Source organism: Pseudovibrio ascidiaceicola, from assembly GCF_900114245.1.
Classification (GTDB): Bacteria; Pseudomonadota; Alphaproteobacteria; order Rhizobiales; family Stappiaceae; genus Pseudovibrio; species Pseudovibrio ascidiaceicola.
The window spans coordinates 115,344-172,778 of the sequence record NZ_FOSK01000005.1 but is presented as its reverse complement, the minus strand read 5'-3'; the positions used below and the strand labels follow the sequence as shown (position 1 = coordinate 172,778).

Here is a 57,435-nt window from a genome sequence, read left to right as displayed (position 1 = left end):
ACAAAACGCGGGCACCGGTTTCTTCCAGTACGGCTTTATCGAGAATCTCACGCATTGGCGAACCGTTGGCAGCAGCTGCTCTCAGGTGGTCTTCATCACGGAAGAAGAACGGCAGGTTGACGATTTCAACGGCAGGAACGGAGCCAGCAAAACGGCCAAGAAACGCTGAGCCAGCTTCAATCGCGCCAGAACCAACCGCTTCCGGAACTTCCTTGTCCTTAAACAGCTGCGCAGACGGGAACAGCTGAAGACTCAGCTCACCGCCCGATTTTTCTTCAATAATTTCCTTGAAGGCATTCCAGTTCTGACCAAGACTATGGCTTTCAGGCAGCTGTAAAGTAACGCGAATTGTATCTGCAGCCATCGCGGTGGCGCATGACAAGGATAGTGCAGCTGCACCCAGCATTGAAATTAGTTTTACTCTCATTGGTGTCCCTCTCCCAAAACAAATCTCTTGAAATATGTGGTATATTAGAGAGTGTTTTTTGAGGAAGTACAGGCCGTTATTGCTGAGAAAATGTAATTATATTGTCTGGATCTCTCAATTCCTGCTGGCAAGAAAGAAGTCTCTTGTCTGCGAAACCTCTCGGCGAACTCCCAGTGACCGTTACGTTCCTGTGACCTTTCACAGGGATCACATCTGACCAATTCCTCTGAAAATCACGTTTCGACTGCCGCAAAACATTTCGACAAATTCAAATGAAAGGAGCCCGAGTTATAAACATGACGTGCACGGCACAGCTCGCACGACAGCGTTGCTCCCTGCATATTCAGCGGTCTTTGCCCTTGATTTTATGGAGATGAAGCCAGCCTGCGCACGTGCTTATCTAGCGTGTGTTTAGACTGCGCATTGTGACCACCTGAAAGAGTGTGGGCTAATCATGCAGGATTTTCGTCATGGGCATAAGGCGAGGTCATCAGTCTGTACCAATCGGATGCTACCTCATTCAAACATGGGTGAGTCGGCGGGAAGGGCGATTTCGTGGGTAAAGTTATGGTACTGGGCGGCGACGGCTTTTGCGGCTGGCCTACGAGTCTGTTGTTCTCCAGTCTTGGTCATGACACTGTCATTGTCGATAATCTATCTCACCGCAAGATCGACGTTGAGCTTGAGGTTTCCTCGCTCACTCCCATTGAGCCAATCAGCGAACGTCTGGCAACCTGGCAAGAGCTGACGGGCAAAACCATCCGCTTCGCCAATATCACGCTTGGCACAGACTACGACCGCCTCCTGCATCTGCTCAAACACGAGAAGCCGGATGCGATCATCCACTTTGCAGAACAGCGCGCAGCGCCTTATTCCATGAAGTCTTCGTGGCACCGGCGCTATACGGTGTCCAACAATCTCAACGCGACCAATGATGTGCTCTCTGCAATTGTTGAGGCAGAGCTGGATACTCATCTCGTTCATCTTGGTACCATGGGAGTTTATGGATACAGCACGGTGGGCTGTGAAATCCCAGAGGGTTATTTGCGGGTTCATTTGGATGTGAACGGAGATATGCGCGAGCAGGAAATCCTTTATCCCACAAGCCCCGGTTCCATCTACCACATGACCAAATCGCAGGATCAGTTGTTTTTCCAGTTCTACGCCAAGAATTATGGACTGCGGATAACTGACCTGCATCAGGGCATTGTCTGGGGTACTCAGACCGAACAGACTTCACTGGATGAGCGGCTCATCAACCGCTTTGACTACGACGGGGACTACGGCACCGTACTCAACCGCTTCCTCATGCAAGGCGCGATTGGCTATCCGCTCACCGTGCATGGAACAGGCGGCCAAAAACGGGCCTTCATCCATATTCAGGATACCGTGCGCTGCGTTCAGCTGGCCGTTGAAAATCCACCTGAACGCGGGGAACGTGTGAAAATCCTCAATCAGATGACGGAGGTCCACAGGGTTAGGGATCTGGCAGAAATGGTCGCCAAGATGGCAAATGTCGAAATTGCTTATCTGGAAAATCCGCGGAAGGAAGCTGCGGAAAACGACTTAATGGTGGCCAATCATAAATTTCTGGAAATGGGGCTGGAGCCAATCACACTCAGTGATCGGTTGCTTGAGGAAGTGACCGATATTGCGAAGAAGTATTCTGATCGCTGCGACACAACCAAAATCCCTTGCCTTTCCCTCTGGTAGCTTTGCGGGGATAGGCCAATGAAGATTGTCATCGTCTCTGATGCGTGGCATCCGCAGATCAACGGGGTGGTTCGTGTTTTAGAGATCACACGCCGCGAGTTATCCGCGCTGGGGCATGAGGTTATTCTCATCACGCCAGACCAGTTTCACCAAATGCCACTGCCAACTTATCCGGATATCAAACTGGCCCTGTTCCCATATCGCAAACTCTCCAGAATGCTACGCGAACTTAAACCAGATGCGCTGCATGTGGTGACCGAAGGGCCTTTGGGTTGGGCCGCTCGCAAATACTGCCGCCGTACTGCGCATCACTTCACCAGCTCATGGCTCTCTAAGTTTCCGGAGTATGCCTCCATGCGCACGGGACTACCTAAGGCTTGGTTTTACAAGTGGTTGATTACCTTTCACAATCAAGCCACCCACACCATGGTCACAACGCAAACCATGTTGGAAATGGCCAATCGTATCGGAATTAAGCGGGCGGTGCGTTGGCGGCGGGGAGTTGAGCTGAAGAAATTCCGGCCCGTTCCTTCTGATCTGTTTGAAAGCCTTCCCAAACCAGTAATGCTTTATGTAGGACGGATTGCGCCCGAGAAGAATCTGGAGGCATTTCTGGATCTAAACGTGCCGGGAACAAAGGCTCTGGTAGGGGATGGGCCGGATCTGGCATCCCTCACAAAGCGTTATCCAGATGCTGTCTTCACTGGGGCAAAAACCGGAGATGACCTGATCAAGGCTTATTGCGGGGCGGATGTAATGGTGTTTCCATCTAAAACCGATACATTCGGCCTCGTCAATCTGGAGGCGATGGCCTGTGGTATCCCCGTTGCAGCCTATCCGGTGACTGGCCCAAAAGACATCATCGGAGAGGCTCCCGTTGGGGCCATGGATGAGGACCTCGCTGTGGCGATCAAACACGCTTTTTCAATGAAATCAGCGGATTGCATCGCCCATGCCAAGACCTTTTCCTGGGAGCGGGCAACGCAGGACTTTTTGAATAACCTCGTCAGTTTCTCCGCAAAACAACCTCAGAAAGCCAAGGATATCCTCACATCATCCGTTCATACAGATCAAACATGATCCAGAGCGTGCCACCGACCATCAGGAAGATAAGAACGCCTGCAAAACATATGGCCAGTACGTTTTCAATCGGTGTTCTGCTATCTATGCCGAGGAAGTAGTGCAGGTGCACACCGACCTGAACAAGCGCGCATAAAGCGATGATGCCGAAGGTTAGTTCAACCGGAAACGCCATGGTCCAGACGATGGCAAACGGAATGAGTGTGAGCGCCAACGCGAGGATAAACCCGGTGATCAGCCTCTTTGCACTGTGAGATTGCGGGTGCATCATACTCTCCTAAATAAGCCAACCGGGCATGTAGACGATTGAGAAAATGCCGATCCAGACGATGTCGAGGAAATGCCAGAACATACCGAGGCGGTGGAGGCGGGATTTGACAGGAGAGGTCAGCCCTTTGATGAGAATCTGGAAGATCATCACCATGATCCCGATCATCCCAAGGCTCACATGGGCGCCATGAGTTCCCACCAGCGTGAAGAACGCAGTGAGGAACCCGCTGGTTTGCGGTCCAGCACCGGATTCAATCATGCCAATAAATTCAATCACTTCCAGCGATATAAAACCTAAGCCAAGCACGATGGTGACAATCAACCAGAACACTGCCTGACTTTTATGCTCTCTGACGGAGGCGAGGGAGGCAAAGCCAAACGTTACGCTTGAAAACAACAGGAACATGGTTTCGGCAAAGACGTGCTTGATATCGAACACGTCAATCGGCAGAGGCCCGGTGGCGGTGTTTTGGAACATCACCACGTAAGTTGCAAACAAAAGCGAGAAGATGATCGCGTCTGTCATCAGGTAGAGCCAGAAACCCAAGTCCCTGATATCTAACGTCTCTTCTGTCGGTCCGGGAGAACCGGTGGTTTTGGGGCTGTATGTGCTCATGACCAGAAATCCCCCGGTGTTGGTTTGTGGGCTTCCAAAGCTTTGATGCGGGCCTTCTCATGGGCCTCAATCTCGGCAGCGGGGATAATTTCATAGGTGTGATCTTGCGAACTTCGAGTTATCAAACACGCGAGCACACCAAGGAAGCCAAGTGCCACCAACCACCAGATGTACCATGTCACTGCAAAGCCGACGAGGAACCCGAGACCACCGAGGAAGACACCGATGCCTGTGTTCCGCGGCAAGTGGATGTCCTCGTATTCTCTGGCAGGGGCATAAGCCACGCCGCGTTGTTTCATATCCCAGAACGCGTCAATGTCCTGAACATCCGGAACCTTGGCAAAGTTATACTCGGCAGGTGGTGAAGAGGTTTGCCACTCCAACGTCCGGGCATTGTATGGATCACCCGTGATGTCCTTGTTCTTCTCACGGTCGCGAATGCTCACATAAAGCTGCATTCCCTGACAGAAAATACCAATCAACACACTCAGTGCGCCAACCGCTGCGAGGATCAGGAACGGTTGCCACTCAGCCATTTCGTAGCGTTCCATTCGGCGAGACATCCCCATGAAACCAAGGGCATAGAGCGGCATGAAGGCGAGATAGAAACCGATAATCCAGAACCAGAAAGAACGAACACCCCACGCTCTGTCGAGCGTGAAGCCCGTTGCTTTGGGGAACCAGTACTGGAAGCCAGCAAAGTACCCAAAGACCGCGCCGGGGATCAGCACGTTGTGGAAGTGCGCCACAAGGAAAGTGGAGTTATGCATCAAAAAGTCTGCAGGTGGGATTGCCAGCAACACGCCAGAAACACCGCCAAGAACGAAGGTAATCAGAAAACCGATGGTGAATAACATGGCAGGATGGAAGATGATCCGGCCCTTGTACATAGTGAACACCCAGTCAAAAATCTTCACACCCGTTGGCACAGCGATAATCATGGTCGCAATACCAAAAACAGCGTTCACATTGGGACTGGAGCCCATGGTGAAGAAGTGATGCAGCCAAACGGTGAAGGATAGAATGGTAATTACCGCTGTTGCATAAACCAGTGACCGATACCCAAAAAGCCTTTTTTGAGAGAAGGTTGCAGTCACTTCGGAGAAAACTCCGAACGCGGGTAGTATGAGGATATAAACTTCCGGGTGTCCCCAGATCCAAATCAGATTGGCGTAATTCATCATGTTGCCGCCAGCATCATTGGTAAAGAAGTGAAACCCGAGAATTCGGTCTAATCCGAGCATCGCCGCAACAACTGTCAGTGCCGGAAAAGCGAAAGCCATGAGTAAACTGGTGCATAAAGTGGTCCAGGTGAACAAAGGCATCTGCATCAGGCGCATTTTGGGCGCGCGGCACTTTATGATCGTGACGACAAAATTAATCCCCGTCATGGTGCTGCCTACGCCACTGACCAGCAGCGCCCAGATCCAGTAATCGACACCCACGCCCGGGCTGTACTCAGCACCGGAATACGGCGGATAGCCGGTCCACCCAGCCGTTGAGAATTTGCCGATAACGAGGGACACCATCACCAGTGCAGCACCTGCTGCGGTAAGCCACAAACTGATGGAGTTCATAAACGGGAAGGCCACATCACGGGCACCAAGCTGCTGGGGCACCACGATGTTGATCAGGCCGGTCAGGAACGGCATAGCCATGAAGAAGATCATGATTGTGCCATGCGAACTAAACACCTGGTCGAAGTGCTCGGGCGCAAGGTAACCATCGTTATTCAACGCAATGGCTTGCTGTGAGCGCATCATCAGCGCGTCCACAAAGCCGCGCACCAGCATCACCAAGGCAAGGGCGATGTACATGATGCCGATGCGTTTATGATCAAGGCTCGTCAGCCATTCATCCCAGAAATACCGCCACTTACCGAAATAAGTGACCAGCAGAAAGACAGCCAGTCCGCCCAACACGGTTATGGATGCACCACCAAATGCGATGGCGCTGTAAAAGGGGAGGGAATCAAATCCTAATCTTCCTAACATGGCGTATCCCCCTCACAAGCTGGCTGGGTTGTCGCTGGCGGATGTCTGCGCAAGGTGGTCTCTGGCCGTCGGGCATACTTCTTCAAAATCTCCTCATAAAGACCGGGTTTGACCCATGAGAAGTACTCCACATCGTGCCCAATGGTCGGCTGCGCCAATTGATCGTAGGTGACCGTGGAAAGTGGTTTGGCTTGAGATTTTGCGTTGGCAACCCACTCATCAAACTCTTCCGGCGTCATGGCAACCGCATCAAAAAACTGCATGGAAAATCCGTCACCGCTATACTGCGTGTTGCGACCGCGGAAGCGTCCAATCTCATTGGCCTGCAGGTTCAGCTGACTGGTCATCCCCGCCATGGCATAGATTTGTCCCCCTAATGCAGGGATGAGGAAGGAGTTCATGACGGTGTCGGAGGTTAGTTGCAGGCTGATGGCCTTATCAACGGGGAAGGCAAGTTCATTGACCGAAGCAATGCCAAGGTCCGGATAGATGAAGAGCCATTTCCAGTCCTGCGCCACCACCTGCACATTGATGGTATTTTCCGGTGTGGCGATCTTTTTGTACGGATCCAGCTTGTAGGAGTAAGTCCAGACCAGATAGCCAAGCGTGATGATAATGGCTGCGGGAATGGACCAGACAATCACCTCGATAATGCTGGATTTGTGCCATTCCGGTTTGTATTCACCCGTCCCGCCTTTGGCCCGGTAGCGCCAAATAAACCAGAACACCATAAAGTACACGGGAATAACCACGATCAGCATAATGAAGAAGGCGGTGTAAAGCAGATCCCGTTCGAGTATGGCAATGGGGCCTTTGGGGTCGGCAACCGGGGAGGTCTGCAGGCCGCATCCAGCTAACACAAGCAGGAGGCCCAGCAGAGTTATTCCCGTTATGAAAGGTTTTGAAATGAAATGTTTCATCGTAATCCCGCGCAGGAGTGGGTGACCTAACGGGGATATTTCAAGGGGGTGGGGATTACAGAATATTTAAGGGAACGGCCCGACGGCCTGAGACCCATGAGATTTCAGGAACCAATTCTTTGAGGGGAGCACAGAGATGGTTATCAATTACTCCCCTGCCTCTTTCAATTTATCCGCCCGCCTTTGCAGGAGCTTTAAGGCCTTCCAGCATCTCTGCCATTTTTGCCTGCACCATTGTCACCGCTTTCAACGGGCGCAGCATGACTTTGAAATCGTCAATCAATCCCTCTTCATTCCAATGGATCATATCGACACCATTGATGTAGATGCCATCGACTTCTGTCTCAAATTCCAGCACAGCATTGTCACCGCAATCCAGAATACGCACGTATTTGAAGCTGTTGTTGACGCCCAACACCTGCGCTGCGCCATAAAGATACATGACGGTGATCTGCTGGCCGCGTTGTGGCGTGTGCACCACGGGGCTGTAAAACACGCAGTCCTTGGCGATCAAAGCAGACAACTTTGCCAGATCCTTGCCCCCTTCCAGTATATCCAACCAGTTTTGCAAATTCTCGGAATATGGTGCCGACATCATCTTATCCTCCCCAATACCTCTCTCTGTTCCCCTCAATCACATGCAGGAGAGCCAGAGTCTCCTCAGTCAAACTCATATTGACGTATTGGTCAACCTAGCCAGAAGGGACGGGAATAAGTGCAAGCTTGCTTGAGGATTTATGAAGAGAAACTCAGATTTTTGCGTGGTTTCCTTAGGGCAGCATTAGCGAGCTAAGTGATAGAAATATAACAGAAATTTTAGTTGCGTGGATTTTGAAAGGTTTATGCGTTTTTTGCGTTATCTGGCGTTTTTTTGTTTTTCACGTCTCAGAGCAGAAAATGAGCAAACACAGTTGTCACGCGATAGATATGTACCGCGGAGAAGCAGCAGCACATGCCTGACTCCATCCTCTATCGGCCACCGGCGCCTACGCCTTGCAAACCACTTCGTGGTCTGCGTCTGTTTCGTGTGTTCTGGGCGCGCAACGTTTTAACGTTGATCCCCGGAGAATTCTTCGACAGCCCGATGGAGAGGATTTATTTTACCAGGCGCCCCTGTTTCCTTGTGAATGCGCCTGATTTGGTCAACGAGGTTCTGGTTGAGAAACGACTGTCCTTTCCCAAATCCGATGTGATGGTGGATACGCTGAAGCCGGTGATTGGTGAGAGCACCATTCTTGTCAGTGGTCCCAAGTGGGAGGAGCAGCGGGAAATGATTGCCCCCGTGTTTTCCCATGTCAGCATTCGTGGTGCCTACAAGCATGTTCAGAGTGCTTGCACGCAGTTCCTGTCTTTTCTGGACCAGATGGCGCAGCTCGGGAAGACCATCAGCTTGCGCGATGAAATGAACCGATTGACCGCCGATATCATCTTCCGCACCATCTTTTCGCATCCGGTTGACAATGATCGGGCACGCTTGGTGTTTTCGTTGTCTTCACGTTACCAATCCATCACGACCACATGGGCGCGCAAGATGATTTTGCGCGGAACGCCAGACGCGCCCAAAACTCCTATGCCAAAAGAAGCAGAGCTTCTCCGCAATGAGTTGCGCCTCTTGCTGTGTGATCTGGTGGAGGAACATACCGCCAATCGATTTGGCCAGCACGATGATATGTGCCAGAGACTGCTAGATGCACGGCATCCACAAACGGGCGAGCCTTTGAGCAAGAAACAGCTGGTAGATCACATCGCAACTTTCTTCCTTGCTGGACATGAGACCACATCGGCAATCCTCAACTGGGCGTTTTTTATCCTCTCTCAGCGACCTGATTACTCTGAGCGCATTAGAAGAGAGACCGACAACGTTACCAATGGCGAGAACATCGAATACCGGCATATCTCCAAACTGAAATTCACACGGGATATCTTCCGCGAGACCATGCGATTGTATCCACCGATCGCTTTCATGACCCGCATGGCAGAAGAGGACAGCACCATAGGCGGTCATAAGATTCCGCGTGGGGCTCTTATGATTATATCGCCATGGATCGTGCATCGGCACAGATCTTACTGGAACAATCCTGACCACTTTGACCCGGACCGGTTTGAACGTGCTGACGACCCCATGACCAGCGCTTTCATACCATTTGGTGTTGGCCCCCGCGTGTGTGCAGGCGCCAGTTTTGCAACGGTGCAAGCAATCGTCTTGCTGGCCCGTCTGACACGCTTTTACAGCTTCAAAGTTATGAAGCCCGACGAGGTCTTCCCCGAGTCCGGCGTCGCCTTGCGGGCAGGTTCAGAAATCAGATGCAAACTCATCAAACGCCATCATATGGCACAATAGCAGGTCAAAACCTGCGAATAGCCCTAAACTATCGGGTGGCATCACCGCCAATTATATGCATCATTCCGTTAGGGTAAGAACTGGGAGGTTGGTATGCGCTGGATTGCTGGGTTGGTAATTATTATCGTCGGAGCTGTTGCAGGCTATTACTGGTACTCTCTGCCACCGACCTATCCCGGCAAATACATCGTCACCGCAGATCGTGTTTTGACCATGGACCCAAAGTACCCTCAGGTGCAGGCCGTGCTGGTTGAAGATAACGAGATCATGGCCGTTGGCGATGTGCGGACGCTGGAAGACCTTGCGGACGTGGAGATCATACGTCTCCAAGGTACGTTGATCCCCGGTTTGATTGAACCGCATACCCACCCGATTGCAGCCGCCCTGCTTGGCTCAGCCACAGACATCAGCGCTTTTAAATATGATAACCGCGTGCAAATCATGCAGGCCTTACAGGAATCTGCAGACAGTTTCAGCGTAACCCCGTGGGTGCTGGCCTACGGTTGGGATCCGATTGCCATCAAAGACCTTACGCCGCCAACACTGGCGGAGCTGGATGCTATTTCTCCTGACAAGCCCATGCTTGTTCTGACCCAGATGATGCACGAGGCCTATGCCAATACCGCCGCGCTGAAAGAAGCCGGTGTTGACCCGCGCCGCGGCCCAATGCTGAGAGAGCTGGAAGAAATCAACCGTGTTGTCTCTGCCATTCCCGCCCCTTCGGATGAGGCGGTCGAGTTGCTGGTGCGCAAGACCTACACTGACTATGCCAAGGCCGGTTACACCACCATTGGCGTAACGGGGGCTGTAGGCCGCCATCCCAACCCTGTCGGTTTGTTGCAGCGTGTTGGTCTGGAAGACAATCCACCAGTGCGAACCTACGTTTATCTGACAGAGGATCAGCTTCCCAAATGGCGTTTTGGTGGGGATGACCGGTTCACCATCTTAGGTGCAAAGTTTTGGCTGGATGGGTCTCCGTTTACAGGCGGGGCCGCAACCCACGAACCCTATGAAGATTCTGAGTTGGTGCTGGAACGTCTAGGCCTGTCTACGGGTCACCGGGGTGACCTCAGCATGAGTGATGCTGACCTGTTGGAGAAACTCCGTGAGGTACACAAACGTAGCGGTCAAGTGGCATTGCATGCGCAGGGAGAGCACGCCATTGATCAGGCATTGATGGCGATTGCGGCCATTCAGGCCGAAGACCCGCGCGATGACATAGAGCACCGGCTGGAGCATAATGCGCTTATAACCAACGAGCAGATCCAAAGAGCAGCAGATCTGGGCGTGTCTCTTGGTTTCTTTGTCGATCACATCAGCCATTACGGCGATCAGCTGGAAAGCCTGTTCGGCAAAGAGCGGTTGGATCGCTATATGCCTGTGCGCGATGCAAAGGATGCAGGTGCAGTCATAACCTTCCACGGGGATCACCCTGCAACACCCATGAACCCGATGGGAACTGTTGAGACTGCCATGTCCCGCACATCCACCAGTGGCAATACGGTGGTTGGCGTGGATCAGGCTGTTACGCTTGAAGAAGCGCTGCAGGCCATGACAGTCAACGCCGCACGCCAGCTGGGGCAGGAAGATACGCTCGGAATGATTGCTGTTGGCATGAAGGCCGACTTTACTCTGCTCAATGGCAACCCTCAGGTTATGATGCCGCAGGGCTTGCGCCTGATCCGCCCAGCCATGACGATCCGCAACGGCCAACCCGTGGATACCCGCTTTGTCAGCTGGTTTGACCCGGAACTGGCCATCAAGGCCATCTGGAAAATGATGATGGGGGATGAAACCAAGCCAACCAGCACATAGGAAGCTCGCCGTTTAGTTATCCTCTGCTATCTGGCTAGCCGAAACGAGCTGTCCATTCAGAGTTTTTGTCTCAACCAGTCGAGCGCCTTGGCAGCTGTCTCTGGCCACTGGTCCTCAAACTGAATGTAGTGGCAGGCCCCTTTGACTGCGAGGAAATCCGAGTTTTCGTAGCGTTCAGCCATCAATCGCGCGGTGCTTGGCGTCACAGCCTTGTCCTCGGTTCCTGAAACGAAGAGCAAGGGGCAAGAGACCTTGTTCGGGTCAATAAACGTGGTTTGGCGAACGTCATACATCCAGAAGACAAACTCGAAAAGCACCCGCCCGGATTCGGTACCGAGACGCGCATGGATGTCATGTTGTAAATTGAGTGCCAGTGTGTTGAACCCATACTTCGTCAGAAGCTCGAAATCCTGTTCCAGGGCATGCTCCCAAAATGCGCCGGCCGAAATGAGCAGCTTGCCAAGTTCGCGCTCCCCGTCCGTCGTCGGCAAAATGCCGTTCACAATGCTGCTGTTGAGAAGAACTCCTGCTTTTGTGGCGCCCTCGGCTGCCAGAAGCTGCGCGATAACCCCGCCGATCGAGTGCCCGACAACAACCGGCGCCTCGCCAATCTCTGCTAGGGCTTGTCGGGCATCTTCCACATAATCCGCGATGCTCACCCCGACAAGCTTGGCATCGCGTTCCGGTCCGGGTGGCAGGTCATGATGCCGATAGGTGAGGCTGTGGCAGACATACCCGGAAGCCTCGAAGGTCATGCGGACATTATCCATCGCCCAGGCCGCAGCATTGGTACCGGTCAAAAGCAGGACTGGAGGTAAAGAGCTGTTTGGCATCTGAAGCTCCTAAGAAAGGAAGGGGCCAAACAATGCCCCCACCATAGTTGCTTTATCAGGTCAGGCTCAACGAATTGTAAGCGTTGCGTAAGATGTTACCGGTCCACCTCATCAGCAGGTTAGAGCCAGAGCGGGCTAACAAACAGCAACATGCCGCTGCAAAGAGCGACGGCTGCTATTTGAAGTCACTAGGGCTTCTTTGTTGATCGCAAAATCTTAGCCATGACCTGTTCGGCAAATACTTCGGGATTTGCCACCGCAGTGCCTACCCACTCGTCTTTAATAATGATCTTACCTGTCCTTGCGTCGATAACCGTTACTGTGCCTGCCATGGAGGATGCACCAGTACCGAAGAGAACATCATATCCCATGTTGGAAACGAAGAAACTCCGGACCGTGACTTCAACGTTGACTCGTGTCGGGCCATGCAAGTCCTTCAACTTTGCCTTTAAGGCCTTCTTTGTGGCTTTAACGATTATGTCTTTATCGTAATCTTTGCCCAAAACATTGTGGAGCCCTTGGTATTTCCAATCGCCCGTCACGGTCACATTTGAGACCTTTACCTGTGCTTCTTCAATGTCTTTCGTCGTAATGGTCGTTTGGCACGCTGCCAGTGAAAGCCCAACCAGAGCGAGCACCGCTACGTTTCGCAGGTTCTTCAGCTTCTGGGCGAAGCTATGTAATAGTTTGTTTTTCATCGAGTTATGACTTCATTGCATCGAGGCAGAAATTGTAATGAGTCATATTGTCAGCAGAGGCTTGCGCCTGAGTGATTTCAGTCGCCTTTCAAAAGCACGATTTTCTGACAGGCTTTATGTTTTCTTTGGAGGTTCGCGCCTAAGCTTCATCCGTGAGGTGGGCTTTTTCGGGCCGCTCATCATCACGTCTGTTCTTTGGTTTGGGTGAGAAAGAGCTCTTTCTCCGACAACCGGAGTGCACCGGGGGGGAATGCAGGAAACCCTGTCGGAAGGACGGTAGATGACACAAGGAATTGGCCTTGTCATGCAAGGCGGTGGAGCTCTTGGAGCCTATGAGGTTGGTGCGCTCACCCGCATTTATCAGGCGGGCTTTGAGCCGGAAATCATCACCGGCACCTCCATTGGTGCGCTAAATGCGGCTGTCATTGCGGCCCCAAAACTCGGCGACCCTATCGAGACGCTCCACGCCCTGTGGGAACACCTGAGCCACGCGCCCGGCTTCATATGGCATTCCAGCCAAAAGCTGCTGCGTGCCAGCATGGGCCACCCTCGCTTTTTCAAACTGCATCCGCCGTCTTTCATGAGTGAAAATCGGCCCAGCATCTACGACATCACGCCAGCGCTTGAGACTATGGAAAAATTCATCGACTTTGAGCGCCTCAACAGCGAGGACGCTCCGCGGTTGGTGATCACAGCGACCAACGTTGCAACGGGGCAGATTGAGCGGTTCTCCAACCGGGATCACTACCTCACCTCCAGGCACATAATGGCCAGTGGGTCTTTGCCTCCGGGCTTTCCGCCCATTGAGCTGGACGGGCACTATTATTGGGATGGTGGGCTTTACGACAACACGCCAATCCGTTCACTCCTGCGTATTCTGGATGACTACCAGATCTCTCATATGCCGATCTTTCTGATTGAGCTGTTCTGCCCGGAAGGCATCATTCCGACCACTGTTGAAGAAGCGATCTACCGCATGACGGAGCTGGTGTTTGAGGACAAGTTCTGGCTCATGCTGGATGGCGACAAGTGTGCCCAGCATTACTCGCATATGCTCTACGATCTGGACAAATTGGTGCCTGAGGATTCGCCCATCAGGGACTGTGAGCACTATCGCTCACTCATGAAAATGCGCGCGATCTCTCACATCATCACCGTAAAGGCAGAGCACAATGCGCTCACTGGCGTGGTGGATTTTGAGCCCAAGAGCATCAATGAGCGCATCAAGACTGGATATCTGGCCGCGGATCAGGCGCTGATCAATTACGCTGACCGCATTGAAGCCATCATCTCGGCGACGCACGAAGGTCATATGACCGACAACACCCATTCAGAGCACAAGCCGCACCCGGAAGGAAAGAGGTGCCAATGAGTGAGATTGACGAAAGCAAATATGACAGCGGCGCCTATGAGAACAAATGGTTCGAGACGTCTGACGGCATCAAGCTCAACTACAGGGTTTACGGCAATGGCACCTCCCCAAAACCCGCAATCATCGCATTGCCGGGTCTGACCCGGTGCGCTCGCGATCTGGACCCCATGGCTGTCCAACTCAGCAAGACCCACACCATCTACGCGTTGAACCTGCGTGGGCGGGATCTGTCGGACTACGACCCGGATTACAGCAATTACAACACCTCTGTTTACATCCGTGATACCTACGAGTTTTGGAAGTCCATTGATGAGCCCCCCGTGGTGTTGCTAGGTTCTTCGCTCGGCGCCCTGCTTGCCATGCTAATGGTGGAGGATCACCCGGACATGCTGGCTGGCACCGTGCTTAACGACCTTGGGGCCACCATCGAGTTTGCTGGCATGTCGCGCATCTTCGGCTATGCGGGCCAGTTGCCGGACGAGAGCGAACTGACCGCCGTGGTCAGCACCATCAAGGAACACATAGGCAACCAGTTTGTGAACCTGCCGGAAGACCAGTGGGAGCGCATGGCGCTGTCCATGTATGGCCGTAAAAATGGCAAATGGCACCACCGTTACGATGACAATCTTGGCGTTGCCCTATCTGAGAACAAAGAGGACTTCCGTGACCTTTGGGAGGCGCACCAACGTGCTGCGGACCTTGAACTTCCCGTCCTGTCCATTCGCGGAGAGCTGTCAGATGTCACATCTGCCGATACCATCCGCACCATGAAGAATATGGCCCCTCACATGCAATCGGTGGACGTCCCCAATCGCGGACATTGCCCTTTGTTGGATGAACCCCAATGCCTGGAGGCATTGGTGAGCTTTATGGCTCAATTCGAAAACCGTGCCTGAACCGTAAACGAGTGGAGACAAGCATGGCCCGCAAACATCTGGTTTTGTTGAATATGATCGGAGCGCTCGCTCTGGTCATGATCGATCAGACTGTACTGGGCATTATTCTGCCGTCTCTTCAGCGCACCTATGCCTTTGGTCCGGTACACCTGCAATGGGCGGTCAATGCCTATCTGATCGCGCTTGCCTCCATGTTGATGTGTGGTGGCTGGTTGGGCGATAAGTTCGGCTACTTCACCTCTCTTCGCATCGGTGTAGCCCTGTTTACAGCCGCCTCGCTCGCCTGTGCCTATGCCCCAACGGGGGACATCTTCATCACATCCCGTGTGTTTCAGGGGCTTGGTGCAGCACTGATGCAGCCCGCGGCAACGGCGCTCGTGTTTTCCGCTTATCCGACAGATGAGAGAGGCAAGGCTCTGGCCCACTATGTTGGTGCAGGCCTCGTCTTTATGGCAGCAGGCCCACTGGTGGGCGGCACGTTGGTACAGCTGTTCTCCTGGCGGCTGGTGTTCTTGCTCAATGTGCCCATTGGCGCGGCCGTGTTGATCATGGCCTTTGCCATCGGAAAGGGCAGAACCTCCAGAGACACCGGCAGTTTTGATTTTCTCGGCGCTGTGATGTTCGTCATGGTGCTTCTGGTTTTCACCGTTGCAGTTCAACGGTTTGGTGATTACCGCCTCACATTGGGAGAAGGGGTTGTCTCACTTGGGTTCGTGATCCTGATTTGTTACCTGTTGTTTGCTCGCAGAGACCGCGTTGCGCATCCGTTCATCCAGTTCTCATTGTTCGAAAACAAGGTCTATCTGGGGTGCTGCCTGCTGCTCTTCTGCATTCCGTTTGGCTTGTTGGCGCAGGTGGTATTCGGCGCTGTTTTTCTGCAAAACGTCTTGAGCCTGACGCCCTTTCAGGCCGGTCTCTCCATGTTACCGGTGGTGCTGACAATCATCATATGCGCTCAGTTCGGGGGGCGTCTGGTCGGCAAAATCAATTTCCGCAATCTTGCAGTCTGCGGCAGTCTGGCCATGGGGGCTGGCTTCTTGATGCAGGCTCTGGTGATCCACTACAACAATCTCTGGCTGCTTTTTCCCGGCATGATGTTGATGGGGGCCGGACTGGGCTTTCTCATCAGCTCCGTTTCCACTGAAGCGCTTTCTCACGTCTCTCTGCTTGCCCGCGCCCGCGCCACTGCCTTGCTGCAAACCTGCCGGCAAGTGGGAGGTGTGTTTGGCATTGCCTGCGTGGGAGCTCTCATCAACTGGCGAGAAAAGACGATGATTTCTGCCGCCGCTGAGCTGATGGAGCCCAACGATAAAGACCGTGAACTGTTGCAGTTGCTGCTCTACAAGTTCATGGGTGATCAACCGGCAGCTGCTGCTTTGCTGCACGAGCGCTGGCCGCAATCGCTTTACATCCTCAAAGCAATCAGCAGCCGTGCACTTGCTGATGGTTTTTTCTTCAGCGCTTTGGTGTTGGCTGGCGCCGCTGTCATGTCCCTTTGGGCCTTCAAGGGCCATACACCACGGCGAAGGCCACCAGCCCCGGACAATCCCGCGCCAAAGACACCTGCAAGTGAATAAAAAAGGCTCCCGTCATACAATCGGGCGGGAGCATATGCAGGTTAGCTCTGTGGGATTGCCAGTGTTGCATCTATCTCAAACAACATGCCGTCCAATGCCAAACGGTCGACAGGGATGAGTGTGCTGGCAGGAAGGTGCTGCCCGAAAAGTTTATCCGCCTGTTCCTTAATCGCATGCAGTTTATCTTCACCATGACCGGCAACAAGCACTTGTATCTTGACCACATGCTCTGGTTTTCCTCCAGAGGCCGCAATCGCCTTACGCAGATTAGAGAAGGCAATCTCCGCTTGTTTGCCAACCGTTTTGCCCAAAACGTTCCCGTCTATGTCGCCGCTGAATTGACCTGAAATATAAACCGTTTTTGCGTTTGAGGGAGCCACAACAACCTGCGTAAAGCCCCAAGGGCTGGTATCGACAATGGTGGATGGGTTGATGCGCTCCAAACCTTCTGCATGTGCCATGCCGGCAGCGGCAATCATCAAGGTTCCAAGGGATAAACTAGCAATTGTTTTCATGATCAGCTCATTCTGTTCTTTGACCGAAACATGTAAGGTTCCGGTTTCACAACAGGGCTTTTAAGTCCTCAAGCTAAGTTGAGGTCAACAGCTATTTCGATTTTTCTGATGGGTCCGAGGTTGTATCTTTCGTAGCAAATTACAACCTGACGCATTGGTGCCATTTTGTTTGCTTACAGGTTTGGCCAAAATTAACCGCCCAGACCAATCTCTCATTCATCTTCTTAGGCGTATGCTCTCATGGAAACCGGAGCGATGCCCCGGCGATTTGCATAAACACCTTGGCACCACCTGATTTTAAAACGGCTTCTTGATGCATCTACGGATACTAACAGTTTTGGCGGGACTTCTGGCACTCAGTGGCTGCAATGACTCCACGCCTCTACAAAAATCAGCACCACAAGCGGATATGATTGCAAAGCTGGATGAGCACGCAAAAGGCATTCAGCGTGGCAACCCGGATGCGAGCCTGAGCGTGGCGGTGGTCCGCGAGGGCAAAGTGGAGTTCATCCGCCTCTATGACAAATCCAGCAGGGGCAAAACAGTCATTGGCGCGCAAGAGCCTATTTTTGAAGCCGCGTCTCTCGGCAAACCGGTGTTCGCCTACCTGACGCTGAAGCTGGTGGATTTGAATATTCTGTCGTTAGAGCGACCGCTTTATCAATACGCCCCGGATTTGTTTGATGGCTCAGACCCCCGACTGAAACGCATCACCGCCCGTATGTTGCTTTCGCATACTTCCGGCCTTGCCAACTTTGATGAGAAAGACCCGCTCAAGCTGCGCTTTGATCCGGGCACAGAGTTTACCTATTCCGGCTCCGGCTATGCTTTGTTGCAGCAGGTGCTGGAACGGCGGACGGGGCTAAACCTTGAAACGCTGGCGCGTATCCATGTGTTTGAGCCGCTAGGCATGTCGTCCACCAGCTATCTCTGGCAGCGGGCCTACGATTACCGCATCCGTTTTGGGTATGATGCAGAGGGAGACCGGATTACGGACAAGAGAAAGCCATCCATTGGTCATGCCGCATGGAGCCTGCACACCACGGCTGGAGACTACGCCCGCTTTCTGGTTGCTATGATGGATGAGGCCGCAGAACCTGAGCTGAAGGAGCGCATGCTGCAAACCCACAAGACCGTGACTGGCAAAATCGGCTGGTCTATGGGGTGGGGGCTTCAGGCCACCAAGCCGAACGGGTCCATCTGGCACTGGGGCAGCAATCCGGGTTATCGCGCATATACGGTTGGCTATCCGCAAGAGGATATGGGGATCGTGGTGCTTTCCAATAATGAAAAGCTCTTTGAGAAGATTGAACCACTTATTCTCAATACAATAGGAGGGACACTGCCCTCCTATCACTGGTTCTAGTTTGCAGGGTCACACCGTTTCCCGTGCATTGGCCAGGAACGGCGCAAGACGGTCCAACGCTTCATTGAGCTGCTCATCCGTCTGCGCAAAGCAGAGGCGGAACCAGCCGGGTTCACCAACAAGAAACGCATCCCCGGGAGCAAGACCAACCTTGGCCTCTTCAATCAACATGCGGGCATAAGCAACGGAATCCGTCACGCCCTCCACCTTGAAGTAAGCATAGAACGCACTTTCCGGCACAGGGCAGGTCACCCCCTCATGGGCGAGTAGGCCTGAGCACACCAGATCCCGCGCATGCTTATAGTTTTGCGCCATTTGAGCAACGAACTCTTCACCTTGCTGAAGCGCAACCACAGCGGCCCGCTGAGAGAACGGTGGGGCGCTGGCAATAGAGAACTCGGCAATCTTCTCAACAACCGGTGTCAGGCTTGGCGGCAAAGTGAGCCAGCCCAAACGCCAGCCAGTCATGGCCCATGATTTGGAGAAGGAGTTCACCACGATCAGGCGATCTTCCGGCTCGGACACCTCAAGAAACGATGGTGCTGCCTTGCCGGAGTAAACGGTGCGGGCGTAAACCTCGTCAGAGATCAACCATGTGCCGCGCTCGCGCAGAACTTCCATGATCCGCGCAATCTCAGGTCTGGTCAGCATAAAGCCCGTGGGGTTGGAAGGTGAGTTGAGCAACACCACCTTTGCGCCCTTGGCCGTTTCCAAAAATGCTTCCACATCCAGCGACCACTTGCCGTCCTTCACCTCAAGTGAATGGGTGACCGTGCGGGCGCCTTGCAGTTTTGGGATGGAAAGCAGGTTTGGAAAGGCGGGTGTCAACGTGACAACCGTATCACCTTCTTCCAACACACACTGAAAGGCCAGATTGAGCGCGTTGCCGCCGGAGACCGTAACCGCAACGCGGTTGACCCCAATCGGCTTGCTGTAAAGCTCACTCATATAACCCGAGATCGCCTCGCGTAGATAAGGCCTCCCAAGCCCTTCAGCGTAAAAGGTTTCTCCCGCAGACAAGGACCGTGCGGCCTCATCACAAATGAATTTTGGGGTAGGGATATTTGGCTCTCCGAACCACAAAGGAATAAGGCCCTCAACGCTCATGGCCGCATTGGCCAGCTCCCGCGTGATAGATGGAGGAACCTGAATTGCGCGGCTTTCCAGCCCGTGTCTTGCTTCACTCGTCAATATGTTGCCCGTCCGCCCGAAAGATCAAACACTGCGCCGCTGTTGAATGTACAGGCGGAGGAACTGAGCCACATCACCAGCTCGGCAGCTTCTTCCACCAGCCCCAATCTTTTCATCGGCGACTTATCAATCATAATCTGCACAAACTCAGGGGTCATCTGGTCCAGAATATCTGTTTTGATGGCCGCCGGAGCGATGCAATTTACTCGTATATCAGTTTCTGCCAGCTCTTTTGCTAGAGATTTTGTCAACCCAATCACACCAGCTTTAGATGCGCTGTAGGCAGAGGCGTTTGGCGTGCCCTCTTTGCCCGCCAGCGACGCCATGTTGATGATGCGCCCAAACCCCCTGTCCTTCATATGGGGTACGACCTGTTGGCAAAGTTGGAAGGTCCCAAACAGGTTCACCTCCACCACCCGCGCCCATTCTTGCGGATCATAGTCTGCCAGCGGAACAGTTGAGCCCGCAAATCCTGCATTGTGGGAGAGGAAGTCAATCTGCCCGCACTGCTCCAGCGTTCTGACAAAAGCAGCTGCTATCTGGTCCTGCTGGCTGATGTCCACCTGACAGAACACATGCGAAAAAGGCAGGTCCTCCGGAATATTGAGGTCCCAGATGACAACTTGTGCGCCGGCCTTGTGATAGTGCAGGGCAATCTCTGCCCCAATGCCTTTGGCACCACCGGTCACCACGGCAACCTTGCCGGAAAAATCATAGGAAATATTGGTCATATCAGCACTCAGCGGATGAAGTTCTTTACATAGTCGGCACCAAGGCCCACCTCTTCGAAGTGTTTGCGACACATATCGATTTTGGTGAAAACATCCTCATAGCCAAGGTGATTGCCATAGGGGTCTACGTAGTACATGACACCGTTCACCTGAAAATAGGTGATCATCTCTTCAACATCATCAGGCACCACCAGTGTGTGCGTTTCACCGGGAGGCTCATAAACGTATCCGCCTTCACGTGCTTCCCAGTCATGCTCCAGATAGTGCCAGCGGCCTTTCAAAACGAACCCATGCACCGCATTGGCATGCCGATGGCGGGAGAGTACGCCGGACTTGGTCACTTTCAGCAGGTTCATCCAGTAGCCCTGCGAGACATTCAGGCAGAGAGGGCGGAAGTAAACATTCTCCGCCTGCTTGACCCACATGCGGTCATCTTCTTGAGAGAGTGCATCGGGCACCACGATTTCGGGCAGGGCATCAGGTGGCATAGGGTGTTGATAGGGGATGCGAGGGTTCTCGTCTTTCTCAACCAGCGGCATTGACAGATTCCTTATTTGTCCATATTATGGACATTCATTCACTATATGAACAAAACTATACGTATATCTATTTATGTCAACGCTACAGTCTTGTGGCGGTGGAAAGGACACCTATGAAAGCGCCGGTGCAGGGCACACAGAGTTTCTCGCGGACGATCCACCTGCTTGATCTGATCTCCCAATCAAAGGCACCGCCTTCTCTTGCCGAGTTGAAGGAATCCAGCGGCTTAACGCGGCCAACGCTCTATCGCCTACTGGCTTCTCTGGAGGCAGAGGGGTTGATTGAACAGCGCAGCGACCAGCGTTACCAACTGGGTGTGCGACTGGTCTCGCTGGCCCGTAAAGCGTTGGCGGAAAACGACATCCGTAGGCTTGCAAAGGAGCAGCTGCTGCGCTTGCGTGATGAGACCGGAGAGACTGTGCACCTGGCAGTTCCCAGTCGGGAGGAGTTGATTTACATCGACAAGATCGAGTGTGAGGAAGTGGTGCGCATGGCTTCCACCATCGGCACGCGCGTGCCCATGCACTCCAGCGGTGTGGGCAAAGCCTATCTTGGCGCAATGGCACCAGCAGAGGCCGAAGATCTCATTCGGCAGCTGGACATGGCCCAGATCACCAGCTTCACAAACACAGACCGCACTGTTCTTTCCGCGATCACTCAGAAGGTGCGCGAAGATGGATATGTCTTTGATAATCAGGAAAACGAGGAGGGGGTCGTCTGTTACGGCGCTGCCATTTTGGATGACATGGGCAAACCGGCGGCTGCGATCAGCGTTTCCATTCCACTTTATCGGCACACCAAGCCAACAGAGCAGTATGTGAAGCCACTGCTAACCTGCATTGCCAATATATCTCAGAGGCTTGGCTACCGGCCTTCCTAACACTTATGCTGCATGGAAAGAGCCCGTGTAGTACTCGCACAGGGCGGCGGCATAGCACTACACGGGTCTTCTGACACCCGGAATTAGGGCTCCGGGCTCTCGGGAGGAGGCTGGTGAAGCAACAGGAGCGGCCACTGCTTCAACCTCTCACCACACACTGGGATGATGGCGTTGACGGCATGTCCTCTGAAAACCCATATTCAGGGAACATGCCCGGATCCATCCCAAGCGTATCAGGTCTCTCTCATCGCATGCGCGATCTGGTCCATCATTGGCTTGATCAGATAAGACAGAACGGACCGATCTTCTGTCTTGATGAATGCCTCAACCGGCATGCCCGGGATGAGGGACTTGCCTTCCAGACGCTCCAGCTCCTCTTCAGGAATAGCCAGTTCAGCCAGATAGTAGGTGCTGCCCGTGCGTGGGTCCTGCACCAGATCAGGCGAAATGGTTTTTAGTCGCGCTTTGAGCTCCGGTGTGGTGCGCTTGTCAAAGGCAGGCAGGCGGATGGTGGCTTCCTGATTTGGACCAATCTGATCCACATCCACCGGCTGCACCTTGGCTTCTACGATGAGCTGATCTTCTTCCGGCACAATCTTCATCACCACTTCACCGCCCATGATGACGCCGCCGATGGTGTGAATGGCCAGATCAAACACCTTGCCGTTTTGAGGGGCTCTGATTTCCGTTCGGCGAAGCTCGTCTTGCGCTGCAATGCGACGCTCCTCCAGCTCAGAGATCTGGGCGCGGGTTTGCTGCAGTTGCTCCAGATTGTTGGAGCGCAGCTCTTCATCAGCTTGCAAGATCATAACCCGGCGTTCGCTGATCGCCTCGCCAGAGCGTGCGATCTGGGCAATGATGCCGCCAAGTTCACCTTCCAGAGAACTGCGCTCACGCTGAAACGCCATGACGCGGGACTCGGTCACCAGCTTCTTTTTGCGCAAAGATTCCAACCCACCCAACTCGGTGTTGATCAGGTCCACTTCGTTCTGCTTTGCATCGCGCTGCAACTCCAGGCCGTCGATCTGCTTTTCGAACTGGCCGATCTGGGTTTCCAGCTGCTCTTTTTTGCTCAGGTGATTTTTCTGCCGCGCTTCCATCATGTTGCGCTGGGTTTCTTCAATCATCATCAGATGCGCACGGTGCAGCGGTGATTTTGCCCGTTGCTTGAACGTAATCTCAGTGCGGCCCTGAATCTCTGAGGTCAACCGGGATTCCTGCGCATAGAGTTCATCCAACTGATTGGTCAGCACCGCCAGATTGGAGCGGGTGAGGGTATCATCCAGCTGTAGAACCAGATCTCCAGCCTTCACCGGATCGCCGTTCTTCACGAGGATCTGATTGACGATGCCGCCATCGCGGTGCTGCACGCTCTTGGTGCTGGTCTCCACCACGATGGTTGCCGGAGCAACAACCGCACCGGAGATTTCTGTCACAACCGTCCAGGTGCCCGCACCGAAGATGAGGAGTGCAGCCAATGCACCGCCCCATTTGAGATGGCGGGTGATGCTTGCGCCGATATCGTAGGACTTGTCGGTAACTCTAGCCATTTAACGCGACCTCCTGCGGCTTGCGAAGCGGAGCAATCACCTGCTTCATAATCTTGTCTTTTGCGCCAATAGCTTCCGCTTCACCCTCATTCATCACGAGGATCTGATCGACTGCCGACGTTGCAGCCGGACGGTGCGCAACCACGATGACGATAGAGCCACGCTCGCGCATGTCATGGATAGCATTGGTCAGAGCGGCTTCGCCTTCGGCATCCAGATTGGAGTTCGGCTCATCAAGTACGATCAGGAACGGATTGCCATAAAGCGCACGAGCCAGTGCGATCCGCTGACGCTGGCCACCGGACAAGCCGTTGCCAGTTGCGCCGATCACTGTGTTGTAACCTTCCGGCAGGCTCACGATCAGGTCGTGCACGTTGGCCATGCGGGCGGCTGCAATCAGCTTGTCGCTGTCTTCATCCGGCTTAAACCGCTGGATGTTCTCCGCAATGGTGCCATCAAAGAGCTGAATGTCCTGCGGCAAGTAGCCTATGAAGTCACCACGATCCATCGCGCTCCACTGGTCCAGCTCCGCGCCATCAAAACGGATCGAGCCTTTCAGCGGATTGGTGATGCCAACCATCGCTCTTGTCAGCGTCGACTTGCCTGACCCGGAATGCCCGATGATGCCCAGACCATCGCCAGCTTTCAGTTCCAGAGAAACGTTTTTGACGAAGGCCTCCTTTGCTGCAATCGGACCGCAGAACAAGCCTTCAACAACAACCGACTCCTGCGGGAACGGAATGGATACTCGCTCTTTCGGCTTTGCCTGCGTCGCAAAGATTTCCTGAAGGCGCGAAATGCCAACTCTGGCGGCCACAAAACCACGCCAGTTGACGATTGCCATTTCAACCGGAGCCAGTGCACGGGCCGTCATAATGGAGGACGCGATCATAACGCCTGCAGAGACTTCCTGCTGAATGACCAGCCAGGCTCCAAGGGCAAGAATACCGGACTGCAGCATGAACCGCAGGGTCTTGATCATAGTGGTGAAGATGTTGGAGCGATCAGAGGCTGCCCGCTGGCGACCAAGGAAGACATCATTGTTATCCTCCCACCGGTCACGCAAATGGTCGATCATGCCCATGGCCTCAATGCTCTCGGCATTGCGGCGGCATGCTTCAATCAATGTGGTGCGCTTGTTGGCCTCAACAGCCGTGTTTGCAGCCGGACGACGAGAAGACAACTCGTTCAGCGCAATCAAAGCGCAGATGAACAAGGCACCAATAAGAGCCATGGTGCCCAAAAGCGGGTGAAACAGAAACACGATGCCCAGATACAGCGGCATCCATGGCATGTCGAAGATAGCGGAAGGACCGGAGCCGGACAGGAACTGCCGGATGGAGTCCAGATCACTGACAGGTCTGGAGCGTTCGCCCTCAGCACCCATAACCAGCGGGACACGGGTTGAGGCTTCAAAGGCGAGGCCCGTCAGCTGCTCATCCACGTGTTGACCAACACGCAGCAACAAACGGTTCCGCAGACCATCAAGAATTCCGTAGAAGATATAAAGCACAGCCACAAACAGGCTGAGAACAACAAGCGTTGGCACAGAGCTGCTGGACAAGACACGATCATAAATCTGCAGCATGAACAAAGGGCCGGTCAGCATAAGCAGGTTGATTAACATGCTGATGCCACCAATGCCCCAAAACGCCCGGTACAATTTACGAAAGGCGTTGGAAATATAGGATGTGTGCTCTTGTAACGACTTACCCAAAATACCCTCCAGCTTGTTGTTTTTATGCTGGGTTGGTTCGGGCGCCACACCCAAGCTCATGGCGCCCAAACCGTTCTGATTACATCAACATGTCATCAGAACCGTAGTCTGCATTGCCTTCCAGCACTGGTGCATCTGCTGCAGCAACTTCTACAGTTTCAGATGCAGGGTTGAGGGCGTCATAAACGTCCTTCACACCTTCAGCGATGTTGGTGATGACGCTGACAACAGCCGTAACTGGGTTTGATGTGGCAACCCCCACGGCTATGTCCACGACAACATCAACAACGGTGTCGACCACTGCTTCAAATACGCCTGCAATCTTTTTGCCGAGCTCTGGCTCGCCGAGTGCAGTTGAAACGCCTTCGATGACTGCGCTAACAGCTTTGGTTACGACGTTTGCGATTGCTTTGAATGGATTCCACCAGCCCATGTCTTTATCCCTTTCAGACAAAAGTTAGATAAGTTTCACCGCTCCCGGAGCGCACTCCAAGGCACAGTGATGCTAAATTGTTGGTGTGATACCGCTGGCAGGAGGTCCTTCAGATGGCTACACGTTGCGTGTTGGCTTCAAAGGTTCCCAATCCAAGTCGGTTCTCTATTTCGGAGAAGTCCCTGGACGCACCCGAACACTGCTAATGCCGCATTCAGAATGCAAGTCTACACTACGAATATATGTCATAGCCTAGCCTCCCAGCTTCGCTAAATGCTCACAATGAGCATGCCTCATAGCGACAAACGTTTTGAGTAACGTTTCGTGCCACCCAACGAACTTCAATGACCTGAAGTTCTAATCAAATCCCCTATGCATAACTTGCATTAATCTCATCATACCACTTTGAATACACATTGCAGATACGATGCAATTCGCCAGTTACACATCCCCGTTTTGGGAGGTGACCTGATCTGAGTTCAATATTTGGCCGCAATTGGGGCGGAAATGTGGCGAGGAAATTTATACTTTTAGATCTAGAATAAATGTTATCCAAATGTTTAGTACAAATACAACTCTAGGTATTATTGAAATATCAGAATTTTTATACTTAGGGTATATTAAATTTATCTTACATAAAAATTTATCGATAAAAATCACCTTACGTTTGAGTAAGTTACCTCATACGACGTGATGCATGTCACACTCATATGCGTGTCAACATAAAAAATATGAGGGTGACACTCATTTTATAGTGAAAATATATCACCAAGGTGCCGTTAAGGTCATATATTTACCTTAAAAGTGACCACACAACGGCTAATCAGAGCAATCAAAGTGGATAATAGTGTCAGGTGCAGAGGACAAATCCGTAAATCTAGAAATGAAGAATCCAACATCTGTGCGCACTTAATGGTTTAATCAAACTAAGTTGATGAACCTCTGATTGCTTACTCTAAGTAAATACCCCGACCTACTTTCGCAGATCGGGGCATCAAGAGATCGGCACTTACGGCAGGTGGTTCAGAGGCGCTAACCTCCGGGCCTGCTGCGGATGTTCTCAGGAAGCCATGTGGCGACCTCAGGGAACGCGATCAGAACGAAGACCATCGCGACCATAATCAGGAACATCGGGAACGCTGCGCGTGCGATGAAGCCCATCTGATAGTTGGTCATGCCCTGCAGCACGAACAGGTTAAACCCGATTGGCGGCGTAATCTGCGCCATCTCAACCACCACCACGATGAAGATACCAAACCAGATCAGGTCAATACCGGCCTGACGGATCATTGGTTCCACCACAGCCATGGTCAGCACCACGGACGAAATACCATCCAGGAACATGCCGAGGATCACGTAGAACACCAGCAGCACCATCAGCAGCTCAAAGCGGCTCAGTTCCAGCGTTGCAATCATGTCAGCCAGACCACGCGGCAGACCCGTAAAGCCCATGGAAAGCGACAGGAACGCAGCACCGGCAAGGATCAACGCAATCATGGAGGAGGTGTAGGTCGCCCCCATAAGGCTGCTTGTGAAGCTCTTCCATGATAGCGAGCCCTGCGACGCGGCAAGGATCAGGCTTCCGATCACACCAAAGGCCGCAGCTTCTGTCGCTGTGGCATAGCCAAGATACATGGAGCCAATCACAACAAGGATCAGCAGGATCACTGGCAGCAGGAAGCGGGTGTTCTTCACCTTCTCAGCAAAGCTCATCTCCGGTTCCGGTTTCGGATCCCATTTGGAAGAGACTTTGGAGGTGATCGCCACATAAGCCATGAACATGCCAGCCAGCACGATACCCGGCATAATGCCTGCAAAGAACAGCTTGGAGATACTCTCATTGATGGTCACGCCATAAACGATCAGCGTCAGGGATGGCGGGATCATAAGACCCAGCGTTGCAGCGCCAGCCAACGTGCCAATGATCATCTTCTCCGGATAATCACGTTTACGCAGTTCGGGGATGGACATCTTACCAACGGTGGTCAGTGTCGCAGCAGACGAACCGGAGACCGCCGCGAAGACGGTACAGCCAACAATGTTGGTGTGAACCAGACCACCGGGCAGGCGGGCCATCCAGGGGGCAAGGCCGCGGAACATATCTTCCGACAATCGGGTTCGGTAGAGGATCTCACCCATCCAGATGAACAGCGGCAGCGCTGTCAGTGTCCAGGAGGAGGAAGCCGACCAGATGGTCGTCAACATCACGTCGCCAACAGGGCGGGTGGTAAACAGTTCCATGCCAACCCATGCCACACCCATGAGCGCCAGACCGACCCAGACGCCGGTGCCAAGCAAGGTGAACATGACAAACAGGAACAGAATGATAATGCTTATATTTTCCATTGCTCTTATTCTCCGGCAACCGCTTCTTCAAGTTCAGGCGCAATACGGTGCTTGCCAGTGAAAATGAGTTGAAGGAGGTGGTCTGTAAGAGCAATCGCAAGGATCACCGCACCAATGAACATAAAGCCCTGTGGGATCCAAAGCGGCGTGCGGTCCTGTCCCTGACTGATGTCATTGAACTTGTGAGACCAGTAAACAAAACGATAGGCGTAGTACACGAAGTACCAGATCGTGGCGGAGCCAATGGCAAAACACCAGATTTCCAGAATGCGCTGTGCTGTCTTACCCAGCATTTGGTGCAGGATGGATACGCGAATGTGGATGCCCTTGTTCAAGGCATTGGCAAATGCAAGGAAACTGGCGGCGGCCATGGCATAGCCTGCATATTCTGCGGCGCCCGGAAAGACCTCTCCCGTCCAACGTGCCAGCATCTGCACGACAATCAGTCCGAGAATGGCAATCAGACAAAGCGCGGAAAGAACTCCAGCTGTCTTGTAGATCCCATCCAGCCCTAAGCGCAGTGCGCGTGTCAGCTTCATTGTTCTCCCCCTCGAAAAAAGAAAAGCCGGAGTTCCAAGAGGATCTCCGGCTTTTGCGTGCTTATTTCATTGCTTTGAACGCGCTGACAACAGCTTTGCCGTCGTCACCAGCAGCTTCAAGCCATTCTGCGGTCATGGTTGCACCAATTTCCTGCAGGTCAGCTTTCATCTGGTCGCTACCCTTTTCAACCTTCATGCCGCCCTCACGCAGGCCATCAAGGGTGAAGTTTGTGTAGTCGATGGAACGCTTGAGGCCAGCTGCTTCTGCTGTTGCTGCACAGCCCTGAATGATGCCTTTGTTCTTATCAGAAACACCAGACCATACATCAGAGTTTACGAGCATGTAGTTGCGCGGCAGCCATGCATCCACTTCGTAGAAGTAGTTGAGGCTTTCCCAAACTTTACGGTCGTAACCTGTTGCACCGGAGGAGACCATGGAGTCAGCAACACCTGTTGCAAACGCCTGAGAGATCTCAGCAGCTTCAATGGAAACTGGCAGCATGCCTGTCAGCTCAGCAAGACGCGCAGTTGCGGTGTTGTAAGAGCGGAACTTGACGCCTTCCATGTCAGCAACAGAGTTGACTTCGTTTTTGAAGTACAGGCCCTGTGGCGGCCATGGCACGGAATACAACAGGGTCAGGTTCTGTTCGCCAAGAACTTTCTCAAGCGCTGGCTTTGCAGCAGTCCAAAGCTTTGCCGCATCATCAAAAGATGTTGCGAGGAATGGAACGGAATCCACACCGAACAGAGCATTTTCGTTCTGGTGACCAGAAAGCAGACGCTCACCGATTGGCACCTGACCGGTCTGAACTGCACGCTTGATGTCGCCACCTTTAAACAGGGAGCCGCCCGGGTGAGTGGTTACTTCGATTTCACCGCCAGTGCCAGACGTAATACAAGCTGCAAATTCTGCTCCCGTTACAGAATGGAAGTTGGACCCTGAGTACGCCATTGGCAGGTCCCACTTTTCAGCAGAAGCGGCAGTTGCCCCCAACGCCATAGCGGAAACACTCAAGGTGACCAGTAGACTAGACTTCTTCATATGTACTCTCCTCCAAGAATAAATTAGTGATGCCCTCAATTAAATCTTTTCGGATCGTAAGGGCTTATATCGTTATTGGGGCGTTTACCGCTGATCAGATCAGAGACCAGCCGCCCGGTTTTTGGACCGCCCGTCAGGCCGATGTGGTGGTGCCCAAACGCTGCATAAACACCGCTTTTGCCCACTTCACCGATGAGGGGGAGACTGTCCGATGGTGCAGGGCGGAAGCCCAACCATTCCTCTTCGCTTGACGCTTCTAGATTTGGGAAGCTCTCGCGAACTTTTTTCCGTAGTAGAGCCAGAGGTGCTTTGGAAGCTCCCGCTTCCAGCCCGCCAAACTCAACAACACCGGCACAGCGCAATCCTTGTGCCATTGGTGTTGCCACGAACTTGCCGGAAGCCACCATAATTGGCTGGTTCGGCTGTTCGCTCGGGTTCTTGAATAAAATGTGGTAACCGCGCTCAGCTTCCAGCGGCACGTTGATGCCAAGCTTATTCATCAAAGGCTTGGACCAGACGCCCGTTGCCAGAACCGCACGATCACAGTCAAAACGTCCTTTATCAGTCATAACAGCTGAAATTGAGCCGCCCGACAGATCGAAATCCTTTACCTCAGCCTGCACAAACGTACCGCCCATTTCCGTGAAGATCTGCACCAGATCCTGAACATACGCACCTGGGTCCTGAATGAACCCATGATCCCGCATCAACGCCAGCAACTTGATATTCTTGGCAAGGATCGGTTCCATCTCGTGAACAGCGTCGCCTTCAATCAGCTCCGGCACAAACCCGGCATTGCGGCGCAGTTCCCAGGTGTACGCGTCTGCGTTAAAGGCAGCTCTGTCGTTGTAGGCAAAGCTGTAGGTGCTTTCCTGAAGCCACTTTGCCGCGCTGGTACCGTCCACCAATGCATGGTGCTGGTCCACGCTGTCACCAACAATCGGCGTCAGACCCTGCGCGATACGGCGGGTTTCTTTATCCGTTGCGTGTGACAGATAGCGTGCCAGCCAGCCAGCCAGTTTCGGCAGGTAGCTCCAACGCAAGAACAGCGGGAAGTTCGGATCTAGCAGAAGCTTTGGGCCTTTCATGATCAGGCCCGGTGCTGTGACTGGAGCCACGGAGCAGCTGGCCAGAACACACGCATTGCCAAAGGACGCGCCCATGCCGGGCTCACCTTTGTCGATGAGGGTCACATCATGACCCTCACGCTTCAACCATAAAGCTGCTGATACACCAACGATCCCTGCACCGATGACAACGACATTATTTTTATTCATGCAGCCCCCATAACCGCACTTTTGGAAATCGCGTAGTGTTCAACTTTTTCCAGATCCGGACGGCCTCCCAAGCCTGCCGTTTGCGGAACGATCACATCGCCGCCACTCGTTTCAAATGGCGTTTCCATAAGGTCTTCTACTAGGAAGTATTTTGCCTGATAAAACTCACAAGCTAAAGTGATTTCTGGCGTTGCAGCAATCATATGCGTTCCGGCAAGGTGGGCGAGGCCGGATTCAAACATGTCGCCGCCATAAGCACTCATACCAGCGGTTGCGGCCATGCGAGCCACGGTTTGGGCTCGAGTCAAGCCTCCGGTCTTCATTATTTTGACTGAAACACCATCAGCTATCCCCATATTAATCGCAGTCAGCATATCCTCTGGCCCAAAGATGCTTTCATCTGCGAGAAGCGGCACATCGATGGAATTTCGGATAGTCGCCATAAGTTCCCGAAGATTATGCGCAACTGGCTGTTCGATAAAATCTGGTTGAAAACTTGCGATGTCGCGAACGCACGCAAGGGCACTATCGTGGTGCAGACCCTGATTATAATCCACGCGAATGGAAAACTCAGGATAGCTCATGCGTAGGCGCTCCATACGCATCATATCAAACTCATGGCCTTTGAAGCCTGTTTTGAGCTTGATGATGCGCACGCCATCTTCTTTCAAACGCTCCATCAACGCCAAATCACGATCGAAATCAGGATCAGCGATGGAGCAAGAAAGAGGGATCGTATCCCGGCATTTGCCGCCCAGAAGTGCCCAGACAGGCAAATCAGAGATTCGGCCCTGCAGATCGAGCAGAGCTGTTTCCAGAGCTGCTTTCGCCTCAGTGCAATGAGCGACCGCCTTTTGAGCGTCCTTCATGATGGTCGCCCGCTCACCAATGGTGCGGCCAACAACAAGTGGACGGATATAACGGTCAAGCGCAGCAAAGGTGGCCTCTGCTGATCCGGTAAACACGGACCAGGGCGAAGCTTCCCCCCAACCGGTTTCGCCTCCCTCCGCTGTTAGGCGGAGGATGACGATATCAACGGCATGCTCAACAGAGCCGATGCCATGATCGCGGCGGGCATTCACTGGCAACTGTACGTGCCAGACATCCATTCCAACGATCTTTTGGCCGGTAATTTTTTGTGCAGCGTTCATGGCTTTTATCCCATCCACCGGCGTACAGGTGCATTACTTTCTTCAAGAGGCTGCGTCACAACATCAATCAGTGTTGGGCCGTCATGTTCAATCGCCTCTTTGAGCACACGTTCCAGATCATCCGGGTTTTCAACGCGCCAGCTCTTCACACCATAAGCAGCGGCAACAGCGGCTTGGTCGGTGCGGTTGAAGTCTACATTGTAGTAACGCGCATCTGTGTCCGCATACTGGCTGGCTTTGATCCAGCCATAGTTGGAGTTTGAGAACACGATGTAAGTGATTGGCGCGCGAGAGCGGCACACGGTTTCCAGCTCACCACAAGTGAAGCCGAAGGACCCATCACCCATCATAGCGACCACTTTGCTGCTTGGACGGCCATACCATGCACCAAGCGCTGCGGAGAGCGAGTAACCTAGTGCACCATGCGCACGGTTGGTGATGAAGTGACGACCAGATTGCGGCAGCTGGTAATACGCAGAGAAGTAAGGGCAGGACGTGCCAGGATCAGAGATCACTGTGGCATCAACCGGCAACACCTTCATCATCGCATCAATCACACGCTCAGGACGGATTGGCGCTTCCCCGCTTTGAGCCAGCTTGTTGAAGATCTCGAACTTACGTTTCTTGATGTCTGCAACTGCAGCTGCTCCGCCAAAGGTGTCGGCACCCTGATCACGCTTGTCCAGAACTGCATTAACCTGCGCAAGAGACAGTTTGAGGTCACCAACAACGCCAACTTCAACTTCGTAATTCGCACCAATCACCATCGGATCGTTGTCGAAGTGAACGACCCGGGTCGTGGCAGATGGCGCTTCCCAGCGGGAGGTGGTGGTGGAGCCGGCACGTGCGCCCATAAAGACCACGAGGTCCGCATTTGCCATGGCTTCCCATGTCTCGTCCGTTCCGCCATTGGACCCAACAACGCCCACACAGTTTGGATGGGTCTCCGCCAATGAGCCCTGACCAGAGATGGAGGTTGCGACCGGAATATCGAGGCGAGTTGCCAGACGATCCAGCTCTTCCATCGCACCAGCAATCACAACACCGCCACCACACACAATCAGTGGTTTCTTGGCAGAAAGGATTGCATCAACTGCAGCTTCAGCGGCACCTGGAGCAGGGGCCTGAGGGTAAGCCGGATATGATGTCAGCTGCTGATCTGCCCAGATATCGGAGGCATCAACCGCATCATACTGAATGTCGTAGGGCAAGCCGAGGTGGGCAGCACCGGAGCGACCGGTTGTCATGGCACGGAAGGCTTTGCGAACCATCCGCGGGATGTGGTCAGCGCGTTTGATCACGGTATTCCACTTGGTCAGCGGACGCATCAGCGCTTCCTGATCCACTTCAGTCAGCGGGTACTTGCCGTAGGACCCAACGGAGATATCCGTCGTAATGCCAAGCACGGCATAAGAGCTCTCAGAGGCTTCAATCAAACCCGGCAAAATGTAAGTTGCGCCGCCACCGGACGGCCCCTCACACACACCCGGACGCCCGGTCACTCGTGAATACGCATCTGCCATATACGTGGCGCAGCGCTCATCACGGGTCAAAACGTGGGTCATCTTGTGATCAAGCTTATACATCGCGTCATAAAACGGCAGTGTTGTATCGCCGCAAAGACCGAAAATGTGCTGGACGCCCTGCGCCTCCAGCATTTTTACCATGGCTTCTGCACCATTCATCTTATTCGTCACAGTGTCACCTATCAGACCCGTCCCACCCGTTAAGCAGGCAATTTACTAAACCCGAAGAATGCAGAATCGATTGCACTCAAAATTGTATACAGCACAATATTCAATATTGAGCGCAGGTCAAATGGAATGTACAGTTCACCTATGACATGGTAAGTGCTGAGCCGATTTTTGGGGCCTGCAACGGCAGGATTGAGAGCGATTTTGGAATGACAAAAGCTGATAGCAACGTGGACCGCATCTACGAAAAACTACGGAAAATGGCGGCTGATTTTGAATTTAAGCCGGATGCCCGTATCAACGAGAGCGCATTATCCACAGAGTTGGGCGCAAGCCGCACACCCCTGCGCGAGGCATTGAATCGTCTCGTGGCAGAAGGCTTCCTTACATTCCAGAGTGGCCGCGGCTTCTTTTGCCGCCCTTTGAGCCCAAAGCTTATTCTCGACCTTTATGAAGCGCGTGTCGCCATTGAGACGGAGATTGTCCGCCTCGTTTGTCGCCGGGCCAGCGAGGAAGACCTTCAGGATCTTATGGGGTTCCTGAAATCCACGGAGCCGGACTACGACAGCAGCGACGACCCGATGGAACTGTTGAGCATGGATGAGGCGTATCACATGCGCATCGCCGCTCTATCTCAAAGCAACGAGCTGGTTCGCATTCTGGAAAACCTGAATGACCGTGTGCGCTACATTCGTCTTGTCGACTTGAAATACCTGCGCGGCAAAACCCCCGTTTCCACGCAGGAGGAAGCCCAGCTTTCAGCACACCGTGTGGTGCTGACCGCCCTGATCAACCGGGACGAAGACAAGGCTGTTTCCACCATGCGCCACCATATTGAACGTCGCCGTGACGAAGCAACAGAGGCAGTCCGCATCGCCTATTCGCAGCTCTACGTTCCAGCCGATTAACGCGTACTCCCGAAGGCGCTTTTTGCTTTCGGGGGGAGGGTACGCGGAAAACCAAGAGCAAAGCAGCCTGAGGATCCCCAATACTCCAGCTGCTTTGATCCCCCAAATTTAAGGAAGAGGTTTTGAATTATGTCCGTTGAGTATGGAGGCAAGACCGTATTTGGTGCCTCAGTCGGTATTCTCATGCTGGAAACCAAATTCCCGCGTATTTACGGCGACATTGGCAATGCACAGACGTGGCCGTTTCCGGTACATTACCGCGTGGTGCGCGGCGCCACTCCAAACAAAGTTGTTCGCAATGATCCACGTGAGCTGGTGGACCTGTTTATTGAAGCTGGCCGCGATCTGGTGCGCACTGGCTGCGATGGCATCACCACCAACTGCGGTTTTCTGGCACTCATTCAGGATGAAGTGAAGGAAGCACTTGGCGTGCCGGTCGCGACATCTTCCTTGATGCAAATCCCAAGCGTGCAGCAGCTTTTGCCGAAAAACAAGCGCGTGGGCGTCATCACCATTTCCAAAGAAACATTGACCAAAGAGCACCTGAAAGCGGCAGGTGCACCGGAAGATACGGTGATTGTGGGCACAGATGGTCTGCGCAGCTTCACCCGTGAAGTGCTGGATGATTACGACGCCATCAATTTTGCAGATGCGCGTCTGGACCTGTTGGACGCAGCTGCAGAGCTGGTGACCAAGAACGAAGGGATCGGCGCGATTGTACTGGAATGCACTAATATGGTGCCCTATGCCAATGACATCCGCAAATTGACCGGATTGCCCGTCTATTCCATCTACACGTTCGTGAACTGGTTCCAATCTGGGCTGGTTCCGCGTAAGTTCCCGCTGGAACTGGATGACCCGCGTTTGAATTTAGCGACCTACGGAAATTAATTGATGTCGAAGCCAAGTCAGATTGAAGAGATAAACACCAACGGCCTCGTTTTGCTTGGCTGCGGAAAAATGGGTTCTGCCATGCTGAAGGGCTGGCTGGATGCAGGCGTTCTGCCTTCCAGCACCACAGTGATTGATCCTTATCCATCTGACTGGTTGCGGTCGCTGGAAGATCACGGCCTAAGCCTGAACAAGCAACTGCCAGCAAACCCCGCTGTTTGCATTCTGGCCGTAAAGCCACAAATGATGGGCGATGCGACGCCGCAGGTTGTCGCATTGGGCGGTGGCAACACCGTGTTCATTTCCGTTGCAGCGGGTACAAACCTGACCACGCTCCTATCTCTAGTGGGTGAGGGTAGTCCGATCATCCGCGCAATGCCAAACACACCGGCAGCCATCGGTCGTGGCATCACCGCACTCATTCCAAACATCCATTGCGCTGAAGCTAATCTGGCCCTGGCGCAGGAACTGCTCGCCGCTGTTGGCCAGACCGTGGTATTGGAAAACGAGGGCCAGATGGATGCTGTGACTGCAGTTTCCGGCTCGGGTCCAGCCTATGTGTTCCACTTGATTGAGTGCCTCGCCAAAGCAGGTACTGAGCAAGGGCTACCGGAAGAACTGGCAATGCAACTGGCCAAAGCCACCGTTGGCGGAGCTGGGCAACTGGCAGAAGATGTCAGCGACAGTCCATCCCAGCTGCGCATCAACGTGACGTCCCCAAATGGAACCACCGCTGCAGCGCTGGATGTGCTTATGAACGAAGACAACGGCATGCCGCCGCTTCTTTCCCGCGCCGTGGCAGCCGCCAAAAAGCGGAGTGAGGAGCTGGCGTAAGCTCTTCAGACATAGTGAGATCTGAAGCCCCGCGCTCCCAATGGAACGCGGGGTTTTCTTTTGCTCAAACACCCCAGCATGACTTTAGGCTTGACCGATCTTGATTATTATATAACCATACGGTTATGCAGCAATTAAACCAGACACCCCAACCAGAAAACCTTGATGCCGTGTTTGCAGCACTGGCCGATCCTACGCGCCGTGCAATCCTGACACGGCTCGCCAATGGAGACGCATCGGTCAACGAGCTGGCTGAGCCTTTTTGCATGAGCCAGCCTGCCGTCTCAAAGCATCTGAAGGTTCTGGAACGGGCAGGGCTGGTTGAACGCGCCATAGACAAGCAACGCCGCCCGGCACGGCTCAAAGCCGAGCCCATGCGCGAGGCGGTTAAATGGCTGGAAGAGTTTAGCAAGTTCTGGTCATCCAGCTTCGATCAGCTGGATGATCTTTTGGAAGAATTGAAGAAATCCGAGAGTTGAGGAGGGAATTGGAATGAGCGAACTACCGACCTACGTACTGGAACGCACCTTTAACGCCCCACGCGAGCTGGTTTGGCGCACATGGACCGAGTCGGATCTTATCTCACGCTGGTACGGCCCTAACGTGGAAAGCATCGTCCACAAGCTGGACGTCAAACAAGGTGGCCTTTGGCTTCATGAAATGAAGTGGGGCGACAATTCCAACTTCCAACGCGTTGAATATACAGAGGTCTCAAAACCCTCACGACTGGTTTGGCTGCATGCAACGTCTGACGCTGATTGGAATGTGATTGCCAGTCCAATGATGCAGGACTGGCCTCGCGTTTTGCTAACCACAGTTACGTTCGAACAAGACGGCGACCAAACCAAAATGCGTCTCACTTGGGTGCCACATGAGGCAACAGACGCAGAAGTCGCCTGTTTTGAGGCTGCCATCGGCGGCATGAACCAAGGCTGGAACGCTGGCATGGCCCTACTGGAAGACCTTCTCGCCGAGCTTCAGGCAAGTTTGGCGACGTAGGGTGTGGTGGAGACCTCTCCTCAGCCCCGACCTCTCCCTTGGAGGCGGGGTTTTTTCTTGCGCGGATTGTCGCATTTTACGCCAAAGGCAGCAGCTTATGCGCAGAAATGTGCCCTATCGGAAATAATATAAGTATTTGCTCTCATTATATTTTTGCATATTACCGAGCGGAATAGTTCAAAATTTAATTTGTTATTAGTAAGTGCACCATACCCCTAAAACTAACAGTGGTATTCTTAGGAAATACCCGCAGCGGAAAATAAGAATAGTAACGGGGCACTTATGCACTTTTCCGGAATAAACCTGACCACCAAAATAGCTTCAGCCGTTTCATTTGCCATTGTTGTAACAATCGGTGTTCTTGTGCTGGCCGCAGACCTGTTACTCTGGGGGACGCTGAGCGATGAGGTGAACAAGCGTCACAATATCAATCTTCGCATCGCGGCTGCACAATTCCAGCAGGAACTCCCATCAGCAACCGTGAAGCTGGATCACAACTCTAATGTTGCCAAGATCATCACAAATGAGCCTTTGAGTTTTTCGGATAACGACCTTGTTGACCAGATTGGGCATCTGACTGGCGAGACCGCAACTGTTTTTGTGTGGGATGACGCGACCCAGGATTACTGGCGCAAGACCACCAACATCAAAAACTACAGTGGCAAACGCGCTGTCGATACACCGCTCGGCAAGGCTGGCAGTGTTTATCCAATTATCAAGTCTGGCAAGACTTTCCGCGGCGAAGCCGACATCCTTGGTATGGCCTATTACACGCTGTACCAGCCAATCTTTGACAGCAACAATCGTGTGATTGGTATTCTATATGTGGGCGTTGAGAAGTCCCACATCGAAGCGCAGGTTGATAACGTCACCTGGAATCTGCTTTACGCAGCCCTTGGACTGGGGCTTGTTCTTGTGCTGATGGCCTATTTCGGCTTCAAGCTCATGCTAAAGCCGATCCCTGTAATGACGAAGGCCCTGCGTGATTTGTCCGAGAACAAGATGGACATCACAATTGCGTACTCCACCCGTACCGATGAGATCGGGGAGATGGCGCAAGCTATTGAAGTTCTGCGCCAGAACAACGTAGAGCGTATTCGCCTGCAAGAGCAAAGCGATGAGGAATCCGGTGCTCGTGAAGAGCGCCAGAGCCGCATCGAGAGCCTGCTGAGCCAGTTTGGCGCGGAGGTCACCCAAGCACTGCAAAATGTAGATCAGCGTTCTGAGGAGATGGAACACACTGCCACCCGCCTGACTGGTATTGCTGAGGATTCCGCTCTTCGTTCCAACACCGCTCGTGATGCCTCCGAAGAAGCTTCTGCCAACGTGCAGACTGTTGCAACAGCTGCCGAAGAGCTGAGCGCTTCCATTGAAGAGATCAGCCGCCAGCTGGGTGAGACCAACCGAGTGGTCGGTGCCGCAACCAGTGGTGCAGAAGAAAGCAGCCAGAAGGTTCAGGCGCTTGACAGTGCAGCACAAAAGATCGGCGAAGTCGTCAACCTCATCCGCGATATCGCAGAGCAGACCAACCTACTGGCGCTCAACGCAACCATTGAGGCAGCCCGTGCTGGTGAAATGGGCAAAGGCTTTGCGGTTGTCGCATCCGAGGTGAAGGAACTGGCAACCCAGACCTCCAAAGCCACTGAGGAAATCTCTGCGCAAATCTCTGGCATCCAGAACTCCTCCAAGGAGACCGTGGAAGCCATTGTCGGTATTAGCGACACCATGAGCGAAGTGAACAAACACGCCACCTCCATCGCCAATGCTGTTGAACAGCAGGGATCCGCGACCATGGAGATCAGCGAGAACGTTCAGATGGCAGCACAGGGCACCCGCAGTGCCGCACACAATGTGAGTGAAGTGTCTATAAAAGTGACTGAGACGCAGGAAGCAGCCTCTCAAGTGCTTGACGCATCTCAGGCGGTTGCATCCAACGCAGCGCTCCTGCGCAAAACCATCAATTGCTTCATGGATGATATTCGCGCCGCTTAAACGCTATATCTCTTAGGAGAGCAAAGACCTCAGAAGGCCCTGTATTTCATTGGTGATACAGGGCCTTTTTTACATTCAAGCGAATTGATCATCGCCCGTTCACTCACCTGTTTCTACAAGTGAGGCACCTATAGACCGGCTGGAGCACACATGAAAAACCTTAAATCAAAAATCCAGTTACTGGCCTGTACGTTGCTTGCGAGCGTGAGTGTGTTGCTGACAACTGGTCCTTTCACAGCGGCATTAGCGTCTGATCGGGATTTGATCCTCATCGCAGCACCATCCATTGCTGATACCTACGATGATCCCGAGTATGCAGCGCTGTTTCAGGACATCGTAGATTTCGACATTGCCTACGCCAATGCTGTTTATGGAAATGATGAAGTGCGGATCGTTGTAGATGCACAGACACGGTCTTACTTCAAAGGCAAAGTGCCAGACGAGATCCTTCTCACCGACTATCTCCCTCACATTTGGGCGCGGGATTACACCGTCATCAATCCAAGCAAACCGGTTCAGTTCCGCTATACCCCTGTCACCTTTGAAGGAGATCAGGCGGTCGCAGATGAAATGCAGGATGGCTTCAACGCCTTTGCAAAAGCGAAGGGGCTGATATTTACTCACACCGGCTACATGTTGGATGGCGGTAATATTGTCGATAACCACGCAGGCCGGGTGATCACCACAACACGCTTTTTAGAAGATAATGACTTGTCCTATGAAGACGGTAAGGCAGTTTTGAAGGAACTGCTGAACGCAATGGAAGTTGCAATCTTACCTCCTGATGAAGAGGTGATGGCCCACAGCGATGGCATGGTGATGTTTGCGGAAGAAAACACCATCATCCTCAACCGCTATGACGCCCCCATGAGGACCGAGATCACCGAGGAACTGGAGGCATCTTTTCCAGGCATCAAGATTGTTGAAGTGGACGCCATGTGGGATGAAGGCGATCTGTCGAGCGCATGCGGGGTCAACGTAAACGCGGCCATGACCAGCAATTTCATCTACATGCCGCACTTTGGCGACAACAACAGCGACAAGGTGATGAAGACCATTCAGGCCAATACCAGCAAGAAGGTCATTCCGGTGCCTGCCAACTCAGTTTGCAAACTGGGCGGCTCCGTGCGCTGTCTGACCTTGCAGCTGAAAGGCAAAGCTGCTCAGGCAATTCTGCGTCGTTAAGCACCCAAAACCCTATCTTACTGCAAGGCGGAGTTTTGTTGAAACTACGCGGCATCTAGTTTTCGTGCGATCACCAGTTGGCCGGTAATTGGGTGCCCATGCTCAAGACGCAATATCATCTTTGTCAGATCAAGCAGTTCAAGATTGTTTTGCACCAACAGGCTTTGAACATAGTCCAGTGAGTGGGCGTAACGACAATACTTTCCCATGAGATAAGGCTTGCCGTTAAAATGCTCTTCCGGCTGGGTTTCAGTCGTAAATAGGAGTATGCCCCCGGGCACCATGTTCTGAGCAACACTCATAAACATCTCATCCAAAACCCCATTATAAGGGATGACATCAGTCGAGATCACTAGGTCCCAGGGCTCATGATCATCTTGCTTCAAAAAGCGAGTGATCTCACCTTCATGCAAAACGTCATAGATCTCTTTTTCCCTTGCCTTCTCAAGAATCTCCGCAGAAAGATCCAGACCGGTCTTATGAGCAACTTGCTCCTTGAGAACTTCACAGCAAAGGCCTGTTCCGCAACCAAGGTCCAGCATGCGGTTGAAGGGACCAGCGGCGAGCAGGTCCATTCTCTCTTTAACTTTTGCCGGGACAGCGTACTTCAGATTTTCAAGAAGTCTTTTGTCAAATGACTCAGACATTTGGTCAAATAGCATCTTTACGTGAGCTTCAGGCATGCTGCTGGGGACATCGCCTTTGCCAATGGCTGCCAGATGAAGTGCAGCGCCGATACTATCTTCTGGATCATTGCGCAGAATGAGCTCGAAAGCCTCTGCGGCTTCATCATATTTGCCTTCAGCTTCCAAGTCTAAAGCGTTGTTAAGCTCAAAAAAACTGGAAAGAATATCTGCAACCGGGTCAAACTGATTTTCGTCATCAATATCATTTTTCATGACTAAAGCTCTCTGGTTTTACTAGAGCGCAGTGAGCCACAAAACACTTAAATACCTATCCGAACAGTCCAGTTGATCTTCCGAAAACTGTAATCAGTGAGTGATCAGTTGCCAAAGTTTCATGCATTTGATCTGACCAATAAACACGTAGGCGAGATCAATTAGAAACAGAGAAGAGGGGGAGGATTGCTTCGGCCTTGAGGAGCCATGCTCTCGGCCAGAATGCATTCACGTGGGCAGGGGAATCAATAAAGTGTCAGTCCACGGCAGCGCGGACTGACGCTATATTTGCTTAGCCGAGGATTTTGCCAAGGCTCATGGCAACCATCTTATCGCCGCCGATCTTGATCTTACCCATCATCACAGCTGTCATAGGGTTGACGGAACCATCCACCAAGCCTTTGAAGGTCTTCGCAGAGCAAGAGATTGTGCAATCAGCCTCTGCTTCTTCTGCGCGCGCGCCGTTCTCGTCGACAATGATGAAGCCCTCATCCTTGATGTTAAGTGCGATCGACTTTGACATATCGACGCCATCAAGCTTGCCGTTGATTCCGGATACGATCTTCTGGATGAATTCGGACATCTGTTCCTCTGGCTATTTTCTGTTTAGGGAGGGCAGGACCCTCCAAATTATTGCAGCTACCTAACCCTATTGCCCGCAAACTACAAGCGCCTCAATGGTCTAGTATAGGTTAACGCCTAAACCAATTCGTCATAGTGCCAGGCAATATGGTCCTGCATAAAGGACGCAATGCAATAGTAGCTGTGATCGTACCCACCATGCATGCGCAAGGTCAGATCAACCCCTTCATCGCGGCAAACCTTCTCAAAGACCCAAGGTTTCAGCTGCTCTTCCAGGAACCCATCAGCAGAACCCTGATCGATCAGGATACGGCCTTTCCAGCCGCGGGACTTAACCAGTTCACAAGCATCATAATTTGCCCAGGTGGAACGGTCTTCACCGAGGTAACCAGAGAAGGCCTTCTCACCCCATGGGCAATTAATTGGGTTCACAATCGGTGCAAACGCGGACACGCTTTTGAACAGGCCCGGATTTTTCAGCGCGAGGGTCAAGGCCCCATGACCACCCATGGAATGACCGGTCAGGCCCAGAGCACTCAGGTCGATAGGGAAGTGTTCTTCCAAAATCTCCGGCAGCTCCTGCGTGATGTACTCTTCCATGCGATAGTGCTTGGCCCACGGCTCCTGCGTGGCGTTCAGGTAGAAGCCGGCGCTTTTGCCCATGTCCCAGCCATCATCATCCGCCACATCGTCGCCACGCGGAGATGTATCCGGTGCAACGATGATCATGCCCATCTCTGCAGCTGCACGCTGGCTGCCTGCTTTAGATACCATGTTTTCCCAGGTGCAGGTGAGACCGGAGAGGAACATCAGGGTTGGACACTCCTCGCCATTCAGGGCACGGCGCGGCAGAAACACCGCAAATTCCATCGGGGTGCCAGTGGACTTGCTGTCATGGCGATAAACACGCTGCTCGCCATCAAAACAGCGCCAGCTTTGGATCAGCTCAATCATAATAGCTCTCTTACAGCGCATTCCCGAAAAACGGTTCCGGTTTCCAAATAAGAATACGCATTAAAATGAAGGCCTAAGCAGAACAGAAGTCCGCTTAGACCTTATCAATACGAAAACCCAGAGTATGGCTTAAAACGTCACAACCGAACGGATGGACTTGCCTTCATGCATCAGATCAAACGCAGTGTTGATCTCATCCAGCGGCATGGTGTGGGTGATCATGTGGTCAATGTCGATCTTGCCATCCATGTACCAGTCCACGATCTTCGGCACATCCGTACGACCACGCGCGCCGCCGAAGGCTGTGCCTCTCCAGGAACGACCTGTCACCAGCTGGAATGGACGGGTGGAGATTTCCTGACCAGCCCCGGCAACGCCGATGATGATGCTTTCGCCCCAGCCTTTGTGAGAGCACTCAAGCGCCTGACGCATGGTGGTTGGGTGGCCAATACACTCAAAGGTGTAATCTGCACCGCCGCCTGTCAGATCAACAAGGTAAGGAACCAGATCGCCTTCAACTTCCTTCGGGTTGACGAAGTCAGTCATGCCATACTGTTCTGCAAGCGCCTTTTTGCCTGGGTTGAGGTCAACACCAACAATCTGGTCAGCACCAATCAGACGAAGGCCCTGCACAACGTTAAGACCAATACCCCCAAGACCAAACACAATCGCCTTACAGCCCGGCTCAGCCTTTGCTGTGTTGATCACGGCGCCAACGCCAGTGGTCACACCACAACCGATGTAGCAAACCTTATCAAACGGCGCGTCCTTGCGGATCTTCGCCAGAGAAATCTCTGGCAGAACAGTAAAGTTGGAGAAAGTGCTGGTGCCCATGTAGTGGTGAATCTTTTCACCATTGATGGAGAAGCGGCTGGACCCGTCTGGCATTACGCCTGCACCCTGTGTGGAACGGATGGACTGACACAGGTTGGTCTTCGGGTTAAGGCAGTACTCACACTCGCGGCATTCCGGTGTGTAAAGCGGGATCACATGATCGCCCGGCTTCAGCGAGGTAACGCCTTTGCCCACTTCGCGCACAATGCCTGCGCCTTCGTGGCCTAAAATGGCTGGGAACAGACCTTCCGGGTCATCACCGGACAAGGTGAAGGCGTCTGTGTGGCAGATACCTGTTGCCATGATTTCAACCAGAACCTCAAAAGGCTTCGGGCCGTCCAGCTGAACTGTCTCGATGGAAAGAGGGGCTCCGGCTTTATAAGCAACAGCGGCGCGTGTATCCATATTGTGAACCTATACGTCTTGTTATAGACCCGCCGGATGTGGCGGGACCTCCCCAAAATTGATTAGAGCGGCGCACACCTCCCGCGTGTCACCCCTAAACTTGCACCAGTAACTTATAACGCGCAGAACCACGAATTGCATCAGCGAATTCAGGAGTTTTGCGTAGAGACTAAAGTTAGTAACAAACAACATATTTGAGTGCACAGAGTGGACGTCATTGCGCAATTCAATCATTGCTTTGTTGTCTTCAGGAGAAAAATATGAGTGGCATGACAAAGAGCAAGATTCTCGAGTTTTTGCAGGCCTATCCGGTTTATCTCTTCGCGCTGACACTCGCAGGCATCACGGCCTGTCTCGCCTTCTACCTGCTTGCGATCTTCCCGCCAATCGGCTTTGTGATCTTGTATATCCTGCAAGACAGGATCCCGCTCACAACGATCATCCCATTCATCGTTGGCCCCGCCATACCAGCGGCCATTGTCTTTCATCTCATTCTTAGAAGAACGCGGCTTAGGCTCTCCCTTATCGCGACCTTCATCAGCTATTTTGCAGGTTGTAGTACAGCCATCTTGCTCATGCCCCTCATCGCGAGGTCATCAGTTACGATGTTGGAGGGCTTCCTCATCTTCCTCGCTATCGCCTGCACCGTAGGTTTCGCATTCGTCTACTGGCAACGGGTTCCCAACGCACCTCAGCCTGCTAAAGCAGATATTTGATCGCGAGGATAATCCCGCCGAGCAGCAGAAGTGTCTCCGTGACGATGACGAACAAGTGCTGATGGCCGAGGCTGACGAGAGTTTTCAGTGTGGTCATGACGCCCAAAGCGGAGATCGCGATGACGAGGCACCAGGTGGAAGCGTCGACGAGGATCAGGCGCGGGGTCTCTGGTATCCAGCCCAGTGAGTTCACCACAACCAATGCCGCAAACCCGAAGGCGAAGTAAGGAACGGGGGCTTTGGCCTCCAGAGCCGTCGTTGTGGCGTTGCTTTTGGTATGCAGCCACTTGGCGGACCACACCGAGATGATGAAGATCACCGGCAGCAACATCATCACCCGCATCAGCTTCACCACTGTGCCGATTTCTCCCGCACTGTCAGATACGGCAAACCCAGCCCCCACCACCTGCGCAACATCATGAATGGTGGCACCAAAGAAGATACCAAGCTGCACGTCGGTGAGGCCGAACATCTGACCAATGCTGGGGTAAAGGATCATCGCCAATGTGGAAAGGGCGGTGACGGCAATGACCGTGAACAGGGTGTTCTGTTCGTTTTCCTTGGAGGTTGGCAATACGGAGGAAATCGCCAGCGCTGCAGATGCTCCGCAAATGCCCACAGCGCCCCCGGTCAACAATCCAAAACTGGCGGAGCGGCCCAGCAGGCGCGCCACCACAAGCCCAACAAACAGCATGGCCAGCACCGAGAGGATTACCAGAGCCAGTGTTTGCCAACCAAGCTCAAGGATTTGTGCAAAGGAGACGCGCAGTCCGAGAAGGATCACGCCCAGACGCAACACCTTCTTAGCGGCAAAGCTCAGACCAACCTGACAGTTTCCGTCCTCATAAATGGAATGCACCGCCATGCCGATCAGCAGGGCATAGAGCATGACCGGCCCGCCCTGATGTTCGGAGATGTAACGCGCGGCAATGGCGATCACTGTTGCAATGATGAGGCCGGGAATGATCTCCCGACCCTCTTTCATCCACTTGGAGAAGAACGGACCAGGGCTTTCCGGTTGGTCAGGCAAACTGGAGTCAGCTGGCATAAAATCTCACCCTTGCATGTGCCTTTGATCCCCTGCGCTCTCGATGAGAAACACTTCAGACATCATAGGGACACTGCATGGTGAAGTGGTTACACCAGCCAAAGAAACCGCCACACCCCATGGCAATTCAGGGGGCGTGGCCTGACTGTTTAGCAAGAGCCTATTATGTTTCGCTAACTTCTGCTTGTTGCACAGAGCCGCCAACAAGGCTGAGTGCCAGTCCCGCACACGCAATGAACGCAGTGAGGGCAAGCACCAGCCATCCGGTGTATTCAACCGATGTGACGAAACCAACGAACAAGCCGGAAAGGGGCAGAGTGAAGTTGTTGAACAGGATGATCACGCCAACAGTCTTGCCGTAGTCATCTGGAGGAATGATCTTCTGGCGTGCACTGCGGATGTAGACGTTGAACATGCTGTCAAAGCCAAGGATCAGGCAATAACCCAACAGATAGATCCAGTAGTTGCTCGTGAACCCAGTGATCACAGCGCCAACAACAAGCCCGCTGTAGGAGATGATACCGATGTGGGTCAGTTTAAGACGGCTCGCGCCTGTGATCAGCAAAACAGCAAAAGTGGCAATCGCTCCAACAGATTGCAGTAGAGCGTAGAACTCCTCTGACTGCTCATATAGGCCAGTGACCATACTGGCTGAAGTCGCCAGCGTGACGCCAAAGACCAGATTGACCAGCGCGGTGAGCGCCACAATGCGCTTCAAGCCCGGCAGATAAAACAGGTGGTTAAGCGCAGTGCGGAATGGCTTGGTCCAATGCCCATCCAGCGGTTTGGCCTCTTTCAGCTCCACATCACTGAGGCGGCGCCAGATAGAAATAAGCGCATCAGCGCTGACAAACAGCGCACCTGACATGACCACAACAATTTCCCAGCCGAACACATTGAACAGGGCTGCAGCAATAACAGGCCCCAATACGATGCAAATCTGGTCAACGCTCTGCGCGTAGGATTGCACTTTGGTAAAGGACACATCTTTGAAGATCTGCGGCAACATCACTTCGCGGGCCATGAAGCCTTGCGTGGTGAGTACGCCTGAAAGGGCTGCAATAGCAACAATCCAGCCCACATGGGGCATAAAGTATTGGCCAAGAAGGCCAATTGCACAGACCAGCGAACGGCCTGCCTGAGAAATGCGGATCAATGTGACGGGAGAGAAACGATCCGCCAGTATTCCGCAGACGGGAAAGCACAAAATCCGTGGCAGTGTTTCAGCCGCAAAGGCAAGACCGGAAAGCGACACACTGCCAGTGGTTTGGAAGACAACAAGAGGAACGACGAAAAGCAGCAGCTGGTCTCCTAAACGAGAACCAAACATGGAGCCAAAGAACAAAAAAACGGAGCTTTTCACTCTGTATTCCAGACATAATTGGATGAGGAAACGATTAGTCGGGCTCGCGGCACAAGAGCAATCCGCTGAAGATCAGGGGGAGGTGGGAGAAGGCCATCAGCCTAAGAGGATCAGCTTGCAGGTTGCGTCGGCGAGTTATTTTTGTGGGGCGACCTTGGTTTGAAGATCGTCAAGAAAGAGCGAAATAGCCTCCTTGTTCACGCGGAAATACACCCAGTTGCTGTTGCGCGTGAGCGTCACCAAGCCAGCATTCACCAGCACCTTCATATGGTTGGTTGCTGTGGGCTGAGAAATGCCGAGTTTCCGAGCAATTGCTCCCAAACAAACCCCATGTTCGATCAGATCACCATGCTTTTGCGGAGGAAAATGCGCTTCAGGGTCCTGAAGCCATTCCAAAATGGTCAACCTGTTCTCATTGGCGAGAGTTTTGAGGATTTCAATCAAGCTCATGCAACCAACATATAGTTGATAAGCTATATAGCAACACAGCAATATAGCTTATCAACTATATTTAAGGGTCCGCGTTTGAGAAGAGCAAGCGTTCTCCTCGTATCAAGCCTTCACAACACCATTGAAACCACCCGGAAAATGCGATGTTATTGGCGTATTGCTCTAAGAATTTCCAGTCATGAAAGTTGTGTTGTGCTGATACTCCGCCAATTTCTAACCTACGTCTTCTGCAGTTTCCTCGTAGCTCTTTTCTCAACCGAAGCTTTGTCAGCGCCGCTATGGCTGGAAGCAAAAGGGGACGGTAGCCCAAGCATTGTCTTCATCAGCGGGAATGGAAGTGATGCCTCGGTTTGGAAAAACATTGAACCAGTCCTGCGTGAACACGGCATCCAAACAGTGGTCTATGACCGTGCAGGCTTAGGCCGTAGCCCACTATGGGAAGGTTCTTATACAATCGAAGGTGAGGCCCATGACCTGAAAGCAACCCTTGCAGAGCATGCAATCGGAGGTCCTATCATCCTCGTCGCCCACTCTTATGGCGGCTACATCGCAAGCCTACTGGCCGAAGATATGGCCCAGGTAGCCGGTCTTGTTTTTGTAGATGCGGGCATCCCAGCGGATATGAGCCAGCAGCTGGTCGATTACGTCCTTGCAGAATACGCACCGCGCTTCGAGGCGCTCGAAAAAGCAGCTCCGGAACTGGCAAAAGCAATCATTCCGGTTGTAAAAGCCTATCCGGCCACAGCGAAACGCATGCGCTCGGTGACCATTCCTAAGCATCTACCTGTGATCGATATCCTCGCTGAAACGTCATGGGTGCAGGATGAGAAGATCGTCAGCCAAATGCGCAAGGCTCACGCTGATTTCGTCGCCGCCTCCCTAAACCGCAGCAGCCAGTTTGCCAAAGGCAGCGGACATAACGTGATGAAAGATAGGCCGCACTATGTGATCGACGCCGTCACCCGCATGGTGGAGCAACTACGGTAACTGCGATATGAAACTGACGCACGTCAACCTTGTCGCAAAAGACGCAAAGGCGCTTGCCGCGTTTTACCAAGAGGTCTTCTACTGCGAAGTACTACGGCCTGCCAAAGTGTTATCGGGTGAGAAGGTCTCCAGAGGCAATGGGCTGCCGAATTCTGAGATCCTCTCGATCTGGCTTAAATTTCCAGAGTGCGACGCGCCTTTTCTAGAGCTTCACCAACATAAGGCCACACAGGATCGGGGCCTACCTCAAGTGAATGAGCCCGGCTTTGGTCATCTTTCGTTTCAGGTACCAGACATTCACTCAACACGCTCTGAAATCATCGCAGCTGGTGGGAGCCAGTTGGGCGAGATTACAGATTTCGGCACGCCCGACAAACCACACCTGATCATCTACCTGCGAGATCCCGAAGGCAATATTCTTGAGCTGGAACAACCCTCTCCTCAAAAAATAAACTGATCAGTAGCCGTCTTCAAACCACTGCTGATCAGCGCATTTCAAAGTATTTCGCTAGCTCGCAGAAACCAGTGCGAGTGCGCGGATAGGACTGCCGGTTCCATCGGCGATCTTGAGAGGCGCAGCGATCAGAATAGCGCCTTTTGGGGGCAGTTTGTCCAGATTAGCGAGGCTGGCAAGGCCGTAGCGGTTGGCAGCGTGCAGCAGATTGTGCGCAGGATAGGGTGGTTCCATTCCTCCGGCGCAACCAGCATCCGTGCCGATGCACTCATTGCCCCAACCAAGAATCCCTTTGGACAGGATATACTCAATGCAATCAACGGTTGGCCCCGGTGAGTGCGGACCATTTTCATCTACATTAAGAAACTTCGCTTCATCCGTGTTGCGGTGATACCAGTCACTACGCATGACAACCCATTCGCCAGCATTGATCGATCCATGCTCAGCTTCCCATTCTTTCACGCGGTCAGCAGTCAGCAGGAAGTCCGGGTTTGCGGCAGTCTCGGCAGAGCAATCAATCACGTTGACAGGTGCCACAAAATTCTGCGGTGAGATGGTGTCGGTATATCCATCTGCATAGTCTTTTCCGGTGATCCAATGGTGTGGTGCATCAAAGTGCGTGCCGGAATGCTCGCCCAGTTTCATCCAGTTCCACGCAAAGAACGGGCCGTCCTCATCATACTCGGAGATCTTATGAATCTCCACTTTCGGCGTGTTTTTAGCAAAGTCTGGCGGCAGCTGCAAAATGGGAGTTTCCGGCCCCAATCGACCCGATAGATCAATCACTTCCACATCTCCAGTAATCAGTTTTGTGCCAAGGTCTTCCAATATGCTTTTGGTCAGCATCCCTCTTTCTCCCTCCCAGAAAGTGGACGTTTGTAAAACGCGAGATCAACCGTCCCGTAAGATCTCACAGAGACCACGCTAAACACATTCATATGTATACGCAAATATTTTCCGCAGAGTAAGATTTGCAGATGCAAGGCGGTACACTGGAGACCGCGGTGTGTTCAAACCACGTTCTACGCCTTGGGAGGCGACGATTACGTTTCGCGAGTTGGGATTGTCAGGAAGCAGCGTCAATCAAGGCTTTGGCAGCTTGTTTCGCTTCGCCTGCCGGGTCCTTGCTGTTGCCAAAATGCGCGGTGATGATCGCACCTTCCTGCAACATCAGCAGTTGCCGTGCCAACGCTTCCGGGTTCTTCAGACCTGCAGCTTCAACCAGTGTCAGTACACCCTTGTACATGGCATTTCGCTGCTCAACGGTTTGCTGGTGAATAGGGTGGTCAGGTTCCGGATACTCCGAGCTTGCTTTGATGAACATGCAGCTCTTGAAGGTGTCTTCTTTGAACCATTCATCCAGAACATCAAACAGCGCCAGCAACTGATCTCTGGGTTCGCTCGCCAACTCAGCAACCCGTTGTGCAGACCAGCTGTGAAACTGCTCTTCACGCAGTTTCAGCGCAGCAAGGATCAGCTCATCCTTGCTTTTGAAATGCTTGTACATGGAGGTTTTGGAGATACCAGATTCCGCCACCAGCATATCCATGCCCGTTGCGTGAAATCCGTTTCTGTAGAAGGTTTCCATCGCCTGTTGTACGAGTTCATCTCGTTTATTTTTGCGCATACCAACCTCTGGGTTTACTGATCAGTACATATAACGAAATAAATATGGCCGAACAAGGGAATTCATTTTAGCCGCAAAATCAAAGAGCTTCGCCAGTTTACGTGATGAGCATCACACACCTCGCAATTTGGTGAATTGACCAAATGAACAGATCGGTACACCTTAGCAATCAGCAACTGTACCGATCAGTAAACAATAAGAGGTAACAATATGCTCAATTTATCTATGCGCCCCCTGACTGAAGATGCGGCACTCGCAAAGGTAAGAGCTGCGGAAGATGCGTGGAACTCACGCTGTCCGACAATTGTTATCCGAAACCTGTCCCGTGATTGCCTGTGGCATGACCGGAACCAGACGATAGAAGGTCGGCCACAGATCATGGGTTTCCTGTCCGCCAAATGGAAGACCCAGCTTCACTACCGCCACATCAAAGAACTTTGGAGTTTCAACCAAAATCGTTTCTCAATTCGCATTGTCAGTGAATGGCGCACCATACACAACAAGTGGTTCCGCTCTTGTGGCAATGAGAACTGGGAGTTTAACGACAGCGGCTTGATGAAAAAGCGGATCACTTGCATCACTGACACCGAGATCAACGAAAACGAACGCCTGTTTGCCTGGCCCTTTGGCCGCCGCCCGGATCACCACCCAGGTCTGTCCGAAATGAACTTATAACGAGCTCCACCAGAGGAACGCGCCCATCCGCTTAGAGTGCCAAGCACGGTCCCATCGACTTGGCCTTCCAGAACACTGCGGACCTACCCAGTTCCTCCAGCTCCCCAGAGCGATGCGACGGATCCTTCTACCCAAAGGACCGTCGCATTTTCTATTCCCGCTCCCATATTCAGATATATTCAATATGTCTTCCAGGAGTTTTTATGCCCAAAGCCTTTGCTCAAATTGCCTTTACGCCGGCGGCTCAGTCTTTTCAGGATCGCTATGGCACCAAAGAGGCTTATGCCGAGTTTCTTGAAGGGGAGGAGCTGACTGGCCACCTGATAGAGTCCGACCACGCTGCATTTATCAGCCGCATGGATGGGTTCTACCTCTCAACAGTTTCGCAGACCGGCTGGCCGTATGTGCAATTTAAAGGCGGACCAAAAGGGTTCTTGAAGGTGCTGGACAACCAGCATCTTGCTTACGCCGACTATCGCGGCAACCGGCAATATCTCAGCGCTGGAAACATCTCTCAAAACGCCCGCGTGTCTCTCATTCTGATGGACTATGAGACACAGCAGAGGCTCAAAATCTGGGGTGAGGCACAAATTATCTCCCTAGAGAAAGATCGAGAATTCGTTATGAGTATCATGCCCGCAAACTATAAAGCCGACGCAGAACGCGCGATAATTATTAAAACAAAAGCACTTGAGTGGGATTGCCCAAGACATATTCCCAAGCGTGCTTCTGTAGAACTTTAAAGCAGGCTGCCTTATACTTCAAAGTGCCTTGATTGTAAGGAGAGCGAGCAGTGCCTCATATTGTTGTTTATTCCCCTCATCTTAGCCGTGAAAAGAAAGTTGCATGTGTTGCAGCCTTAACCGAAGCATTTTGCACCACAACGGGTTTAGCTAAAGACCACCTCGTGATTCATCTCGAGGAACATTCCTATGAGAATATTGCAGTGGCTGGGAAATTACTGGCAGATACCATTCCTGATATTGCAGTGGGCGAGAAACCACTTCAGGAAGTCAACGAGTAACATGCACAACGGGTGACCGCCCGCAGGATAAAATTCATATCCAACGGGCGTCCGCAATGGCGCTTTGCGCCGTCTAACTGTTCTTTGACCCCGTAATCCGGATTGTTGCATCGCTGCGCTCAAAGACCTTTGGTGAGAGCGAGATACCAAGGCCCGGTGCGGTGGGGGCAAGCAGGTAGCCGTTTTCAAAAACAGGCAGGCCTTCCATCAACTCGCTGTACCAGCCGAAGTAGAACGCCCGCACCATTTCCTGAACCAGCGCATTGGGCAAGTTGATGGAAAGGTGCACAGCTGCGGTCAGCAGCCCCGGCCCAGTGCAATCATGTGGCGCGACGGGCAGCTCGTAGGTTTCCGCCATGGTGGCGATCTTCTTGGCTTCCGTCAGGCCGCCGCACCAGCCAATGTCCAGCATGCAAACATCCGTGGCGCGCTTTTCAAACAGCTCACGGAACGACCAACGGGTGGCAAGGTTCTCGCTGGCGGTGACCCATGTGTCAGCACGGCGAGCGTATTCTGCCAGTGCGTCCACGTTGGTCATCTTGATCGGGTCTTCCAGCCAGAACACGTTGTAAGGCTTGAGCGCACGGGCAATCTTTTCTGCCATTGGCAGGTTCCAGACACTGTGCAGCTCCACGTGAATGTCCATAGCATCACCAACCGCGTCACGGATCTGTTTGAAGGGGCGCAAGCCAGCCTCCAGATCTTCCGGCGAGATGTACGTGCCGTTGGTTTTGACAGCGAACTGGTCAAACGGCCAGATTTTCATGCCGCGGAAGCCCATATCCAGCAGGCTTTTCGCCAGAGTGCCCGCATCAGAGAGAAAGGCCTCCAGATCCTCGTAGGGGCCTTGAGCGACAGAGTCCGTGCTCCAGTCCTCTGTGGTGTTGACCTGCTTGTCCTTCACGTACTCGTAACCTGCGCAGGTGTTGTAAGCGCGGATCTTGTCGCGGCTTCTACCTCCCAACAGCTGATGCACCGGCACGTCGAGGGTTTTGCCCGCAAGGTCCCACAGGGCGATATCAATGGCAGAGGCGGCTCGCATTTCCGCACCAGTAGAGTTGAAACCGCAGATGGGGTTGAGCAGCAGGCGGGAGATGGCATCAATCTGGGTTGGATCACGGCCAATCAGTTCATTTCCCAGTGTTTCGTGAATGAACCCGCACACGGCATCTGAGCCATAAAAGGTCTCACCCAGACCAAAACTGCCCGCATCCGTATGCACGCGCACCCAGGTCACATTGCGAAATTCTTTGAGATTGATGGTTTCGATACCGGTGATTTTCATTTGGCGTCTCGGAAAAAGGATTAGGAGGAGGGGATGACAGTTCAGTCAGAGGAGAGGCGGTCGCGTTCGTTTTGCAGCACAACATTGGCCAGCGAGTTATCGCGGATCTCTTCGTTCAGGTCACTCAGATCAAGATCATAGGCTGCTCGGTCAATAATGCGGACGGAGGCTTTACGAGCCGCCTCAGCATCTCGCAGACGAATGGCTTCCAGAAGGTGGCGGTGACGTTCCAGACTGTCGCTCAACTCACTGGCGGCCTCTGTGGTCTTTTTGATCAGAACAAACACAGCTGGCATGGTGCTGCGTCCAATCTGCACCCACACCAGATTATGCGTGGCCTGATAGATCGCCTCATGAAACTGAGTGTCATATTGCTGGAAGTGCTTGCCGCGATAGGTCAGATCATCCTTTTGCATGGCCGCATGCATACCGTTCCACGCCGCTTCAATTTTCATGAGGTCCTTGGCGGTGGCGCGGCGGGCGGCTTCCATGGCGATGAATGGTTCAACAGAGGTACGAAACCGGAAGATCTCCCGCGCGAAAATCAACGTGTTGCCACCATACTGGGCGATCCACGTGGCCACTTGCGGGGAGAGGATATTCCACTCCTGATAATCTTTAACACGTGTACCAAACCCGGAGATACGCTCAATGATGCCGTGATTGGTGAAGGTTGCCAACGCACTGCGCATAGTGGCGCGGCTCACACCAAACTGATCTGTGAGCTCAAGCTCCTTGGGCAGAAAATCACCGGGCTTCAACTCAGCAGAAAATAACTGCCGGGCCAGTTCCTCGGTGATCTGATCTCGCAGATCCTGAGTGTATGTCGATACCATCGCGCATCAGCCTCATCATAAGAACAGAAGGATAAGACTAGCCTATCCATGTCTGACATACAATTAAATATAACTGACTACTTAGATGTCAACATACAAACACTCGCCATAATTCATCACGCATAGCTATATTATGTTAAAAAATGAAATACACAGAAGTATAAATGGAGATTTATACATATGCAGACTCAAATAATTACAAGTATAGATCACATATCCAACTATTACGGCACTCGTATTTTTCTGCTTCAGTCGTGTGGAGCAGGAGAGATACGAATGCCGCAGATCATTTCAAACGAACAGGCTCTACGCCATGTGCCCTTCCAAGACGACATTCTCAGACAGACTTTGATCTCTGAGGCGCTCATTCTCCGGGTCCCAAAGTGGTTCATCCGGCTGTACGATCGCCTTGTAAGGCTTGCCGTAGATTTTGATGATCAGCTCCGTTCCCGGTTTTGCCAGATCAGCCCGTACAACGCCAAGCGCGATGGAAGCATTGACGCGGTAACCCCACCCGCCAGAAGTAACTTCCCCGACCATCTGATCCCCGAGCCAGATGGTAGACATGTAAGGGGCATCACACTCTTCAGCCTCCACAATCATTGTCACAAAGCGACGCCTCACGCCTTCAGCCTGCTCTTTCAACAATGCGGCCTTACCGGGAAAGTCCCGAGGTTTGTCCAGCTTTGCGAACCTGCCCAGCCCCGCTTCCAGCACGCTGTAATCGGTCGAGAGATCCCCCTTCCAACTGCGATAGCCTTTCTCCAACCTCAGGGCGTTGAGCGCATACATACCAAACGGTTTGGCGCCAGCTGCAAGGATCGCCTGATAAATTTCTGGCATATCCTGAATGTTGGCGTGGATTTCCCAGCCCAGCTCACCCGCAAAGGACACACGCACCAACATTGCAGGCTTTCCAAGGATGCTAGCCTGTTGCAGGCTCAACCAACTCAGGGATAAATCCGCTTCAAGCATGGGGGCAAGCAGCTGACGGGATTGCGGGCCGGTGACGATCAGAGTTGTCGTCTTCCTTGTCTGGTCTTCCAGTGCCAATGCCTCTGGCAGACGGGCTTTTAGCAGTTCAAAGTCATGCCACTGCGCTAAGGCGGCGGTGATCAGCGTGAACTCATCAGCGTCATGACGCAGGATAGACATTTCCGTCAGCACCCGCCCGCGATCATCGGGGAAATAGCCAAGGGTCATGCGGCCAGTCTTGGGCAGAGCACCCGCAATCTGCCCTCGCAACCAGTCAGCAGCACCAGCCCCTGAGAGTTTGAACCGCGAGAAGCCGGGGAGGTCCAGCACGCCAACATGGTCACGCACAGCCTCACACTCCTCACGCACCCGCTGTTCCCATGGGCCGGAGCGGGTCCATGTCTGTGTGGCATCCTCGCTGGTGTCGTCTCCTGTTTTCGCGAACCAGTTGGCCCGCTCCCAGCCGTTGTAGGCCCCCATCTGTCCGCCCAACTCCAACAGTTTGGTGTGGTTCGGTGAAAGTTTGCGGTCGCGGCCCGCTGGCCATTCGTGATGGGGAAAATGCATGGCGTATTCGTGGCCGTAGACTTCTTTCGCCTTATCGATGCAATACTGCTTATCGGTGTAATCGGTGTAGCGTCTTGGATCGACAGCCCACATGTCCCACTCGGTCTGGCCGTGTACAATCCACTCTGCCGCCACTTTGCCAGCCCCGCCGCCCTGCGCAATGCCAAAGGTGAAGGAGTGCACCTCAAATGCGTTGGGCACACCGGGCATGGGGCCAATCATAGGCAAGCCATCAGGTGCATAGGGGATTGGGCCATTGATGTTGCGTTTCACGCCTTGCGTTCCGAGCAAAGGCACGCGGGCCATGGCATCTTCGATGTAAAACTCCAACCGTTCCAGATCATCGGGGTAGAGCTGGAAACTGAAGTCATCCGGCATAGGGTCGTCCGATGAGGTCCATGCGGTTCGGCAGGCGCGCTCATAGGGCCCAAGATTGAACCCGCCCGTTTCTTGTCGCAGATAATAGGACGTATCCGGATCACGCAGCATGGGCAGCTTGCGGCCCTGCGCCTTGGTCCATGCCTCCACCTCAGGAACAGCCTCTGTCATGAAATACTGATGGCTCATGGTAACGGAAGGCACACTGCGCCCGCCATACGGCTCAAACCATTCACCCACGCGAGCAGCATAATAGCCGGCTGCATTCACCACATACTCGCAGCGGATCTCGCCCGTCTCAGTACAAACGATCCATTCTCCACCTTCGCGGCGCACGCCTGTGGCCGGGGTAAACCGTAGGATCCGGGCTCCCAATCCCCGTGCGCCTTTGGCAAGGGCTTGTGTCACTTGTGCTGGATCAATATCGCCGTCCAGCGGATCCCAGAGGCCACCTTCCAGATCGTGTGTTTCCATAAAGGGAAAGTGCTGCTGCAACTGGTCTGGCGTGCACATGTCGATCTTCAGCCCCATGTGCTCAGCCATGGCAGCCACATGTTCAAACTCCATCATCCGGTTGTGGCTGTGCGCCAGTCGGATCGCGCCGGTCACATGGTAATTGATGGGGTAGTCCACCTCGTCAGCCAGACCGCGATACAGCTCCAAACCGTAACGCTGCATGTTCATCACCGCATAGCTGGTGGCAAAGTTGGGGCAATTGCCCGCTGCATGCCACGTGGAGCCTGCCGTCAGCTCATTCTTTTCCAGAAGAACGCAGTCACTCCAGCCCAGTTTTGCCAGATGGTACAGCGTGGAAACGCCGACAACGCCCCCGCCGATAATAACAACCCGCGCGGTGGTTGGGATAGACATGCGCACCTCCTCCAAAATCTATTCGTTTATCATGTAGTCCTCTCCCGTTTTTCTCTGTGAGACGGGTATTGTTCTTGCTTGAAAACGTATGTTTGAGGAACGGCCCTAGTAAACCGGCGGCGAAATCACCCAGATGGCGACGGCAGGCTCGGCGTACGGATTGGACCAGCGAT

General features: G+C 53.0%; 56 protein-coding genes (2 of these 56 running past the window's edge). 22 read left to right on the top strand and 34 right to left on the bottom strand.

Annotated elements, in window-relative coordinates:
• Nucleotides 1-427, bottom strand: partial view of a TRAP transporter substrate-binding protein gene (locus BM231_RS11245; protein ID WP_093519397.1) — the 5' portion only. It extends 563 nt beyond the left edge of the window; 427 of the gene's 990 nt are visible here — the first part of the coding sequence; its start codon is at nt 425-427; its stop codon lies off the left edge, out of view.
• Between the two features lie 567 nt (nt 428-994).
• On the opposite strand from BM231_RS11245, the gene BM231_RS11240 reads away from it, so the two are divergent.
• Together BM231_RS11240 and BM231_RS11235 are read left to right on the top strand one after the other, a co-directional pair.
• The gene (locus BM231_RS11240) at nt 995-2,140 is read left to right on the top strand and encodes an NAD-dependent epimerase/dehydratase family protein (protein ID WP_093519395.1); all 1,146 of its coding nucleotides are present in this window, start codon (nt 995-997) and stop codon (nt 2,138-2,140) included.
• 18 nt (nt 2,141-2,158) lie between these two features.
• A complete protein-coding gene (locus tag BM231_RS11235; RefSeq protein WP_093519393.1) occupies nt 2,159-3,220 on the top strand; it encodes a glycosyltransferase family 4 protein in 1,062 nt (353 codons plus the stop codon).
• On the opposite strand, the gene cyoD is transcribed toward BM231_RS11235, so the two are convergent.
• From cyoD to BM231_RS11210, 5 genes are all read right to left on the bottom strand, one after another.
• Complete coding sequence (gene cyoD, locus BM231_RS11230) at nt 3,189-3,488, bottom strand: cytochrome o ubiquinol oxidase subunit IV (RefSeq protein WP_063297122.1); 300 nt, start codon at nt 3,486-3,488, stop codon at nt 3,189-3,191. The two genes, BM231_RS11235 and cyoD, sit on opposite strands and share 32 nt — an antisense overlap.
• A 9-nt stretch (nt 3,489-3,497) precedes the next feature.
• Entirely contained in the window at nt 3,498-4,106 is a 609-nt protein-coding gene (gene cyoC, locus BM231_RS11225) for a cytochrome o ubiquinol oxidase subunit III (protein ID WP_063310626.1), read from the bottom strand.
• Nucleotides 4,103-6,100 carry a cytochrome o ubiquinol oxidase subunit I gene (cyoB, locus tag BM231_RS11220; RefSeq protein ID WP_093519391.1) on the bottom strand — a complete coding sequence of 666 codons (1,998 nt, stop codon included), beginning with the start codon at nt 6,098-6,100 and terminating at the stop codon, nt 4,103-4,105. Before cyoB ends, cyoC begins: the two co-directional genes overlap by 4 nt.
• The gene (cyoA, locus tag BM231_RS11215) at nt 6,094-7,020 is read right to left on the bottom strand and encodes a ubiquinol oxidase subunit II (protein WP_208860283.1); all 927 of its coding nucleotides are present in this window, start codon (nt 7,018-7,020) and stop codon (nt 6,094-6,096) included. Before cyoA ends, cyoB begins: the two co-directional genes overlap by 7 nt.
• 169 nt (nt 7,021-7,189) lie before the next feature.
• Nucleotides 7,190-7,618 (bottom strand): nuclear transport factor 2 family protein, encoded by a 429-nt coding sequence (locus BM231_RS11210; RefSeq protein ID WP_208860282.1) that lies wholly within the window; start codon nt 7,616-7,618, stop codon nt 7,190-7,192.
• Nucleotides 7,619-7,972: 354 nt separating this feature from the next.
• Between BM231_RS11210 and BM231_RS11205 the strand changes: the two genes are divergently transcribed.
• Nucleotides 7,973-9,361 (top strand): cytochrome P450, encoded by a 1,389-nt coding sequence (locus BM231_RS11205; protein WP_093519387.1) that lies wholly within the window; start codon nt 7,973-7,975, stop codon nt 9,359-9,361.
• A gap of 93 nt (nt 9,362-9,454) precedes the next feature.
• Nucleotides 9,455-11,176, top strand: coding sequence for an amidohydrolase (locus BM231_RS11200; RefSeq protein WP_093519385.1), 1,722 nt, complete (start codon nt 9,455-9,457; stop codon nt 11,174-11,176).
• 56 nt (nt 11,177-11,232) lie between these two features.
• Here the strand turns inward: BM231_RS11200 and BM231_RS11195 are convergent, their stop codons facing one another.
• Nucleotides 11,233-12,009, bottom strand: a complete 777-nt coding sequence (locus tag BM231_RS11195; protein ID WP_093519383.1) for an alpha/beta hydrolase — start codon at nt 12,007-12,009, stop codon at nt 11,233-11,235.
• A 188-nt stretch (nt 12,010-12,197) separates the two neighbouring features.
• Entirely contained in the window at nt 12,198-12,707 is a 510-nt protein-coding gene (locus tag BM231_RS11190; protein WP_093519381.1) for a hypothetical protein, read from the bottom strand.
• A gap of 280 nt (nt 12,708-12,987) precedes the next feature.
• Here BM231_RS11190 and BM231_RS11185 point away from each other — a divergent pair, with 280 nt between their 5' ends.
• From BM231_RS11185 to BM231_RS11175, 3 genes are read left to right on the top strand one after another with little or no spacing between them, the layout of a single operon-like run.
• Nucleotides 12,988-14,079, top strand: a complete 1,092-nt coding sequence (locus BM231_RS11185) for a patatin-like phospholipase family protein (RefSeq protein ID WP_208860281.1) — start codon at nt 12,988-12,990, stop codon at nt 14,077-14,079.
• On the top strand, nt 14,076-14,975 hold the full coding sequence (locus BM231_RS11180) for an alpha/beta fold hydrolase (protein ID WP_093519379.1): 900 nt from the start codon (nt 14,076-14,078) through the stop codon (nt 14,973-14,975). The genes BM231_RS11185 and BM231_RS11180 overlap by 4 nt, the downstream gene beginning before the upstream one ends.
• Nucleotides 14,976-14,998: 23 nt before the next feature.
• Nucleotides 14,999-16,552, top strand: a complete 1,554-nt coding sequence (locus BM231_RS11175) for an MFS transporter (RefSeq protein ID WP_093519376.1) — start codon at nt 14,999-15,001, stop codon at nt 16,550-16,552.
• A 41-nt stretch (nt 16,553-16,593) separates the two neighbouring features.
• Here the strand turns inward: BM231_RS11175 and BM231_RS11170 are convergent, their stop codons facing one another.
• Nucleotides 16,594-17,067 (bottom strand): RidA family protein, encoded by a 474-nt coding sequence (locus BM231_RS11170; RefSeq protein WP_093519374.1) that lies wholly within the window; start codon nt 17,065-17,067, stop codon nt 16,594-16,596.
• Between the two features lie 337 nt (nt 17,068-17,404).
• On the opposite strand from BM231_RS11170, the gene BM231_RS11165 reads away from it, so the two are divergent.
• A complete protein-coding gene (locus tag BM231_RS11165) occupies nt 17,405-18,433 on the top strand; it encodes a serine hydrolase domain-containing protein (protein ID WP_208860280.1) in 1,029 nt (342 codons plus the stop codon).
• 9 nt (nt 18,434-18,442) lie between these two features.
• Here the strand turns inward: BM231_RS11165 and BM231_RS11160 are convergent, their stop codons facing one another.
• Genes BM231_RS11160 through BM231_RS11150 form a run of 3 tightly spaced genes read right to left on the bottom strand, consistent with a single transcriptional unit; the run spans nt 18,443 to nt 20,894 of the window.
• Complete coding sequence (locus BM231_RS11160; RefSeq protein ID WP_093519371.1) at nt 18,443-19,624, bottom strand: pyridoxal phosphate-dependent aminotransferase; 1,182 nt, start codon at nt 19,622-19,624, stop codon at nt 18,443-18,445.
• Nucleotides 19,621-20,355, bottom strand: a complete 735-nt coding sequence (locus BM231_RS11155) for an SDR family NAD(P)-dependent oxidoreductase (protein ID WP_093519369.1) — start codon at nt 20,353-20,355, stop codon at nt 19,621-19,623. Before BM231_RS11155 ends, BM231_RS11160 begins: the two co-directional genes overlap by 4 nt.
• Before the next feature lie 8 nt (nt 20,356-20,363).
• A complete protein-coding gene (locus tag BM231_RS11150; protein WP_093519368.1) occupies nt 20,364-20,894 on the bottom strand; it encodes a 2,4'-dihydroxyacetophenone dioxygenase family protein in 531 nt (176 codons plus the stop codon).
• Nucleotides 20,895-21,007: 113 nt separating this feature from the next.
• Between BM231_RS11150 and BM231_RS11145 the strand changes: the two genes are divergently transcribed.
• The gene (locus BM231_RS11145) at nt 21,008-21,775 is read left to right on the top strand and encodes an IclR family transcriptional regulator (RefSeq protein WP_159437961.1); all 768 of its coding nucleotides are present in this window, start codon (nt 21,008-21,010) and stop codon (nt 21,773-21,775) included.
• Nucleotides 21,776-22,008: 233 nt separating this feature from the next.
• Here BM231_RS11145 and BM231_RS11140 read toward each other — a convergent pair whose 3' ends face one another.
• The 9 genes from BM231_RS11140 to BM231_RS11100 all read right to left on the bottom strand — a co-directional run bounded on the left by BM231_RS11140 (nt 22,009) and on the right by BM231_RS11100 (nt 33,527).
• A complete protein-coding gene (locus tag BM231_RS11140) occupies nt 22,009-23,325 on the bottom strand; it encodes an HlyD family type I secretion periplasmic adaptor subunit (RefSeq protein ID WP_093519365.1) in 1,317 nt (438 codons plus the stop codon).
• Nucleotides 23,318-25,042, bottom strand: coding sequence for a type I secretion system permease/ATPase (locus BM231_RS11135; protein ID WP_093519717.1), 1,725 nt, complete (start codon nt 25,040-25,042; stop codon nt 23,318-23,320). Before BM231_RS11135 ends, BM231_RS11140 begins: the two co-directional genes overlap by 8 nt.
• A 79-nt stretch (nt 25,043-25,121) precedes the next feature.
• The gene (locus tag BM231_RS11130; protein WP_093519363.1) at nt 25,122-25,475 is read right to left on the bottom strand and encodes a hypothetical protein; all 354 of its coding nucleotides are present in this window, start codon (nt 25,473-25,475) and stop codon (nt 25,122-25,124) included.
• 1,032 nt (nt 25,476-26,507) lie between these two features.
• Nucleotides 26,508-27,821: a TRAP transporter large permease gene (locus tag BM231_RS11125; protein ID WP_093519361.1), complete on the bottom strand. Its 1,314-nt coding sequence runs from the start codon at nt 27,819-27,821 to the stop codon at nt 26,508-26,510.
• A 5-nt stretch (nt 27,822-27,826) separates the two neighbouring features.
• Nucleotides 27,827-28,360, bottom strand: a complete 534-nt coding sequence (locus BM231_RS11120; RefSeq protein WP_093519359.1) for a TRAP transporter small permease — start codon at nt 28,358-28,360, stop codon at nt 27,827-27,829.
• A gap of 61 nt (nt 28,361-28,421) precedes the next feature.
• Nucleotides 28,422-29,402: a TRAP transporter substrate-binding protein gene (locus BM231_RS11115; protein ID WP_167550293.1), complete on the bottom strand. Its 981-nt coding sequence runs from the start codon at nt 29,400-29,402 to the stop codon at nt 28,422-28,424.
• Nucleotides 29,403-29,437: 35 nt separating this feature from the next.
• Nucleotides 29,438-30,679 (bottom strand): NAD(P)/FAD-dependent oxidoreductase, encoded by a 1,242-nt coding sequence (locus BM231_RS11110; RefSeq protein WP_093519357.1) that lies wholly within the window; start codon nt 30,677-30,679, stop codon nt 29,438-29,440.
• Nucleotides 30,676-31,830: an enolase C-terminal domain-like protein gene (locus tag BM231_RS11105; protein ID WP_093519355.1), complete on the bottom strand. Its 1,155-nt coding sequence runs from the start codon at nt 31,828-31,830 to the stop codon at nt 30,676-30,678. Before BM231_RS11105 ends, BM231_RS11110 begins: the two co-directional genes overlap by 4 nt.
• Before the next feature lie 5 nt (nt 31,831-31,835).
• Nucleotides 31,836-33,527 (bottom strand): thiamine pyrophosphate-binding protein, encoded by a 1,692-nt coding sequence (locus BM231_RS11100; protein WP_093519353.1) that lies wholly within the window; start codon nt 33,525-33,527, stop codon nt 31,836-31,838.
• 206 nt (nt 33,528-33,733) lie between these two features.
• Between BM231_RS11100 and BM231_RS11095 the strand changes: the two genes are divergently transcribed.
• The 7 genes from BM231_RS11095 to BM231_RS11065 all read left to right on the top strand — a co-directional run bounded on the left by BM231_RS11095 (nt 33,734) and on the right by BM231_RS11065 (nt 40,333).
• Nucleotides 33,734-34,432, top strand: a complete 699-nt coding sequence (locus BM231_RS11095; RefSeq protein ID WP_063303110.1) for a GntR family transcriptional regulator — start codon at nt 33,734-33,736, stop codon at nt 34,430-34,432.
• Between the two features lie 129 nt (nt 34,433-34,561).
• The gene (locus tag BM231_RS11090; RefSeq protein WP_093519351.1) at nt 34,562-35,323 is read left to right on the top strand and encodes an aspartate/glutamate racemase family protein; all 762 of its coding nucleotides are present in this window, start codon (nt 34,562-34,564) and stop codon (nt 35,321-35,323) included.
• A 3-nt stretch (nt 35,324-35,326) separates the two neighbouring features.
• Entirely contained in the window at nt 35,327-36,157 is an 831-nt protein-coding gene (gene proC / locus BM231_RS11085) for a pyrroline-5-carboxylate reductase (RefSeq protein ID WP_093519349.1), read from the top strand.
• Between the two features lie 125 nt (nt 36,158-36,282).
• A complete protein-coding gene (locus tag BM231_RS11080; RefSeq protein ID WP_063319948.1) occupies nt 36,283-36,636 on the top strand; it encodes an ArsR/SmtB family transcription factor in 354 nt (117 codons plus the stop codon).
• 13 nt (nt 36,637-36,649) lie between these two features.
• Nucleotides 36,650-37,156, top strand: coding sequence for an SRPBCC family protein (locus BM231_RS11075; RefSeq protein WP_093519347.1), 507 nt, complete (start codon nt 36,650-36,652; stop codon nt 37,154-37,156).
• A gap of 282 nt (nt 37,157-37,438) precedes the next feature.
• Nucleotides 37,439-39,148: a methyl-accepting chemotaxis protein gene (locus BM231_RS11070; RefSeq protein WP_093519345.1), complete on the top strand. Its 1,710-nt coding sequence runs from the start codon at nt 37,439-37,441 to the stop codon at nt 39,146-39,148.
• Nucleotides 39,149-39,298: 150 nt separating this feature from the next.
• Nucleotides 39,299-40,333, top strand: a complete 1,035-nt coding sequence (locus BM231_RS11065; RefSeq protein ID WP_093519343.1) for an agmatine deiminase family protein — start codon at nt 39,299-39,301, stop codon at nt 40,331-40,333.
• Nucleotides 40,334-40,377: 44 nt separating this feature from the next.
• On the opposite strand, the gene BM231_RS11060 is transcribed toward BM231_RS11065, so the two are convergent.
• From BM231_RS11060 to BM231_RS11045, 4 genes are all read right to left on the bottom strand, one after another.
• Nucleotides 40,378-41,232 carry a class I SAM-dependent DNA methyltransferase gene (locus tag BM231_RS11060; RefSeq protein ID WP_093519341.1) on the bottom strand — a complete coding sequence of 285 codons (855 nt, stop codon included), beginning with the start codon at nt 41,230-41,232 and terminating at the stop codon, nt 40,378-40,380.
• A gap of 292 nt (nt 41,233-41,524) precedes the next feature.
• On the bottom strand, nt 41,525-41,815 hold the full coding sequence (locus BM231_RS11055; RefSeq protein WP_063301284.1) for an SCP2 sterol-binding domain-containing protein: 291 nt from the start codon (nt 41,813-41,815) through the stop codon (nt 41,525-41,527).
• Between the two features lie 116 nt (nt 41,816-41,931).
• Complete coding sequence (gene fghA / locus BM231_RS11050) at nt 41,932-42,768, bottom strand: S-formylglutathione hydrolase (protein ID WP_093519339.1); 837 nt, start codon at nt 42,766-42,768, stop codon at nt 41,932-41,934.
• A 129-nt stretch (nt 42,769-42,897) separates the two neighbouring features.
• Nucleotides 42,898-44,007: an S-(hydroxymethyl)glutathione dehydrogenase/class III alcohol dehydrogenase gene (locus BM231_RS11045; protein WP_057461388.1), complete on the bottom strand. Its 1,110-nt coding sequence runs from the start codon at nt 44,005-44,007 to the stop codon at nt 42,898-42,900.
• 260 nt (nt 44,008-44,267) lie between these two features.
• Between BM231_RS11045 and BM231_RS11035 the strand changes: the two genes are divergently transcribed.
• Nucleotides 44,268-44,723: a hypothetical protein gene (locus tag BM231_RS11035; RefSeq protein ID WP_093519337.1), complete on the top strand. Its 456-nt coding sequence runs from the start codon at nt 44,268-44,270 to the stop codon at nt 44,721-44,723.
• Here BM231_RS11035 and BM231_RS11030 read toward each other — a convergent pair.
• The 3 genes from BM231_RS11030 to BM231_RS11020 form a co-directional block, all read right to left on the bottom strand.
• Nucleotides 44,707-45,771, bottom strand: coding sequence for a YeiH family protein (locus BM231_RS11030; protein WP_093519335.1), 1,065 nt, complete (start codon nt 45,769-45,771; stop codon nt 44,707-44,709). The two genes, BM231_RS11035 and BM231_RS11030, sit on opposite strands and share 17 nt — an antisense overlap.
• Nucleotides 45,772-45,934: 163 nt before the next feature.
• Nucleotides 45,935-47,134: an MFS transporter gene (locus tag BM231_RS11025; protein WP_208860278.1), complete on the bottom strand. Its 1,200-nt coding sequence runs from the start codon at nt 47,132-47,134 to the stop codon at nt 45,935-45,937.
• Between the two features lie 135 nt (nt 47,135-47,269).
• Entirely contained in the window at nt 47,270-47,584 is a 315-nt protein-coding gene (locus tag BM231_RS11020) for an ArsR/SmtB family transcription factor (RefSeq protein WP_093519333.1), read from the bottom strand.
• A 192-nt stretch (nt 47,585-47,776) separates the two neighbouring features.
• Between BM231_RS11020 and BM231_RS11015 the strand changes: the two genes are divergently transcribed.
• Together BM231_RS11015 and BM231_RS11010 are read left to right on the top strand one after the other, a co-directional pair.
• A complete protein-coding gene (locus tag BM231_RS11015) occupies nt 47,777-48,571 on the top strand; it encodes an alpha/beta fold hydrolase (RefSeq protein WP_208860277.1) in 795 nt (264 codons plus the stop codon).
• Nucleotides 48,572-48,578: 7 nt separating this feature from the next.
• Entirely contained in the window at nt 48,579-49,028 is a 450-nt protein-coding gene (locus tag BM231_RS11010; protein ID WP_093519329.1) for a VOC family protein, read from the top strand.
• Between the two features lie 51 nt (nt 49,029-49,079).
• On the opposite strand, the gene BM231_RS11005 is transcribed toward BM231_RS11010, so the two are convergent.
• Entirely contained in the window at nt 49,080-49,871 is a 792-nt protein-coding gene (locus BM231_RS11005; protein WP_063310659.1) for a cyclase family protein, read from the bottom strand.
• 220 nt (nt 49,872-50,091) lie between these two features.
• Nucleotides 50,092-50,652 carry a TetR/AcrR family transcriptional regulator gene (locus BM231_RS11000; protein WP_093519327.1) on the bottom strand — a complete coding sequence of 187 codons (561 nt, stop codon included), beginning with the start codon at nt 50,650-50,652 and terminating at the stop codon, nt 50,092-50,094.
• 210 nt (nt 50,653-50,862) lie between these two features.
• Here BM231_RS11000 and BM231_RS10995 point away from each other — a divergent pair, with 210 nt between their 5' ends.
• From BM231_RS10995 to BM231_RS10985, 3 genes are all read left to right on the top strand, one after another.
• Nucleotides 50,863-51,327, top strand: a complete 465-nt coding sequence (locus BM231_RS10995) for a DUF1348 family protein (protein WP_063310661.1) — start codon at nt 50,863-50,865, stop codon at nt 51,325-51,327.
• Between the two features lie 203 nt (nt 51,328-51,530).
• Nucleotides 51,531-52,070: a pyridoxamine 5'-phosphate oxidase family protein gene (locus BM231_RS10990; RefSeq protein WP_093519325.1), complete on the top strand. Its 540-nt coding sequence runs from the start codon at nt 51,531-51,533 to the stop codon at nt 52,068-52,070.
• Nucleotides 52,071-52,120: 50 nt separating this feature from the next.
• Entirely contained in the window at nt 52,121-52,351 is a 231-nt protein-coding gene (locus tag BM231_RS10985; RefSeq protein ID WP_093519323.1) for a tautomerase family protein, read from the top strand.
• Between the two features lie 73 nt (nt 52,352-52,424).
• Here the strand turns inward: BM231_RS10985 and BM231_RS10980 are convergent, their stop codons facing one another.
• The 4 genes from BM231_RS10980 to BM231_RS10965 form a co-directional block, all read right to left on the bottom strand.
• Nucleotides 52,425-53,636, bottom strand: coding sequence for a mandelate racemase/muconate lactonizing enzyme family protein (locus tag BM231_RS10980; RefSeq protein ID WP_093519321.1), 1,212 nt, complete (start codon nt 53,634-53,636; stop codon nt 52,425-52,427).
• Between the two features lie 41 nt (nt 53,637-53,677).
• The gene (locus BM231_RS10975) at nt 53,678-54,472 is read right to left on the bottom strand and encodes a FadR/GntR family transcriptional regulator (protein ID WP_093519319.1); all 795 of its coding nucleotides are present in this window, start codon (nt 54,470-54,472) and stop codon (nt 53,678-53,680) included.
• A gap of 306 nt (nt 54,473-54,778) precedes the next feature.
• The gene (locus tag BM231_RS10970; protein ID WP_093519317.1) at nt 54,779-57,262 is read right to left on the bottom strand and encodes a GcvT family protein; all 2,484 of its coding nucleotides are present in this window, start codon (nt 57,260-57,262) and stop codon (nt 54,779-54,781) included.
• Between the two features lie 105 nt (nt 57,263-57,367).
• On the bottom strand, nt 57,368-57,435 hold the 3' portion of the coding sequence (locus BM231_RS10965; protein ID WP_093519711.1) for a helix-turn-helix domain-containing protein. 490 nt of this gene lie beyond the right edge of the window; 68 of the gene's 558 nt are visible here — the last part of the coding sequence; the start codon falls outside the window, past its right edge; its stop codon occupies nt 57,368-57,370.

Excerpts from the sequence above, each read along its gene's own strand:
- BM231_RS11240 (WP_093519395.1), top strand. The coding sequence starts at position 995 with ATGGTACTGGGCGGCGACGGCTTTTGCGGCTGGCCTACGAGTCTGTTG.
- BM231_RS11235 (WP_093519393.1), top strand. The coding sequence starts at position 2,159 with ATGAAGATTGTCATCGTCTCTGATGCGTGGCATCCGCAGATCAACGGG.
- cyoD (WP_063297122.1), bottom strand. The coding sequence starts at position 3,488 with ATGCACCCGCAATCTCACAGTGCAAAGAGGCTGATCACCGGGTTTATC.
- cyoC (WP_063310626.1), bottom strand. The coding sequence starts at position 4,106 with ATGAGCACATACAGCCCCAAAACCACCGGTTCTCCCGGACCGACAGAA.
- cyoB (WP_093519391.1), bottom strand. The coding sequence starts at position 6,100 with ATGTTAGGAAGATTAGGATTTGATTCCCTCCCCTTTTACAGCGCCATC.
- cyoA (WP_208860283.1), bottom strand. The coding sequence starts at position 7,020 with ATGAAACATTTCATTTCAAAACCTTTCATAACGGGAATAACTCTGCTG.
- BM231_RS11210 (WP_208860282.1), bottom strand. The coding sequence starts at position 7,618 with ATGATGTCGGCACCATATTCCGAGAATTTGCAAAACTGGTTGGATATA.
- BM231_RS11205 (WP_093519387.1), top strand. The coding sequence starts at position 7,973 with ATGCCTGACTCCATCCTCTATCGGCCACCGGCGCCTACGCCTTGCAAA.
- BM231_RS11200 (WP_093519385.1), top strand. The coding sequence starts at position 9,455 with ATGCGCTGGATTGCTGGGTTGGTAATTATTATCGTCGGAGCTGTTGCA.
- BM231_RS11195 (WP_093519383.1), bottom strand. The coding sequence starts at position 12,009 with ATGCCAAACAGCTCTTTACCTCCAGTCCTGCTTTTGACCGGTACCAAT.
- BM231_RS11190 (WP_093519381.1), bottom strand. The coding sequence starts at position 12,707 with ATGAAAAACAAACTATTACATAGCTTCGCCCAGAAGCTGAAGAACCTG.
- BM231_RS11185 (WP_208860281.1), top strand. The coding sequence starts at position 12,988 with ATGACACAAGGAATTGGCCTTGTCATGCAAGGCGGTGGAGCTCTTGGA.
- BM231_RS11180 (WP_093519379.1), top strand. The coding sequence starts at position 14,076 with ATGAGTGAGATTGACGAAAGCAAATATGACAGCGGCGCCTATGAGAAC.
- BM231_RS11175 (WP_093519376.1), top strand. The coding sequence starts at position 14,999 with ATGGCCCGCAAACATCTGGTTTTGTTGAATATGATCGGAGCGCTCGCT.
- BM231_RS11170 (WP_093519374.1), bottom strand. The coding sequence starts at position 17,067 with ATGAAAACAATTGCTAGTTTATCCCTTGGAACCTTGATGATTGCCGCT.
- BM231_RS11155 (WP_093519369.1), bottom strand. The coding sequence starts at position 20,355 with ATGACCAATATTTCCTATGATTTTTCCGGCAAGGTTGCCGTGGTGACC.
- BM231_RS11150 (WP_093519368.1), bottom strand. The coding sequence starts at position 20,894 with ATGCCGCTGGTTGAGAAAGACGAGAACCCTCGCATCCCCTATCAACAC.
- BM231_RS11145 (WP_159437961.1), top strand. The coding sequence starts at position 21,008 with ATGAAAGCGCCGGTGCAGGGCACACAGAGTTTCTCGCGGACGATCCAC.
- BM231_RS11140 (WP_093519365.1), bottom strand. The coding sequence starts at position 23,325 with ATGGCTAGAGTTACCGACAAGTCCTACGATATCGGCGCAAGCATCACC.
- BM231_RS11130 (WP_093519363.1), bottom strand. The coding sequence starts at position 25,475 with ATGGGCTGGTGGAATCCATTCAAAGCAATCGCAAACGTCGTAACCAAA.
- BM231_RS11125 (WP_093519361.1), bottom strand. The coding sequence starts at position 27,821 with ATGGAAAATATAAGCATTATCATTCTGTTCCTGTTTGTCATGTTCACC.
- BM231_RS11120 (WP_093519359.1), bottom strand. The coding sequence starts at position 28,360 with ATGAAGCTGACACGCGCACTGCGCTTAGGGCTGGATGGGATCTACAAG.
- BM231_RS11115 (WP_167550293.1), bottom strand. The coding sequence starts at position 29,402 with ATGAAGAAGTCTAGTCTACTGGTCACCTTGAGTGTTTCCGCTATGGCG.
- BM231_RS11110 (WP_093519357.1), bottom strand. The coding sequence starts at position 30,679 with ATGAATAAAAATAATGTCGTTGTCATCGGTGCAGGGATCGTTGGTGTA.
- BM231_RS11105 (WP_093519355.1), bottom strand. The coding sequence starts at position 31,830 with ATGAACGCTGCACAAAAAATTACCGGCCAAAAGATCGTTGGAATGGAT.
- BM231_RS11095 (WP_063303110.1), top strand. The coding sequence starts at position 33,734 with ATGACAAAAGCTGATAGCAACGTGGACCGCATCTACGAAAAACTACGG.
- BM231_RS11090 (WP_093519351.1), top strand. The coding sequence starts at position 34,562 with ATGTCCGTTGAGTATGGAGGCAAGACCGTATTTGGTGCCTCAGTCGGT.
- proC (WP_093519349.1), top strand. The coding sequence starts at position 35,327 with ATGTCGAAGCCAAGTCAGATTGAAGAGATAAACACCAACGGCCTCGTT.
- BM231_RS11080 (WP_063319948.1), top strand. The coding sequence starts at position 36,283 with ATGCAGCAATTAAACCAGACACCCCAACCAGAAAACCTTGATGCCGTG.
- BM231_RS11075 (WP_093519347.1), top strand. The coding sequence starts at position 36,650 with ATGAGCGAACTACCGACCTACGTACTGGAACGCACCTTTAACGCCCCA.
- BM231_RS11070 (WP_093519345.1), top strand. The coding sequence starts at position 37,439 with ATGCACTTTTCCGGAATAAACCTGACCACCAAAATAGCTTCAGCCGTT.
- BM231_RS11065 (WP_093519343.1), top strand. The coding sequence starts at position 39,299 with ATGAAAAACCTTAAATCAAAAATCCAGTTACTGGCCTGTACGTTGCTT.
- BM231_RS11060 (WP_093519341.1), bottom strand. The coding sequence starts at position 41,232 with ATGAAAAATGATATTGATGACGAAAATCAGTTTGACCCGGTTGCAGAT.
- BM231_RS11055 (WP_063301284.1), bottom strand. The coding sequence starts at position 41,815 with ATGTCCGAATTCATCCAGAAGATCGTATCCGGAATCAACGGCAAGCTT.
- fghA (WP_093519339.1), bottom strand. The coding sequence starts at position 42,768 with ATGATTGAGCTGATCCAAAGCTGGCGCTGTTTTGATGGCGAGCAGCGT.
- BM231_RS11045 (WP_057461388.1), bottom strand. The coding sequence starts at position 44,007 with ATGGATACACGCGCCGCTGTTGCTTATAAAGCCGGAGCCCCTCTTTCC.
- BM231_RS11035 (WP_093519337.1), top strand. The coding sequence starts at position 44,268 with ATGAGTGGCATGACAAAGAGCAAGATTCTCGAGTTTTTGCAGGCCTAT.
- BM231_RS11030 (WP_093519335.1), bottom strand. The coding sequence starts at position 45,771 with ATGCCAGCTGACTCCAGTTTGCCTGACCAACCGGAAAGCCCTGGTCCG.
- BM231_RS11020 (WP_093519333.1), bottom strand. The coding sequence starts at position 47,584 with ATGAGCTTGATTGAAATCCTCAAAACTCTCGCCAATGAGAACAGGTTG.
- BM231_RS11010 (WP_093519329.1), top strand. The coding sequence starts at position 48,579 with ATGAAACTGACGCACGTCAACCTTGTCGCAAAAGACGCAAAGGCGCTT.
- BM231_RS11005 (WP_063310659.1), bottom strand. The coding sequence starts at position 49,871 with ATGCTGACCAAAAGCATATTGGAAGACCTTGGCACAAAACTGATTACT.
- BM231_RS11000 (WP_093519327.1), bottom strand. The coding sequence starts at position 50,652 with ATGCGCAAAAATAAACGAGATGAACTCGTACAACAGGCGATGGAAACC.
- BM231_RS10995 (WP_063310661.1), top strand. The coding sequence starts at position 50,863 with ATGCTCAATTTATCTATGCGCCCCCTGACTGAAGATGCGGCACTCGCA.
- BM231_RS10990 (WP_093519325.1), top strand. The coding sequence starts at position 51,531 with ATGCCCAAAGCCTTTGCTCAAATTGCCTTTACGCCGGCGGCTCAGTCT.
- BM231_RS10980 (WP_093519321.1), bottom strand. The coding sequence starts at position 53,636 with ATGAAAATCACCGGTATCGAAACCATCAATCTCAAAGAATTTCGCAAT.
- BM231_RS10975 (WP_093519319.1), bottom strand. The coding sequence starts at position 54,472 with ATGGTATCGACATACACTCAGGATCTGCGAGATCAGATCACCGAGGAA.
- BM231_RS10970 (WP_093519317.1), bottom strand. The coding sequence starts at position 57,262 with ATGTCTATCCCAACCACCGCGCGGGTTGTTATTATCGGCGGGGGCGTT.